This window comes from Enterococcus sp. AZ071, from assembly GCF_050499065.1.
In the GTDB taxonomy this organism is placed as follows: Bacteria; Bacillota; Bacilli; order Lactobacillales; family Enterococcaceae; genus Enterococcus_A; species Enterococcus_A ferrettii.
The window spans coordinates 1,845,489-1,903,159 of sequence record NZ_JBIPAS010000001.1 but is presented as its reverse complement, the minus strand read 5'-3'; the positions used below and the strand labels follow the sequence as shown (position 1 = coordinate 1,903,159).

Below are 57,671 nucleotides of genomic sequence, written 5' to 3'. Positions count from 1 at the left end.
TATACAATCTGAGAAAATACAAAAACGGATTGTACCAAAATTAGGGTACATTCCAATTTCTTCCATGAAAGTTGAACGTGATTGGCAAGGTAATATCGTAAACTGAGGAAATGCTCCTCAGTTTTTTTTATAGAAAATTCGTCAAAAACTGGAAATACTAAGACTCTATACTTTTTCCTTAGTAAAAATTTGAATTTCTTGGGAAAAGTAGGATCGCTTTGAGTATCTAAAAAAGTAGGCTAGAATTGAGATAAATCACACTTTTTCAGTCTGATTTACACAATCTTTACAATTGTCATCCAAGCTTTACACAAGGTTAAAAAGAAATTGACGTTCAACTTGTAAAATGAATCCGTTAGATTATCGTTTAGGAGGAATATCCTTTGGAGAATGAAGAAGTAAAAAAAGCTCTGACCACTAAATCAAAAAGAGCACGTATCGAGCAACGAGGACGATTCATCAGTTTCATCTGCATCGCCTTGATTGTATTTGTAGTAGGTGCTATCTTCTATTTTGTCGCCAGCAAAGGGTTGGCTACATTTTTTGTAGATAAAATCAATGTCTTTGACTTTCTATTTGGGACAACTTGGAATCCTAGTGCAACAGGTCCAGATGGACAGCCGCTAGTAGGTGCCCTGCCAATGATTGTTGGATCATTTGTAGTCACCTTTTTATCAGCGATCGTCGCTACACCGTTTGCGATTGGCGCAGCAGTCTTTATGACAGAGATTTCGCCAAACAAAGGACAGAAATTTTTACAGCCAGTTATTGAATTATTGGTAGGTATTCCATCTGTAGTTTATGGATTTATTGGTTTGTCTGTGATTGTTCCGATGGTCCGTTCTGTGTTTGGGGGAACTGGGTTCGGGATTTTATCTGGAACGTTTGTTCTGTTCGTAATGATTCTACCGACAGTAACGACAATGACTGTTGATACGTTGAAATCTGTACCACGTTACTACCGGGAAGCATCATTGGCTTTAGGTGGGACACGATGGCAGACGATTTACAAAGTTGTGCTGCGAGCAGCTATTCCGGGAATTTTAACAGCAGTAGTATTTGGGATGGCTCGTGCGTTTGGGGAAGCCTTGGCGATTCAAATGGTTATCGGTAATGCTGCCTTAATGCCAACTAGTTTGACGACGCCAGCCTCAACCTTAACTTCAATCTTAACAATGGGCATTGGTAACACGATTATGGGCACGGTAGAAAACAATGTTCTGTGGTCACTAGCATTGATCCTATTGTTTATGTCGTTAGTCTTCAATATTGTGATTCGCTATATTGGTAAAAAAGGAGCGATTAAATAATGGATAAAGCAAAACGTGCCGATAAGATTGCCACTGGGGTTCTATACGTGATCTCTGGATTAATTGTTTGTATTCTAGCTTTTCTATTGCTTTATATATTAGTTCGCGGAGTTCCGCATATTTCATTGAACTTTTTAACCTCCCCGTCCAAAGCTTACCAAGCAGGCGGTGGTATTGGAATTCAATTATTTAACTCGATTTTCTTATTATTTATTACGATGTTGATTAGTTTTCCGATCTCTTTAGGAGCTGGTATTTACCTATCAGAGTATGCGAAAGACAACTGGTTGACTGGACTAATTCGTACTTCAATTGAAATTTTGAGTTCACTGCCTTCAGTTGTAGTGGGTTTGTTTGGATTCTTAGTATTTGTTATTCAGTTTGGTTATGGTTTCTCGATTTTGTCAGGAGCTTTGGCGCTAACCTTGTTTAATCTGCCATTGCTGACACGTAACATTGAGGAATCCTTGCGAGCAATTCATTATACACAGCGAGAAGCGGGTCTAGCACTAGGCTTATCACGTTGGGAAACAGTCACTAAAATTGTTGTTCCTGATGCTTCGCCAGGAATTTTGACAGGGATTATTTTGAGCTCTGGTCGTATCTTTGGTGAAGCTGCTGCACTGATTTACACAGCTGGTCAGAGTGCGCCGGCTTTAGATTTTACCAACTGGAACCCGCTGAGTGTTTCAAGTCCAATTAGCATTTTTCGACAAGCGGAAACGTTGGCGGTACACATTTGGAAAATTAACACAGAAGGAACCATGCCGGATGGAGCCAGTGTTTCAGCTGGTGCTTCTGCAGTTCTGATCATTGCAGTATTGCTATTTAATTTTGGTGCACGGGCGATTGGTAAACGTCTGCACAAAAAGATGACTTCAGCATAAGGAGAATTCGATGAAAGAATATAATTGGGAAGAACGCAATATCATCCATATGCCTGGAGATGTTGTCCTCCATACAGAAGATTTGCACGTTTTTTACGGAGAAAACGAAGCGATAAAAGGTGTCGATTTAGAATTTGAAAAAAATAAAATTACCGCTTTAATTGGACCTTCAGGTTGTGGGAAATCTACGTATCTGCGTTCCTTAAATCGTATGAATGATGGGATCAGCACTGCCAGTGTGACTGGGAAAATTATGTACAAAGGCGTAGATATTAACGCAGATAATATTGACGTGTACGAAATGCGCAAACGAATTGGCATGGTATTTCAGCGTCCGAATCCTTTTAGTAAATCTATTCGTGAAAATATTACGTTTGCCTTGAAGCAGCATGGAGAAAAGGATAAACACAAATTAGAAGAAATGGTTGAAACCAGCTTGAAGCAGGCTGCTTTATGGGATCAGGTGAAAGATAATCTGGACAAAAGTGCGTTAGCTTTATCAGGTGGACAGCAACAACGTTTATGCATTGCTCGTGCAATTGCTATGAAGCCAGATATTTTACTGCTTGATGAGCCAGCGAGTGCATTAGACCCGATTTCGACCGGTACGGTGGAAGAAACATTAACTCAATTGAAGGATGATTATACAATTATTATTGTTACTCACAATATGCAGCAGGCTGCTCGTATTAGTGATTACACAGCATTCTTTTATCTTGGGCATGTGATCGAATACGATGAAACGCGTAAAATCTTCACACGACCAAAAATTCAAGCAACCGAAGATTATGTTTCTGGGCACTTTGGTTAAGAGACGGAGGAAAACAAATGTCTGAGATTATTACTTCCAAAGACCTTCACCTTTATTATGGAAAGAAAGAGGCCTTAAAAGGAATTGATTTATCTTTTAACGAAAATGAAATTACTGCAATGATTGGACCTTCCGGTTGTGGGAAATCTACTTATCTGCGATGCTTGAATCGAATGAATGATTTGATTCCTGATGTAACAATTACTGGAAGCGTTGTGTATAAAGATAAGGATATTTACAGTCCTAAAACAGATACAGTTGATTTGCGCAAACAAATCGGTATGGTTTTTCAACAACCCAATCCTTTTCCTTTTTCCATTTACGAGAATATTGTTTATGGGTTAAAATTAAAAGGTGAAAAAGATAAAGTGAAACTAGACCAAGTTGTGGAAGAAAGCTTGAAGGCTGCTTCTGTTTGGAATGATGTCAAAGATAAATTGCATGAAAGTGCACTATCTTTATCGGGCGGTCAACAACAAAGAGTTTGTATTGCTCGGGTTTTAGCAGTAAATCCAGAAATTATTTTGATGGATGAGCCAACTAGTGCATTGGATCCTGTTTCTACCGGGAAAATCGAAAATATGCTTTTAGAGTTGAAGGAACGGTATACAATTATTATCGTTACTCATAACATGTCTCAAGCTTCACGGATTTCTGATAAAACAGCTTTCTTTTTACAAGGTGAGCTAATCGAGTTTGATAAGACAAAGAAAATCTTTCTGGATCCTGCTAAGCAAGAAACTGAAGATTATATCTCTGGTAAATTCGGTTAGAAAATAGAATTAAGGAGGGAAACAATGCTACGTACACAGTTTGAAGAAGATTTATTAAATCTGCATAATCAATTTTATGAAATGGGGATGTCAGTTTCCAGTGCTGTTCACAAATCCGTACGTTCATATATTGAGCATGATAAACATTTAGCTCAGGAAGTCATCGACAATGACAATGAAATTAACAACATGGAAGTGAAACTGGAAAAGAAAAGCTTTGAAATGATCGCATTGCAGCAACCTGTTACGACGGATCTGCGGACAATCATTACTATTATGAAAGCCAGCTCTGATTTGGAGCGGATGGGAGATCACGCAGTTTCTGTAGCTAAATCAACGATCCGTTTAAAAGGGATGCCCCGTATTCTCGAAGTGGAACAAGTCATTTCTGAAATGTCAGACTATGTGAAAAAAATGGTAGACAATGTCCTAATTGCCTACGTTAAAACGGATGAAAAAGATGCTCGTATGATTGCTAAGATGGATGATCGTGTAAACGAGTATTTCAAAAAGATTTACAAAATGACTACTGATACCATGGAACAGCAGTCTGATACGATTATCAGCGGAACAGATTATTTGAACGTAGCCAGCTATTTAGAAAGAATTGGCGATTACGTGACGAATATTTGTGAGTGGATTGTTTACCTTGCTTCGGGTAAAATTACTGAATTAAACAGCAATCGCGATGAGCAGTTTTAGGCTTGAGGACACGTTATTGTACGTGTCTTTTTTTGCTTCTTTCAAAATATATATTGGTTTATACTAAGTTTTTTAAGTTCAGCTTGAAAACTCAGCGTTAATTTTGTAAAATGACGATAATAGAATATTGCTTATTAAAGCCCGTATTTTGCTATTTTCACGACTTAAAATAGTAAGAGCGGGCTTTTTCTGCGAGAAAGAGGAGAAAAATGAAAATGAATAAAATGGCTGAGAAACCCATGCCATCATTGTTGTTCGGTATGGCATTGCCGCCGATGGTTTCAATGCTGATTCAGTCGCTTTATAATATTGTCGACAGTATGTATGTGGCTCAAATCAGTGAGGGAGCACTAACTGCGGTATCAATAGTTTTTCCAATTCAAAGTTTGATTATTTCTGTATCGGTGGGAATTGGAGTTGGGGTGAACTCTTACATCTCACGCAAACTTGGGGAGCAGGAACACAAAGAGGCCAATAGTACAGTGGCTCATGGCATGATGTTGGCCACTATTGCTTCAGGAATTTTTTGTTTATTTGGGTTAGTAGGCACCGAGCAGTTTTTACAAATGTTCACCCAGGATGCGGCGATTGTTGCTGATGCCTCCAGTTATATGTATATCGTTGTTTACTTTAGTTTTACGAGTTTCTACTATATTTTAATAGAAAAAATTTTTCAATCGACGGGTCAAATGAGCATTCCGATGATGATCCAAGTCATTGGTGCCGTAATTAATATCGTTTTGGATCCAATCATAATTTTTGGTTGGTTTGGTTTTCCAGCTTTGGGCGTGGCAGGAGCGGCTATTGCAACAGTCACCGCGCAATTCATTTGTATGCTGCTGTCCTTCTACTTCTTATTAAAGAAGAATCAGGAGGTTACTCTAAAGCTGCGAGAGTTTAAATACAATGTTGAGACGATTAAGCAGATTTTGTTCATAGGGATTCCCAATACTTGTATGAATGCATTAGGATCATTTTTAGTGATGGGGTTAAATGCCATTTTAATCTCCTTTTCAACAACCGCAGTTTCCTTATACGGAGTCTACTATAAGCTTCAAACCTTTGTCTTTATGCCGGTCAGCGGCTTAACTCAAGGTGCAATGCCAATTATGGGTTATAACTATGGTAGAAAGGATGCTAATCGGTTAGTGCACTGTTTGAAAATCTGTTTAGTTGCAGCATTAGGAATTATGCTGGTGGGCGTCCTGTTATTTCAAATTTTTCCTGCTCAGTTGCTGGATTTATTTAATGCTTCTGATGAAATGCAAGTGATCGGTATTCCAGCTTTACGCATTATTTCCATTAGTTTTATTCCCGCAGCGTTTGGTTTTATCTTGCCCACGCTATTTCAGTCAATGGGCAAAGGGAAAGAATCGCTGCTCGTGTTCTTATTACGTCAGTTTTGTATTACGATGCCTTTAGCGTTACTACTGAGCAAAATATGGGGACTTAACGGAATTTGGCTTTCCTTTATTATTGCGGAAACTATAGCCGCCTTAGTTTCTATAGCTCTTTTCAAGCGGTTGATTACACGTGATAGAGTGTTGAACAAAGAAATCGAAGCAACTGCAACCAGTAAATTCAACTAACAGCAAAAAAATGCTAGAAGATTTTGTGACTTTTTGCTAAACAAAATGTTTTATCTAATCTCTGCTCATGACAAAAAGCCTTGAATTCGGTACACTTTCAGTAGTTAGAAGTGAATTCAGGCTTTTTTCTTTTGAAAGGTTTCGATGGTTGGAGAAAAAGATAAGCCTTTAGTCCTATGACAAATGAAGAAAAACATTGCATAATAAGTACATAAGTTAAGTAACCCAAACGTTTGATTGCTGAAGGAGGCAATTTTTTATGAATGAAAGACAAAGAGTTTTAGAACTAGTTAAAAAAGGAATCATCTCAACTGAAGAAGGTTTAGATTTATTGGAAAGCATGGCGAAAGCCAAAGACGAAGCACAAATTGAGCAGGACGCAGATAAGGTAGACTCTTACCATCGCGACCAAGCCGCTAACCTGGCTGATGATTGGGAAACCGATGGAGAAGAACGTAAAGCAAAAGAAGATGAGCTGGAAGATTTAGAAGCTTACTTCGATGAGTTAGCTACCGAAGCCAATCAGATTTCTGCTCGTATTGATGAAATTAATTGTGAAAAGCAAGAGCTTAAGGATGACATTCGGGAAAAACAAGAAGTACTGATGGAACTAAACACGAAGGAAGAATTAGATGCTTTATCAGATGAAGATGAAGCGATTCGTGAACGTGTGGAAGCTGAGATCAAAGATTGGGAAGAACAGTTAATCCGTTTAGAAAACCAAGAACTGGAACAGCAAGAAGCATTAGAATCCATTCGTGAGGATCAAGAAGCTAAAGGCAAACGCCTTTACATGAATTTTGAAATTCCTGAAGAGTTGAAGGAACAAGCAAGTGAGACCTTCAATCAAGTAGGCGAAAAGTTAGGCGAAGCTGGTGTCCAGTTTGGCAAGTTCATGAAGAAAGCAATAAAAACAGTTTCGGAAACAGTTGAAGAAAACGTCGATTGGAAAGATATTAATGTAAAAGTTCCTGGCGTGGCTACTACTAAATTTGAACATCAGTTTTTATACAATGGTGTTGAACCAACCTTGATTGATGTAAAATTAGCAAATGGTAAAGTAACCTTCAAGTCTTGGGATGAAGAAGACATCAAAGTGGATGCTAAAGTTAAGCTTTACGGTAAAATGAATGAAGCAACACCCTTGCAATCCTTTATGGAACGCAGTCAAGTTGAAGTTAATGACGAACATATTACTTTCCAAGTACCTAATAAACGGGTAAATGCGGAATTAGTCTTCTACTTACCAAAACGGACTTACGATCATGTTGCAGTGAAACTATTGAATGGTAACTTAATCGTTGAAGAATTGGATGCTAAAGATGTGTATGCGAAATCAACTAACGGCAATATCGTATTCAAACAAATTAATGCCACCATGTTGGAAATTCAAGGTGTAAACGGCAATATTGAAATTCGCGAAGGAGAAATTCTAGATTCGATCATTGAAACAGTCAATGGAACGATTTCTTCAAGAGCATCAGTTCAAAATTATGGCGTTTCATTAATCAATGGTGATGTAAAACTAACTGTTGGTCATGATACGTTGAAAAAAATTAAAGCAAGTTCTGTCAATGGGAACGTTAAAGTATCGTTTCCTAAAGCATTAGGTTTAGAAGGAATGGCGAAAACAAGCTTGGGAAATATCAACCATCGCTTATCAGACTACGAGGTGGTTCGTGAGAAAAAAGAAAAAACCAATCGCTTGCTTCAATTCAGAAGAACCAATGATCAAATGGCACAAATTGATGTTTCTACGACAACAGGAAGTATTTTCTTGAAAGATTTTGACAAATAAGGAATAATAGGAAGGAAGATTATATATGCAAAAGAGACTTACAAAATCAAGGAGCAATGTGGTACTAACTGGTACCTTAGCTGGAATTGCGGAATACTTCGGCATTGATCCTACCATTGTTCGTGTCATTTATGTCTTCTTGAGTTTTGGCTTGATTGGTGCACCAGTTGTTTTATATGTCTTGTTGGCATTAGTAATTCCCGCAGGACCACGGACCAATTCTTATGGCCACGATAATCCTTATTATGGACGTAATAACACAAGTCAAAAGAAGACAAAGGAACGTAAGCAAGCTGAACCCGTTGATGACGATGACTGGAGCGACTTTTAATGACTTACTTGCAGCGCGTAGTAGCTAATACATTGATTTTCATCTCATTGTCCGTGATATTTCCAGCACATGTATTTGTCGCAAATATCTGGGTAGCTATTCTCGCAAGCTTTATCTTGTCTATTCTCAATACACTGGTAAAACCGATCTTAACGATCCTATCTTTACCATTGAATCTATTGACCTTCGGACTATTCAGCTTTGTGATCAGCGCTGGTATGTTACAAATGACTTCCAGTATTGTAGGAAGTTACCGCTTCGGCTTTGCAAGCTTTGGAACAGCCATCTTGGTAGCTATCGTGATGGCAATTGTCAATGTAATTGTCTCGGAACACTATCTTGATAAATATAACGAACGTTAACCAGAAGACGCTTTTGTCTTCTGGTTTTTTAGTTTTGTCTCAGAAAGGTTCTATAACCTAGTAACCCTCTCCAATAAATGATAAAATAGAACGGAAACTGATAGAAAGAGGGGCTCAAATGTCTGAAACAGTTAAAGTGAAAGAATTAGTTGAAGCACTTTCTTTGGAAGTAGTGACCGGAGATGAAAACAGTTTAGAACGAGTGATTGTGACTGGCGACATCTCACGACCAGGTCTGGAATTGACTGGGTATTTTAATTACTACTCTCATGATCGTTTACAGCTATTTGGAAATAAAGAAATAACCTTTGCGGAGCGTATGATTCCGGAAGAAAGATTGATGGTAATGCGGAGAATGTGCAGTGAAGATACGCCAGCATTTATTGTGTCTCGTGGGTTAACACCGCCGAAAGAAATGGTAGATGCAGCAAAAGAGCACGGTATTGCAGTCTTGCGATCACCGATAGCGACTTCACGTTTATTAGGAGAGATATCCAGCTTCTTGAATGGCAGCCTGGCACCACGTACTAGTGTGCATGGTGTTTTGGTGGATGTATATGGTTTAGGAGTTCTGATCCAAGGAGACAGCGGCATCGGGAAAAGTGAAACGGCTCTCGAACTTGTAAAGCGAGGGCACCGTTTAATTGCCGATGATCGTGTGGATGTTTATCAGCAGGATGAGTTAACTTTGGTTGGTGAACCGCCAAGAATTTTACAGCACCTGATTGAAATTCGTGGAGTTGGGATTATCGATGTCATGGATTTGTTTGGCGCAAGTGCGGTTCGCGGATCTATGCCTGTCCAGTTAGTTGTCTATTTGGAAAATTGGGCCAAAGATAAGAAATATGATCGCTTGGGTAGCGATAATACAGAAGTTGAAATTGCAGAAGTGAATATTCCACAAATAAAAATTCCAGTTAAAACGGGACGAAATGTTGCAATTATTATTGAAGTTGCTGCCATGAATTTCCGAGCGAAGAGCATGGGCTACGATGCGACAAAGACATTTGAAAACCGATTAACTGCTTTAATTGATGAGAATTCGGGGCAAAATAAATGATTGCTCAAGTAAATCGGACAGCCTTTGAAATATTTGGTCTTGAAATCTATTGGTATGCGATTATTATTGTTTCTGGGATTGCTATTGCGTTGTGGCTAGCAAGTCGTGAAGCTGTTCGCGTGGGGTTGAAAGAAGATGATATGACTAATTATTTAATATGGGCACTGCCGATCGCTATTATTGGGGCCCGACTGTATTTTATTTTATTTGATTTAGAACCTTATTTAGCTGACCCAATCCAGATATTTAATACTCGGAGCGGTGGTCTGGCGATCTATGGCGGTTTGATTGCAGCAGTGATTGTGTTGATCATTTATACGCGGTATCATTTTATTGATCCTTGGTTGTTTTTAGATGTTTGCGCACCTGGTGTAATTCTGGCACAAGGAATGGGTCGTTGGGGCAACTTTATGAACCATGAGGCATTTGGTGGGGAAACTACTAGAGGTTTTCTAGAGAGCTTGCATTTGCCACAGTTCATAATCGAAAATATGTATATTGATGGCGCTTATCGGCAACCAACTTTCTTGTATGAGTCGCTTTGGTGCCTGCTTGGTTTTGTCATACTGATACTTCTAAGAAAGAAAACCAGCCTTTTCAAGCAAGGAGAAATCTTCTTGAGCTATGTAGTTTGGTACAGTTTTGCTCGATTCTTTATTGAGGGAATGCGGACAGACAGCTTATATTTATTTGGTGAGCTAAGAGTATCTCAAGCTTTATCTTTAGTACTATTTGTGAGTGCTTGGTTAGTAATCTATCTACGACGGAAAAAGCAACCACCGATTCCAGCTTATCGACGGGATCAGGGCACTAATCAGTATATAGTATAGTTTACGACATTAAAATAAAATTATGTTAGGATTAAAGACAGGAGGAACGAACTTTGAAACAAAAAGTTGCCGTTCTAGGGCCAGGTTCTTGGGGAACCGCCTTAGCAAAAGTATTAGCAGAAAATGGTCATGACGTAAGAATTTGGGGGAACAACCCAGCACAAATTGATGAAATTAATACCTATCATACCAATCGTCATTATTTGCCAGATCTAAAGATCCCTGAAAGTATTCAGGGCTGCAAGGACTTAAAAGAAGCGATCGATGAGGTAGATGCTGTTCTTTTTGTTGTACCAACTAAAGCAATGCGAATCGTTGCTAAGGAATTTAGCCAAGCAGTAACTGGTAAGCCTGTGATTATCCATGCAAGTAAAGGGCTGGAGCAGGAAAGTCATAAACGGATTTCAGAAATATTGGCAGAAGAAATTCCGGCAGAAAAACGTCGGGGGATTGTCGTTTTGTCTGGTCCAAGTCATGCTGAAGAAGTTGCGGTTCATGACATTACGACAATTACAGCAGCTAGTGATATTGAAGAGCTGGCAAAATATGTACAAAAATTGTTTATGAATGAGTATTTGCGTATTTACACTAACACTGATGTTGTCGGAGTTGAAATGGGAGCTGCCCTAAAGAATATTATCGCTATTGGAGCAGGAGCTTTGCACGGACTTTCTTATGGTGATGATGCCAAGGCAGCTATTATGACCCGAGGATTAGCTGAAATTAGTCGTTTAGGTGTGGCAATGGGAGCCAACCCATTAACGTTTATTGGCTTGAGCGGTGTTGGGGATTTGATTGTCACCTGTACCTCGGTTCATTCACGTAATTGGCGTGCTGGCAATTTGCTAGGCAAAGGACATAATTTAGATGAAGTACTAGATAATATGGGGATGATTGTTGAAGGCGTAGCGACAACTAAGGCAGCAAAAGAACTTTCTGAAAAAATGGCGGTTCAAATGCCGATAACCGAAACTATCTACTCTGTTTTATATGAAGGAAAGGACGTTCGTCAAGCTTGTACTGATTTGATGTTACGGGCAGGGACATTTGAGAATGAATTTACACTATAATCAAAAAGTTGGAGGAAGTACCATGCGTGTAAAAAAAGCTGTGATACCAGCAGCAGGGTTAGGAACTCGTTTTTTGCCAGCTACCAAAGCGATGGCAAAAGAAATGCTGCCAATTGTTGATAAGCCAACAATTCAATTTATTGTTGAGGAGGCTTTGAATTCGGGGATCGAAGATATTCTGATCGTTACCGGCAAAGCAAAGCGTCCAATCGAAGATCACTTTGATGCAAATATCGAATTGGAAATGAATTTAAAAGAAAAAGGCAAAACAGATCTGTTAGCGCTAGTAGAAGAAACAACGGATGTTAATTTGCATTTTATTCGTCAGTCTCATCCAAAAGGGCTGGGGCACGCAGTACTACAGGCCAAAGCATTTGTTGGCAATGAGCCATTTGTGGTTATGCTGGGTGATGATTTAATGGAAGATACAGTGCCATTGACGAAGCAGTTGGTGAATGATTATGAGAAAACTCATGCATCAACCATTGCCGTGATGCGGGTCCCTCATGAAGAAACATCAAAATACGGAATTATTAATCCGGGTGAAGAAGTTGAAAAAGGCTTATTCAATGTTAAAAACTTTGTAGAGAAACCAAATCCTAAAGAGGCACCTAGCGATTTGGCAATTATCGGACGCTATTTGCTGACTCCGGAAATCTTTTCTATTTTGGATAACCAAAAACCAGGTGCTGGCGGAGAGATTCAGCTGACGGATGCGATTGATACTTTGAATAAGACACAACGAGTATTTGCACAAGAATTTACTGGCAAACGTTCAGACGTCGGTGATAAGTTTGGTTTCATGACAACTAGTATTGAATACGGGTTGACTCATCCTGAGATTAAAGATAAATTAGCTGACTATATTGTGAAGTTAGGTAAAGAAATTGAAGGGAAAAAACCTAAAGCTCCAAAGGAATAATCAAAGCCAAAAAACAGCAGCTAATTGTTGCTGTTTTTTTTTTAGAAAAAATCAGATAATGTAGATGCTTCAATGGTTACATTTCTCAGAAGATGAGGTATTCCTCTGAGGAATATATAATAGCAATGCGTTAGAAATAATAAGAGGTATTCAATCGATTCGCCGTTCTTCAAACCAAGATACCTTTTGTACTGAAGGATAAACTTTTGTTTAATATGGGATGAATGGTATAATAAAAGTTAGCAAATAAAGGTTTTTTGACAGAAAATGAGCAAGGGAGTGTTCGGATGAGTCTAGGAGGTATTGCTGCCCTCATTGCAGCCTTAGCATTTGTTGTATTGGTAATTTTTCTGGTAAGGGTATTGAGTCAAGTCGCCAAAACGGTGGAAAAGGTCGATACTACAGTCAAAGAAGCAAATACAACGATTAGTGTATTAACAAAGGATGTTGATTTGTTGATGCAGCAAGTGGAAGGATTGCTGGTAAAAAGCAATCATTTATTAAATGACGTCAATGGGAAGGTAGCAACGATTGACCCATTGTTTACTGCCGTAGCAGATTTAAGTGAAAGTGTTTCGAACTTAAACCATGCTAGCCGTAACTTAACTGGTAAGGTCGCTAGTGTTGGAAAAACTACTGCTAAGGTAAAGGTTGCAGGTAAGGTTGGAGAGTCAACCATGAAGTTTTTCAGAAATCGCAAACAAACTAATTTATAATAGGAGGAATTACGATGGGAAGAAAAAAAGGCGGATTTTTACTAGGAGTAGTTATTGGTGGAGTTGCAGCAGCAGCAACAGCTTTATTATTAGCACCTAAATCAGGCAAAGAATTACGTGACGAACTGGCAAGCAAAACTGATGATTGGCGAGATCTAGCCTCTGATTATACTGAAGAAATCGTTGGCAAAACTAGTGAGATGAGTGCAGTAGTTAAGGAAAAGGCAGCTGATTTGACCAATCAAGCGACTGATTTTGCATCTTCAGTGAAAGGAAAATCAGAGGATGCAGTAGATGACTTGGGAGATATTCATGCTGATTTGTTTGATGATTTGAAGCAACAAAGCTCGGACTTATCTGATCGTTTCCGGAAAGCAGCTGATGAAGCACAAGACGTCGTTGAAGACACCGCTGATGATATTGTGATTGATGCAGATGAAATGAAAACTGGCGCTAAACAAACAGTATCAGAGGGTGCTTCAGAATTAGATGTGAAGGCAGAGGATTTAAAGAATTCTGACAGCTTTGAAGAAATCAAAGAAGAAATTAAAGAAGAAGTCGAGAAGAACAATCCTGAACAATAAATTTCAAAAAAAGTTGTCCCTTCAAAAAAGGGGACAACTTTTTTTGTTTCTATAAAATTATCAATTCTTTTGATGTTTTGGTAAATGGAACACAACCGTCTTTAGTTACAAAAATGCAGTCTTCGATTCGAACACCGACATCATTCGGTAAGTAAATTCCTGGTTCAATTGAGAAGCACATGCCTTCTTTAATCTCCATATCATTACCACCAACGATCGAAGGATATTCATGAATCGTTGTTCCAATACCATGACCTAAACGATGGTTGAAGTACTCACCGTAACCGTGACCTTCAATCACGTCACGAGCAATTTTGTCTAACTCAGCTGCTGTAATCCCAGGCTTAACAGCTTCTTGGGCTTTCAATTGAGCTTCTAGTACAATGTCGTAGATCTTCTTTTGATGATCAGTTGGCTTGCCGCAAGACACTGTTCTAGTGGCATCACTGCAATAACCATTAACAATTGTTCCAAGGTCAAATAGAACTAATTCATTTTCTTTCACAGTATTTTTTCCTGGTGAGCCGTGAGGGCTTGCTGCGTTTGGTCCAGCCAACACTTCAGTTGGGAAGGACATTTGTTTAATCCCTTGTTTCTTCAATTCGTATTCGATTTCTGCTACAATAGATTCTTCAGTAGTACCAGCCTTAACCAACTTAAAACCAATTTCAAAGGCTAGATCCGCCGTTGAACCGGCTTCAACTAAACGCTGGCATTCTTCTTCTGTTTTATAAAGCTGTAATTGTTGCACTAGAGGTGTCAGGTCAGCAGAGAAGTCAGTGTCAGTAAAAGTGTCTGCCAGACGTTGATAACGATCTAAAACCAATTGCCCCATCTCTACAGCCATTTTCTTTGGTGCGCCATAGCGTTTTTTAATTTCGGCTATAATAATTGCCCATGGATCTTCACTGTCTAAGTAGCCGATTACATCATATTCCCAGTTACTTGCTTTAGCATCTTCGACTTCTAAACCGGGAGCGAATAAAAAGGGCTCTTTGTCTAAAGGAATGAAAAGTGCTAAAATTCGTTCCATCGGATTGCTGTCGAAACCTGAGAAATAAGCGATGTGGCTAGGATCAGATACATAAGTCAAATCCACATTGTTTGATGACATCCATTTACGTAGTTCTGCAACTTTTTCTTGATTCATGATTATCCTTCTTTCTGTTAAGCATACAAATATTGTATCACTTGAGCCCTTTTCTGCAAAATAATATTAGAAAACGCTTGCAAATCTTTTAATAAATTAGAGTAAAACGGTTGCAATCAGAGAAAAGACGTGCTATTATCTTTAGGAAATGTAAATGAGATTTTCTGAAAACGAAAAGAGATAGGAGAAAAATCAAATGGAAAAACAAACAATTACAATTTACGATGTTGCCCGGGAAGCGAATGTTTCGATGGCAACCGTTTCTCGTGTAGTAAACGGCAATCCCAATGTAAAACCAACCACACGTAAAAAGGTATTAGAGGTTATTGATCGTTTAGATTACCGTCCAAACGCAGTTGCTCGAGGACTTGCAAGTAAAAAGACAACAACAGTAGGGGTAATTATTCCTGATGTCAGCAACATGTTTTTCGCGTCATTAGCACGAGGAATTGATGATATTGCGACAATGTACAAATACAACATCATTTTAGCTAACTCAGATGGTGAAACTTTAAAAGAAGTGAATGTGTTAAACAATCTGTTAGCTAAGCAAGTTGATGGTGTCATTTTCATGGGTCATCATATTACTGATGAAATTCGTGCCGAGTTCTCACGTTCAAAAACGCCAATTGTTTTAGCTGGTTCAATCGATCCAGATGAACAAGTCGGCAGTGTAAATATTGATTACACAACTGCTGCGAAAGATGCAGTAGAAATCCTAGCACAGCATGACAATAAAAAAATTGCTTTCATTAGTGGTGCACTAATTGATCCAATCAATGGGCAAGCACGTATGAAGGGCTATAAAGAAGCTTTATCTGATCATGGTCTTTCATATAATGAAGGATTAGTTTTTGAAGCGACTTACAGCTTTAAAGATGGATTGGCTTTAACTGATCGTGTATTGAACAGTGGAGCAACATCAGCTTACGTTACCGATGATCAGTTAGCAATTGGTTTATTAGACGGTTTGTTGGATAAAGGTGTTAAAATTCCGGAAGACTTCGAAATTATCACCAGCAACGATTCATTGTTGACAGATGTTGCCCGTCCACGTTTAACGAGTGTTACTCAACCATTATATGATATCGGTGCGGTAGCAATGCGTCTATTGACTAAAATGATGAACAAGGAAGATATCGAACAAAAAACAATCATTTTACCTCATGGTGTCGATGAAAAAGGTTCAACTAAATAATTGATGAAAAGCTCTCAGCTTCTGAGGGCTTTTTTGCTCCACAAAAAAGACCGGGAAAAATCTCCCGGCCTGCTTGTTTGCAGTTAGTCTTCATCATCATTGTCATTATTATTGTTTGTCACATTGTTAGTACGGTTCGAACGATTGCGAGTATTCCAGTAATCTTCATAGTTAGCGTCTGTACCGCCGATACCAAATTTGTAAGTATTGCTTCCAGGTCCATCTTTAGCCCAGAAGGATTCAGATTCACCACTTGGTACTTGATAGGTAGTTCCATCATGACTAACTTTTCCAGGTTTCAGTCCCGTAAAGGTTGAAACCTTCTCTTTCTTGACATCGTCAGACAACTTAAACTCCTCATTTACCTCAAATACGTTAGGATTCACGCCATAGATTCGACCAGCTAGATACGCCATATAAGTAGCAGTACGGTTTCCAGCATTGCTATCCATCGGCTGATTATCATCGCGGCCTGTCCAACTGCCTAAAGTAACAGAAGGTGTAGAAACAATCAACCAGTTATCTGTATAATTATCGGTTGTTCCCGTTTTACCTACCCAGTCAGCTGTACTTAAGGTATAGTTTACTCCGCTTAGTAATGATTTAAATGGAGTAGTCTGCTGCTCGGTGATTACACTACGCATCATATCATTCATGATGCTTGCTGTTGCTTTAGAGTAAACCTGTACAGGATTTTCTTGGTGTTTGTAGATTTCTTTGCCTGTACTGTCTGTAATGGATTCAATTAAATACCCCTCTTGATAAACACCACCGTTGGCTAATGCTTGAAAACCATTTACTTGATTTAATGTAGTGGTCTCAATAGTTCCCAAAGGTGCTGATTCAACTCCCCAGTTGTCGGAGCTTGGAAAATTCATTTTCTTCAAATAATCGTTGTAGACATATTGATCAGAGCCTTTTTCAGTTAATAAATCTTGATAAACATGATAAGCAGGAATATTGGTAGACTCTACTAACGCTTCACGAGTTGTTTGGAAGGTTCGTGAACCATCTCCGGTCGCGTTTTTCAATTCTTTTCCAGCATTGGCACCTTGTTGATACTTCATTGGGAAATCAGCTATGCGGGTTCCGCTGCCGATCAACCCTTGGTCAACGGCTGGTCCGTAAACCAAAAGTGGTTTGATCGAAGAACCAGGCTGCCGAATGGTATCGAACGCATGATTATTCTGGTTAGTATTGTAATCACGACTGCCGACGAAGCCATAAATCCGACCTGTCCGGTTATCCATCAAAATATTACCTGTTTCGATAGGCGTTCCCGATCCATTGTCAAGATACTGCCCGTATTCGGTTGCTGAAAGCTGCATCGCATCATAAATATTTTTATCAATTGTTGATTGAACATTTAATCCTTGGTTTTGGATTTTTACTTTAGCCTGTTCAACATAACGAGTTCGTACATCATCTTTATTATAATCAGTTTCGCTGACACCATCTTGCGCTGCCTGCTGTCTAGCTAATATGCTGACTGCTTCATTATATATGGTGTAATATAAGAACCCTCGTTGGTCTTCTACCACATCTTCTCGTGCTTTGAAATCTTTGGCTAAATCATAATTTTTAGCTTCTTCGTATTCCTGTTTGGAGATTACCTTTTCACGATACATATTAAAAAGTACATTATCCTTACGATCCATTCCAATTGAGTAATCTTCTTTGAGATCTCCAGTGTTTGTATAAGGACTATAAACGATAGGACTTTGCGGCAATCCAGCAATAAAGGCAGCCTGCGGTAAATTTAGATCCTTGGCCTGAACACCAAAAATACCGGTGGCAGCTTCCTCCACGCCGGCAATGTTCTGCCCTTTATTATTACGACCAAACGGTGAAATATTCAAATAAGCGGTCAAAATTTCATCTTTGCTTAAATATTTTTCAACATCTAAAGCTAAAACAATTTCATTGGCTTTCCGTTTGAAAGAAGTCTCGCTGGTTAATACCTGTTGCTTTATCAGCTGCTGAGTTAAAGTAGATCCCCCAGAGCTTCCTCCCAAACCAGTTACTTCGCTGATTAACGCTCGAACTACTGCTTTAGGGACAACACCATGGTGTTCGAAAAAGTACTCATCCTCTGTAGCAACAATGGCTTTTTTGATCCACGGCGATATTTCATCAGAGTTGACTTTTTGTCGAATAGGATCAGCACTAATCGTGGCTATCTCTTTATTGTCCGCATAAAGGAGTTTGGAAGACTCGGTAATATCGCCGACCGTTTGCTTTACTTCTTCTTTTGTCGGTGTAGCGGTACCTTCTACCAAGTAGGCAAAGTAGCCTGCGCCAATACCTAAAGCCAGCATCCCTCCTAAGAATAGAACGAGGACAAGACCGACGAATAACGATTTTACCACTCTTAGTGTGACGTTAATATAAAAAGAAGTACCCACCAAATGCTTCGTGGAGCGGGGTTGCTTCTTTTTTTCTTTTTTCTTGTGAGCCAAAAAGTTCACCTCATCGATTATCTATATAATTCTGTTGAATTATAGCAAAGAATGAGCTGTCATAACAAGCACTTGGCGATATTGTAATCAAAACTTCAAATAATCGTAGTCATTTTGAATCTTACGTCTTTTAATTCGACATTTTTTCAGTTAATATGGGGAAGTATACAACTTTGAGGAGGAAAAAAAATGAGTTCAGACTTTTTTCAGGAGCTAAAAGACCGTGGCTTGGTCTTCCAAGTGACGGATGAAGAAGCCCTAAAAAAACAATTAAATGAAGAGTCTGTCAAATTATATATTGGATTTGATCCAACTGCTGACAGCCTGCACATTGGACATTTGCTGCCAATTTTGACTTTGCGTCGTTTCCAGCAAAACGGTCACGTGCCAATTGCATTAGTAGGTGGCGGAACCGGAATGATCGGTGATCCATCGTTTAAAGATGCTGAACGTCAGTTAAACACCTTAGATACTGTTAAAGCTTGGTCTCAAAGTATCAAAGATCAGTTATCTGGTATTATTGATTTTGAAAGTCAAGAAAACCCGGCTATTGTTGCCAATAACTATGAATGGTTAGGCGAGGTATCATTAATCGATTTCTTACGTGATGTTGGTAAAAACTTTACTATTAACTATATGATGAGCAAAGAAAGCGTAAAACGTCGGATTGAAACTGGAATTTCTTATACAGAGTTTGCGTACCAATTATTGCAGGCTTATGATTTTCTTCAATTATTTGATCGTTACGGTTGTCACCTGCAGTTAGGCGGCAGCGATCAGTGGGGAAATATTACTTCAGGAATTGAATTAATCCGTCGTGAAAAAGAGGCGCAAGCATTTGGGTTAACTATGCCGTTAATTACGAAAGCAGACGGGACTAAGTTTGGTAAAACTGAAGGCAATGCAGTTTGGCTTGATTCTGAGAAGACCTCTACTTATGAGTTTTACCAATTTTGGATCAATACAGATGATCGCGATGCAGTGAAATTCTTGAAATATTTCACCTTCTTACCATTAGAAGAAATTGATGCCCTTGAAAAAGAGTTCAATCAAGCTCCTGAAAAGCGTTTAGCTCAACGGACGTTGGCTAAAGAAGTAACCACTTTGGTTCATGGTGAAAAAGCCTATGAACAAGCGGTCCATATCTCAGAAGCATTGTTCAGCGGCGCAGTGAAAAATTTAACTGCTGATGAAATCAAACAAGGCTTTAAAAACGTACCAAGCTACCAAGTGAAAGCGGAAGATGACTTAAATTTAGTAGAAATTTTAATTACTGCAAAAATTGAAGCATCTAAGCGTCAAGCCCGGGAAGATATTACTAACGGAGCAATTTATGTGAATGGCGACCGTGTACAAGACTTGTCTTATGTATTGAGTGACGAAGATAAATTGGCAGAATCCTTTATAGTTATTCGTCGTGGGAAGAAAAAATATTTCGTGTTGCAGTTTTAATTGAGAAGTTGGCTAAATCTTCGGATTTAGCCAACTCTTTTATAAGGAGTAGAAATGACAAACATCTTATGGAATTCATTAGGACTGTTTCTAATTGTCTGTTTAGGGTACCTGACAAAACGTTTTAATATATTGAGCAAAGCGGATGGTTCAACATTATCGATGATCATCATAAATATAACACTTCCAGGAGCAATCATCGTTAATTTAGCTAAGTTGGATATTGCTTCTAATTTACTTTTACTGATCGTGGCTGGTGTTGTAATGAACATAGTAATGATTGGTTTTGGTGCATTCTTTTCTAAAAAGCAGCAGACAGTGGAACGAGAGCTGTTAATGTATAGTGCTTCAGGGTACAATATTGGAAATTTTGCTTTGCCTTTTCTTCAAAGCTTTTTACCGCAAGCAATCCCTGCCTTATCAATTTTTGATATTGGAAACAGTATTATGCTGGCTGGTGGTTCGACAGTTATGATTGAGGCAGTTAGCGGATCGAGTAAAGAAATTCCCAGTATTTTTCAAATTGGTAAGCGGCTAGCCCGATCAGTCCCCTTTTTATGTTATTTGATTATGCTATTTTTGCGCAGCTTCTCCATTGAAATTCCGATGCGCTTAGTTACCATGATTCAACCAATTGCGAATGCCAATACCTTCTTATCGATGTTTATGATTGGATTGTTTTTAGAATTACGGTTGCCAAGAAGCGATATAGTGCTAGTTGTTCGAACATTAGCTGTTAAATATATTTTTGGCGGTGTAATAGCTTTATTTGTGGCATTGTTGCCTTTACCGTCTATTATCAAAATGGTATTATGTTTAGTTTCGTTAGGACCTTTGACCACATTTGGGGTGGTAAATAGTGTTCAAGCAGGTGCTCGTCCAGAAGTTGTGGGATTTACTTCCTCTATCAGCTTTTTGGTAAGTCTGCCGTTAATGACAGCAATTTTACTGTTGGTATTGTAATGAATGAAAATCCTTGTAAGGAGTGAAGAAAGATATGTTAATTGGTTCTCATGTCAGTATGAAAGGAAAAGAGATGTTGCTGGGCGCTGCTAAAGAAGCAGCCAGCTATGAAGCATCTACTTTTATGATTTATAGCGGTGCGCCGCAAAATACCAAACGTAAATCAGTGGAGGAAATGAATATTCCTGCTGGAGAAGCTTTTATGGAGGAGCATGGACTATCCAATATTGTGATGCATGCGCCATATATTATTAATTTAGGCAATACAACCAAACCAGAAATGTTTGGCTTTGCAGTGCAGTTTTTACGGGAAGAAATTATGCGGGCAGAAGCGTTAGGAGCTACGCAAATTACGCTTCACCCCGGGGCACACGTGGGTGCTGGTGAAGAAGCTGCGTTGGATCAAATTATTAGAGGGCTAAATGAAGTGCTGACTGAGGACCAAAAAGCTCAAATTGCCTTAGAAACGATGGCAGGTAAAGGGACTGAAGTCGGGAAGACATTTGAAGAATTGGCATATATCATTAATGGTGTGACGCTCAATGAGAAGCTGTCAGTTACCTTCGATACTTGCCATACAAATGATGCTGGTTATGATGTGAAAAACAATTTTGATGGTGTAATGGAGGATTTTGATCGGATCATTGGTTTAGATCGACTAAAGGTTCTCCATATAAATGATTCAAAAAATCCGATGGGTGCTAGAAAAGACCGTCATGCCAATATCGGTTATGGAACAATTGGTTTTGATACCTTGAATCAAATTGTCCATGATGAACGCTTTTCTAAAGTATCTAAAATTTTAGAAACACCTTACGTTGGAAAAGATAAGAAGACGGCTTATGCACCTTATGGAAAAGAGATTGCCATGTTCAAGGAGCAAAAATTTGATAAAGCAGCCTTTCCAGAATTAGCTGAATAGAAGCAGTTAAGAAAATCAAAATTATTATCTGACTACAAATCCGAACGATTAGTTTTCATCTTTAGTTGATTGCACCTTAACAATTAACTTTAGGAAAGCCGATCGGTTCGGTTTTTTTATTGAAAATGACTGTCAATTTTTTGTTGGTAAATTGCTGGTAAAATGATCTGATGATTTAAAAGTCATCAGATGATTAAGGGTGAGGGATTTATGACAAAGAAAAAGACTGTGCTGCTAATCTTTTTAGTAGCCTTCAATTTACGACTGGGAATTTCTAGCGTAGCTCCCATTTTGGCGACAATTCAACGTAGTTTGCATTTATCTAATTTTTCAGTCAGCCTTTTGACAAGTATTCCGGTAATTTGCATGGGGGTTTTAGCTTTTTTGGTCGCATTTGTACAAAAGAAACTTGGACGTAACAAGGGCATATTTTTATTTTTACTCATTTTAGGCGTCGCGACGTTGAGTAGAGGCGTGTTCAACAGCTTTTTGGGATTGGTAGTTAGCACCTTGTTAATTGGTTGTTCGATAGCATTAATTGGTCCATTGTTATCAGGATTTATTAAAGAAATTTTTCCAGAAAAAGCAGGCCTTTTGATTGGTATTTATTCACTAAGTATGGGATTAGGTTCCGTTAGTGCTTCTAGTTTGATGGGACCATTAACGCGATATTTTAATGGGCAATGGTCTACAGCTTTAGCTGTTTGGGGGGTATTAGCAATAATCAGCGGGTTCATTTGGAAGCTGTTGGCAGATAAAACGACTTCGCCAGCTGCAAGTAAGCAGTTTGGAACTTCTTTCTTTGCAGATAAAAAATTATGGAAATTGGCTTTATTTTTTGGAATTCAGTCCGGAGTATTTTACAGTTTTACTACTTGGATTACTTCTGCTTTGTTGAGTAAGGGGGTGTCGCCAATTTGGAGCATCACTTTACTAACTACTTTTACAGCTGTTCAAATGATTAGCAGCTTTTTAATTCCTACATTGATGGATAAAATTGGAACTACTAAGCAATGGATTATCTGTTGCTGCTGCTGCCTATTAGGGTCTGCTCTGTTATTGATTTTCGCCAATAGACTCTTTATTCTAGTGATAAGTATTCTATTGGCTGCAATAGCAACAGGCGGATTTTTCCCAATTGCCATGCTATTGCCGATTCGAGAAAGCCAAGATGCTTCGCAAGCTAGTATCTATGCTAGTATTGTTCAGGCCTTTGGTTATATGATTGGTGGGATTACTCCTGTTTTAATTGGCAGTTTTATTGATTTAACAAACAGTACAGCCAGCTTGTATTGGTTTCTACTAATAGGGGCAATTTTGTTGTTGGTAGTAGGCCATTCATTGGAAAGTGAGGAAACAGATGGGAAACAAACGCGGGTTAGTCAATCAAACAATCACTGAACTCTTGACCTTTATCAAGGCAAAAAACTATAGAGTGGGACAAAAACTACCTAAAGAAGCCGATTTAGCCGAACTACTAGGGGTAGGACGTTCAACGTTACGAGAAGCGGTAAAAATATTGTCTTTCTCGGATGTGCTAGATGTACGGCAAGGTTCTGGTACTTATTTGAAAAATACCAGTTTTAAAGAAGATTTCTCAACGGAAGAACTGCTGGCCGCTCGGCAAATGTTAGAACTACAAGCCGTTCGTTTAGTTATTCAAAAGGATCATAAGGTTGATACTATGCTTCAGCTGAAGGAATTACTATTTCAACGAAATCAGTTATTAGAGGCGGGCAAGTTTTCTGAATACGTAATTCAGGATATGGCTTTTCATAAAAAAATTATTGATCTGACAGGTAATCCTTTTTTAGTCAAATGGTACCATGAAATCGAAGAGGCCATTCGACTATATCTAAGTGGTCAGATGCTGAAAGTAGCGAACTATCAAGATAATACTCGCTTTCATAATCAGCTTTACCAGGCATTGGTAGATAAAGATGTTGAATTAGCTGAACAAATGATTATTGCAAATAACGGCTTTGAGTGATGGGAACTGTTAGATATTTTAAGGAGATTATCAAGATTTGGGAAATACCTTTTCTTTTGTGGGAAGTTCTAGTAAAATATGTAGCGAATGTCAAAAGAGAGGAGCGATAAAATGGTATCAACAGGAATTGTTGTGTTGATTGCAGTCATTGCCGCAATATTGGGTGCTGTAGGTGGTTTCTTCTTAGCTAGAAACTGGATGAAAGATTATTTAAAAAAGAACCCTCCAATTAATGAGGATATGTTGCGTCAGATGATGATGTCGATGGGTCAAAAACCTTCTGAGAAAAAAATTCGTCAAATGATGCAGCAAATGAAAAATCAAGAGTAAGCATAAGCAAGGACAACCATTCTTTGATGGTTGCCCTTCTTTTTTGAAATAAAAAAACCTACTTTATACGGATCGACAAAAACGGAAAGACAATCTTCGTAAGTAAATAAGCTAATTTAAAAGAATAATTTGTTTGGGAAATTACAAACCTTTTGTAAGCAAATTACTCGACAGAATTCAATTGTAGCAGTAAAGTTAAGCCAAATGGGGGGATTTGAATGTACGACGTAATTATTATTGGTGCTGGTCCTGCAGGTATGACCGCAGCTTTGTATGCATCCCGTTCAAATTTGTCTGTATTAATGATCGAGCGCGGTGCGCCTGGCGGACAAATGAACAATACAGCTGAGGTAGAAAATTATCCAGGATTTGACTCAATTATGGGACCTGAGCTAGCACAAAAGATGTATGAAAATGTAGAAAAATTTGGAACTAAAAATGCTTATGGAATTGTGCTGGATATTAAGGATCGCGGGGACTATAAAGAAGTCATTACCGAGGATCAAACTTATCAAGCCAAAACAATCATTATTGCAACGGGCTGTGTTCATCGTAAGCTGGGCGTAGCTGGAGAAGAATCATTTGCTGGTCGCGGTGTATCTTATTGTGCGGTATGTGACGGTGCCTTTTTCCGCAACAAACGTTTGTTAGTAGTTGGAGGCGGCGATTCAGCAGTAGAAGAAGCGATTTACTTAACTCGTTTTGCCGCTGAAGTAGTCATTGTTCACCGCCGTGACGAGTTACGAGCACAAAAGATTATTCAAGACCGGGCATTTGCAAACGAAAAGATTTCTTTTATCTGGGACAGTGTCGTAGAAGAAATAGTTGGCAATGATATGGTGGTAACTGGAGCAAAAATTCGTAATGTTAAGACTGATGAAATCCATGAAGAACCAGCTGATGGCATGTTCATTTATGTTGGACTTGATCCACTAACAGAACCATTTAAAAATAGTGGTATTACCAATGAAGCAGGTTGGATTGAAACAGATAATGAGATGAAAACCAGTATTCCTGGTGTCTTTGCAATTGGTGATGCCAGAGAAAAAGATCTGCGTCAAATCACAACTGCAGTAGGCGAAGGTGGTATTGCAGGTCAACAAGTTTATAAATATATCGAGAGTAATAAATAATGAGTGTCTTTTTTGACACTCTTCTTTTTTTGCTCCATTTTAATGTTTTTGTTTGCTGAATATAACAAGGATGGTATACTTGAAAGGTAAGAAAAATGAAAGAGGTGTCCTTCATGTCTTGGAAACAAGTGTATGAACAATGGATGAATTCCGATAAACTGGATGAAAAAATGCAAAAGGAATTAAAAGCGCTTAATGATAATGCTGAATTAAAGCAAGATGCTTTCTATACATCTTTAGAATTCGGTACAGCAGGAATGCGGGGGATTTTAGGACCAGGAACCAATCGTATGAACATTTTTACGATTCGTCAGGCTACAGAAGGTTTGGCCCGTTTCATGGATACCCAAGATTCTGAAACTAAAAAGCGCGGCGTAGCAATTGCCTATGATTCTCGCCACATGTCGCCTGAGTTTTCAATGGAAGCAGCTAGAACGTTGGCTGCTCATGGCATTCCTTCTTATGTTTTTGAAAGTCTGCGACCAACTCCAGAGCTTTCTTTTGCAGTACGTCACTTGAATGCATTTACAGGGATAATGATTACTGCTTCACATAACCCCGCTGAATACAATGGGTACAAAGTCTATGGTGAAGATGGAGGCCAAATGCCGCCAGAAGATGCGGATGCATTGACTAAATTTGTGCGCTCAGTTGAGAATCCTTTAGAAGTGGCAGTTTTGCAAGACGAAACCAGCAGTCTAATTACGATTATTGGTGAAGAAGTTGATGCTGCTTATTTGGAAGAAATCAAAGCTGTGACAATTGATCAGGAATTGATTAACGAAATGGGCAAAAACTTGAAACTTGTTTATACACCATTACATGGTACTGGAACAATGCTTGGGGAGAAAGCCTTGAAGCAAGCAGGGTTTGAAGAATATATGCTGGTTCCTGAACAAGCAGTGGCTGATCCTGATTTTTCTACTGTTAAATCACCAAATCCTGAAGAGCATTCAGCTTTTGAATATGCAATTAAGTTAGGTGAAAAAGAAGGTGCGGATTTATTAATCGCCACGGATCCAGATGCTGACCGTTTAGGAGCAGCAGTACGTTTGCCTAGTGGTGAATACCAAGTATTAACTGGAAATCAAATCGGTGCGTTGCTGATTCGCTACATTTTAGAAGCTCATAAGCAAGCGGGGGATCTACCAGAAAATGCAGCGGTATTGAAGTCCATTGTTTCAAGTGAATTGCCAACGGCCATTGCTAAAGCCTATAATACTGAAATGGTTGATGTATTGACCGGCTTCAAATTTATTGCTGAAAAGATTCAACAATACGAAGAAGATGGCTCTCATACCTTTATGTTTGGCTTTGAAGAAAGCTATGGTTACCTAATCAAGCCATTTGTTCGGGACAAAGATGCAATTCAAGCGTTGCTTCTATTAGCAGAGGTTGCCGCTTATTATAAGAAGCAAGACAAAACCCTTTATGATGGTTTGCAAGAAATTTTTGAAGAATACGGCTACTTTGCAGAGAAAACTATTTCTGTGACGTTGAGTGGTGCAGAAGGTGCTGCTAAGATCAAAGAGATCTTGGAAGGGCTGCGGACTCAAGCACCAACGGAATTTGCAGGGGTTTCAGTGGCACTAACTGAAGATTATCTAATCCAACAAGCCACAGATAGCCAAGGTACAAGCAGGGCCATTGCTATGCCTTCTTCAAATGTATTAAAATATACGTTAGAGGATGATACTTGGTTAGCTATCCGACCATCTGGAACAGAACCAAAAATTAAATTTTACATTGGAGTAAAAGGGTCATCTGAAAAAGATGCGGAGAATAAGCTAGCGGCTTATGAAGCAGCAATCCGCAAAATTACAGAGTAGAAGAGGGGCTTAGAATGAGTACACAAAAGACTGAAATTCTAGCCGTTAGTCAGTTGTTTAAAGTGTTGAGTGACCCCACTCGTTTAAGAATTTTATTGTATTTGAAGCAAGGTGAACGCAATGTTTCTTCCATCAGTGAAAATTTGGCAATGGAACAGTCAGCGGTTTCCCATCAATTGAAGCTGTTGCGGGACAACCGTTTGGTCAAAGCACGACGCGATGGCAAGGCAATGTTGTATAGTTTGGATGACCATCATGTCTTAGATATTTTGGATCAAACCTTCCGCCATGTGTCTCATCATTAAGACAACTAGTGATTTTCTATTTTTATTGGAAAATCACTAGTTTTTTTTGGGTATTTTAGTTATACTAAGACACAAACTATATTAAAATATGATGAAACACGTTTAATCTTTGTGCAATCATTTGGAGGCGAATTATGAAAAAACCAGTTAAAGTAGGTCTATTAGGTTTAGGTGTTGTAGGAACTGGTGTGCTGGAAATTCTGGCAGATCATCAGGAGAAAATCGAAAAGAGTATTGGCTGTCCCTTAACCGTAACAAAAGCGTTGATTCGCCCGACTGAGGACAAAGAAGAAACGGCGAAAAAATACAATCTTCAATTGGTGCATGAGTTAACTGATATTACAGAGGATCCAGAAATTGATATTGTAGTAGAAGTAATGGGACGTATTGAACCAGCTAAGACTTTCATTGCAGAATCGCTGAAAGCTGGCAAGCACGTTGTTACGGCGAATAAAGATTTACTCGCTCAACATGGCAGTGAATTAGCTTCTTTAGCTCATGAGCAAAAACGCAACTTATACTATGAAGCAAGTGTAGCTGGTGGTATTCCAATCTTACGGACCATCGCTAACAGTTTAGCAGCGGATGATATTCAGGAAGTATTAGGGATTGTTAATGGAACAACTAATTATATGTTGACTAAAATGGTCACTGAACAGTTAGACTACGAAACTGCCTTGAAGCAGGCTCAAGAATTAGGCTTTGCTGAAAGTGACCCAACAAATGACGTAGATGGCATTGATGCAGCGTATAAAATGGTAATTTTAAGCAAATTTGCTTTTGGTATGACGATTAATATGGACCAAGTAAAGGTAAAAGGAATTCGAGGATTATCCGGTAATGATGTGACGGTTGCTGACCAGTTAGGCTACACCGTTAAATTGATTGGTTCGACTGTTAAGCAAGGCGACAGTATTGCAGCCGAGGTAGGACCAGTATTGGTTCCGAGTAATCATCCATTAGCTTCCATTCATAATGAATTTAATGCGGTATTTGTGAAGAGCTCAGGAATTGGTGAATCCATGTATTACGGACCTGGCGCTGGTTCACGACCAACAGCAACTAGTATTGTAGCGGATTTGATGACGATCGTTAATAAGATTCAACTAGGCACGATTGGTCATCGTTTCAGTGAGTATACTCAACCAACCAAGTTGACATCGCCTGAAGAAATCGTCAGCAAATACTTCTTGTCATTAAAAATGCCTGATAAAACAGGTCAATTTTTACAATTAGCTGAGATCATGGCACAAGCTGGTGCAGGACTTGAACAGGTAGTTCAAGAGAAAGCTCAAGTAGAAAATGCTCGAGTTGTGGTAATTACTCACAAAATGTCGGAAACAACCATGAGCCAAATTCAAAAAGACATCGATGAAAAAACAGATTTTGAACTATTATCAACAATGAAAGTAATGGGGGAATAGTTAACATGTACGAAGGATTATTAAAGCAATATCAAGAATATTTACCAATCACTGATAAAACACCAATGCTGTCATTAGCGGAAGGAAATACACCGTTAATTCCATTGCATAATTTATCTAAAGAACTAGGAATTACTTTGTATGGTAAATATGAAGGCTTGAATCCAACTGGTTCATTTAAAGATCGTGGGATGGTTATGGCTGTAGCTAAAGCCGTTGAAGACGGAGCGAAAGCAATTATCTGTGCATCAACTGGAAACACTAGTGCAGCAGCAGCGGCATATGCGACTCGTGCAGGTATTAAAGCCTATGTAGTAATTCCAGATGGAAAAATTGCTATGGGTAAACTGGCTCAAGCGATTATTTATGGAGCGGATATCATTTCAATTCCAGGAAATTTTGATGAAGCGTTGAAAGCAGTGCGTGATATTGCAGAAACAGAAGCAGTTGCTTTGGTAAACTCAGTTAATCCTTATCGTTTAGAAGGTCAAAAAACTGCTGCTTTCGAAATATGTGAACAACTAGAAAAAGCACCTGATGTTTTAGCTATTCCTGTCGGCAATGCTGGAAATATTTCGGCCTATTGGAAAGGTTTCAAAGAGTGGCATGAAGTGAAAGGCACAGCTCTACCGCGCATGCACGGTTTTGAAGCGGAAGGCGCTGCAGCAATTGTTAGGGGAGAAGTGATCGAACAGCCGGAAACAGTGGCGACTGCGATTCGAATTGGAAATCCAGCCAGCTGGAAATTAGCTGAGGCAGCAAGAGACGAATCAGGTGGACACATCGATGCAGTAACTGATGAAGAAATTTTAAATGCATACCGGAAAGTTGCAGCACAAGATGGCGTCTTTGTAGAACCTGGTTCAGCAGCATCGTTAGCCGGAGTAATTCAGCATGTGAAGAGTGGAAAAATCAAACAAGGTGAAACTGTAGTAACAGTTTTCACTGGTAATGGTTTGAAAGATCCAGATACAGCAATTAATGCAACTGATGTAAAAATTAGTAAAATGAGCGATTTAGAAGATATGCGTCAACACTTGAAAGAAGGAGTGGCGAAACTATGAAAATCCGCGTTCCTGCCACAAGTGCCAACCTAGGTCCAGGCTTTGACTCTTGCGGGATCGCGCTTTCGCAGTATTTAGTGATCGAGATTGGTCCAGCAACACAAAAATGGGCAGTGGAGCATGAGTTGTCCAATTCCATTCCTCGCGATGAGAAAAATCTGCTGATTCAAATAGCGTTGAAAATAGCGCCTAAGTTGACACCTCACAGCATAAAGATGTCAACTGATATTCCAGTCGCTAGAGGATTGGGCAGCAGTTCCTCTGTCATTGTGGCCGGAATTGAATTGGCTAATCGTTTGGGTAATCTAAACTTGTCTGTTCGAGAAAAATTAGAGATTGCTACAGAGATCGAAGGTCATCCCGACAATGTTGCACCAGCAATTTGTGGTAGTTTTGTTGTGGCTAGCTATGCAGATGAGCAGGTAGAGTATGTAAAACATCATTTTCCAGAATGCGATGTAGTCGTATTCATTCCAGACAAGGAATTGTTAACCTCAGCCAGCCGAAGTGTCTTACCTGATGAATTTTCTTATAAGGAGGCAGTAAAGGCCAGTTCGATTGCGAATGTAATGATTGCCGCAGTATTGAATGGCAATTTACCTTTGGCTGGAAAAATGATGGAAAAAGATTTATTCCATGAGAAGCATCGTAAAGATTTAGTGCCTCATTTAACTGAAATCCGAGAAATTACTCAAAAAATGGGTGGATATGGCAGCTATCTAAGTGGAGCAGGCCCTACTGTATTGACTTTAGTGGCCCCAGATAAATCTCAGCAGGTTGCTGAGCGATTGAAGGAGTTAGATGACACAGCTCGGGTGGAAATCTTGGCAGTTGATCAAGAAGGACTGCAAGTTTATTAATTAAATAGTATGTGATGAAAAGAAGAGTATAGAAGAACTAGGTTTTACAGAAAGCTTCGGTAGCTGAAAAGAAGTATTCCTGATCTTTTAGAAGATGGTCTTGGAGCATAAAATGATGAATAGAGTAATCATTTGCGGGTCGGCCCGGTACAGCTTTTCAACAGTCCGCTGTTGAGTGAGATTGATCCTAGATCAATAAACAAAGGTGGTACCACGGAAAACTTCCGTCCTTTCCTATTACAGGAGGACGGAAGTTTTTTTGTTAGTCTCGCTTTTTGCAGTTTGCTATTGTGAGAGAGTTAGATTTAAAGGGGTTGCTCAAATTCAAAATTAAGAAGACTAGTTGGATGGTACACGATAGTAGGATAAAAGATTTTTTGATAAGAAAATGTTGAACAGAAGAACAAACAGATCGAACAACCAATCACAATCAAAGGAGGAAATGAATATGGAATTCGAAACAAAATGTCTGCATGCGGGGTACACGCCAGGAAATGGAGAACCTCGGGTATTACCCATTACTCAAAGTACCACGTACACTTATGATTCAACAGAGGAAATTGGAAAACTATTTGATTTGAAGGAAAGTGGTTATTTCTATACTCGATTGGCAAATCCAACGACGGGTGCGGTAGAGGAAAAGCTAGCTGCACTGGAAAATGGCGTAGGAGCATTATGCACTGCTTCTGGTCAGGCGGCGACTTTCTATGCTATCTTGAATATTTTAGAAGCAGGGGATCATTTTATCTCTTCTTCTTATATTTATGGGGGTACGTACAATTTATTTGCCCATACTTTACGAAAAATGGGAATTGAAGTAACTTTTGTAGATCAAAATGCTTCTTTAGAGGAATTGAAGCAAGCAGCAAAATCAAATACCAAAGCGGTTTTTGCTGAAACAATTGCTAACCCAGCCTTATGTGTATTAGACATCGAAAAATTCGCACAGTTAGCGCAAGCTTTGGACGTACCGTTTTTAATTGATAATACTTTTGCGACCCCCTATTATTGCAGACCAATTGAATTTGGAGCAGATATTGTTATTCATAGTACAACTAAATACTTGGATGGTCATGCGGTTCAAACCGGCGGAGTTATCATTGATGGTGGGAAATTTAACTGGAATAATGGTAAATTCCCACAATTGTCTGAACCAGATGACACTTATCACGGGATTGTCTATACTGAAACCTTTGGTGCTGCAGCATATATTACTAAAGCTAGGGTTCAACTAATGCGCGATTTAGGAGCGACCCCTTCTCCGCAAAATTCTTTCTTACTGAATTTGGGAATCGAAACTTTAGCAGTAAGAATGGAACGTCATTATCAAAATGCTTTGGCTGTTGCAGAGTTTCTAACTAAACAACCTGCGGTCAAAAAAATAAAGTACCCTGGTTTAAAGCAAGATGAAAATTATGATTTAGCACAAAAATATGTTCCAAATGGATTATGCGGTGTGATTTCCTTTGAAATTGGAGCAGGCAAAGAGGAAGCAGCGAAATGGCTGGATGCTTTGCAATTGGTTTCGTTGGAAGTTCATGTAGCAGATATTCGAACATGCGCACTACATCCAGCAACATCTACCCATCGTCAGCTAACCGATGAAGAATTAACGCAGGCGGGAATTTCACCAGGTTTGGTGCGCTTATCATGCGGAATTGAGAATGTATCAGATATTCTAGCAGACTTGCAGCAAGCTTTTGAACAACTGGAGGGATAAGTCATGCCGATTCGTTTAGAACCTGACTTTCCAGCAAAAAGGATCTTGGAGAATGAAGATATCTTTGCCATTGATAATTTGCGAGCTAATCAACAAGATATTCGACCATTAAAATTATTGATTCTAAATTTAATGCCTAATAAAATCGCAACTGAAATTCAACTGCTGCGGTTAATCAGTCAAAGCCCATTGCAAATTGATGTGGATTTTATGAAGGTGGCTTCCCATGAGCATCGTAATACTAGCAAGACCCATTTGGAGAAATACTATTTAGAATTTTCTTCTATTAAAGAAACTTATTATGACGGATTGATTATTACGGGTGCCCCCATTGAAAAACTGTCTTTTGAAGAGGTAGATTATTGGGAGGAACTGACTGCAATTATGACCTGGAGCAAAACCCACGTGACTTCGGTCATCCACATTTGTTGGGGAGCTCAGGCGGGGATGTATTACCATTATGGAATAGATAAAGTGCTGTTTGAGGAAAAGCTGTTCGGCATTTTCTCACAAAAGCTTTTGACGCAGCATCGTTTGTTCCGTGGTTTTGATGATGTTTTTTGGATGCCGCAATCTCGTTATACTGGAATTAATGAAACACAAGTCTCAGACAGTTCGCTAGAGGTAATCGCTCGGGGAGCTGATGGCGCAGCCACGATTCTTCTTTCAGATGATGGGCACAACGTATTTTTACTGGGACATTTTGAATATGATTCTGGTACCTTAGAAGGTGAGTATCTGCGGGACTTGGATAAAGGATTAGATACTCAAAAGCCTGAAAATTACTATTTGTCTTCGGAGAAGATTACAAATCGTTGGCGAGCGCATGCGTATTTGTTTTTCCATAATTGGATTAATGATGTCTATCAGACAACTCCCTATGTATTAGAGCAAATAGTCGAGATCCAAACGAAAAAGACAAAATAAGATTTTTAAAATAGAAAATATCCGAACTTTAGCAACTGCACCCCTGTAATTATTGGCGTGTTCATTAACTATAGTTCGGATATTTTTTGTTAAAATTCCGTTTAGTTAGTCGTCTTCAGCGTCTTCCATAAAATAGTAGCTGTGGTCTTCTAAATCTAGGGCATTCATAATCTTAGCTGCAGTTTCCTCTATGGAATAGTTTGCGACGTTTACTACATAGCAACCAAGTTTTTGATACAATTCATTAGCAAATTCTAATTCTGCTTGAATTTTGTCGCGATCCGAATATGCTGTTTCAGGATTGAGGCCATAAGCGCGCATCCGTTCTTTTCGAATACTGATTAATACTTCAGGGTCATTGGTTAAACCAACAATCTTTTTAGGATCAATCTGGAACAATTGCTTAGGAATATGCGCTTGTGGAATCAACGGCAAATTGGCTACCTTTAAATTTTTGTTGGCTAAAAACAGGCTTAAAGGTGTTTTCGATGTTCGTGAGACACCTAATAAAACAATGTCAGCGTCAAGGAAACCTTTTGCATCTTTTCCATCGTCGTATTTCACAGCAAATTCCAACGCTTTGATTCGTTTAAAATAATTGTCATTTAAATGATGCAGTGCACCGGGTTCATAAGTTGGTTCAATACTTGCACGTCGTTCGATTTCATTAACCACCGGATTCAACAGATCCATATGGAACAAGCCTGCTTGTTCGCAAAATTCTTCGGCGATTCGTGATAACTTCGGATCAATTAATGTATGAATGATCATGGCATTTTCATTTTTAGCATCTTTCAGCGCCTTTAACAGTAACTCCGCTGAGCTGATAAAGGTTCGACGGAACAAGCAAAATTCTACAGTCGGGTATTGCGCCATAGAAGCCTGCGCCAATTTAGAAGCCGTTTCACCTGCCGAATCGGAAATGATAAAGATCGTTACAAGATCGGTTTGATTTTCCTTCTCCATAAAATTCTCCCTTGTATTTTAAGATAATTTATTATACCATATTGTTTATTCATAATCATTACGATTTAATTAGGAGGAATCGTCATGACCCAACCAACATTATTAGAAAAAGCGTTAATAAAAGTGAAGGAAAAGGGCTTCAAATACACGAAAAAGCGTGAAACCTTATTGGACTATTTGATTAAAAAGAATCGTTATGTGGCTGCTAAAGAAATATATGACTATTTGAATGCTCAGTTTCCTGGACTTAGTTATGATACTGTTTATAGAAACTTAAGGGAATTTTGTGAAATCGGCATTGTGGAAGAGACCGATTATCAGGGAGAAATGAAGTTCCGCTTCAGCTGCAGCGAAGATTTTGGGCACCATCATCACTTTATTTGTACGGTTTGTGGCAAAACGAAAGAGATTCACATGTGTCCAATGGATTTTTTCAAGGAGCAGTTAGATGATTGCCAAATTGAGGGGCATCGTTTCGAATTATATGGACGTTGTTCAGATTGTAAAACGATTGCTTAACCAATCGGTAAAATAAAACTCCCCAGTACCTTGACTCATATTTATCCATTCGATATAATAACCTATGGACGGTCTTGTTTTTTGAGAGTATATTTCAATAACAAAAACGGTTACTTTTTAAGCTCGGAGGGAGGGAATTTATATGTCAAAAACAGTGGTTCGTAAAAATGAATCTCTTGACGATGCTCTTCGTCGCTTCAAACGTTCCGTTTCAAAAGCGGGGACTCTACAAGAATCTCGTAAACGTGAATTTTATGAAAAGCCAAGTGTGAAACGCAAGAAAAAATCAGAAGCAGCTAGAAAACGTAAAAAATTCTAGTGTGAATGGAGTGATATGATGTCACTGCTTACTCGGCTAAACGAAGACATGAAGCAAGCGATGCGCAGCAAGGACAAAGAATCTTTGCAGGTAATTCGCATGCTGAAAGCCGCTGTTCAAAATGAACAAATCAATACAGGTCAGGAATTATCAGAAGATGATGAACTAACTGTTCTATCTCGTGAGATGAAGCAGCGACGTGAATCATTGATGGAATTCGAAAAAGCTGATCGGACTGATTTAGCGGATAAAGTCAAAAAGGAAATTGTAATTGTAGAAAAGTACATGCCAGCGCAGCTTTCAGAAGATGAAATCCGCAGCATAGTAAGTGATGCAATTGCTAAAACTGGAGCAACTTCACCAAAGGAATTTGGAAAAGTGATGGGCGCTGTGATGCCAAAGGTCAAAGGTAAGGCTGACGGTAATCAGGTAAATGCCATCGTAAAAGAGTTGTTACAATAGGAATTTTTACCATCGAGAAGAATATTCTCGGTGGTTTTTTTTTGCTTTATAATTGAGGATTGCCACAATTTCCACATTGAAGTGGAAAATAAAAAATTTAAACTCATTTGAAAACGTTCTATAGTTAGGTCAGAAAGAAGGAGGAGGAACTTTTTAATGGAAGAAGTCAGAGTCGGAACCGAGATGGACTCAATGGCCATCATCTTACATGCAGGCAATGCAAAGAGTGATGCGTATGAAGCCCTGCTCGCAGTGAAGCAAGGAGATTTCAAAACATTTGATGAAAAGCATAAGACAGCGAAAAGTGAAATGAAACTTGCTCATCGAGCGCATGCAGAAATGCTTAGAAAGCTTTCTTCAGAGGACCGAATGAACGAGGTGGATCTGCTATTAGTGCATGCAGAGGGACATTTAACTTCAACAGAGATTGCTGTAGACATGATCGCTGAGTTTGGAGAATTGTATAAATGGAAGGAGACTATTTAATGGATAAAAACTTTTTTTGGGGTGGGGCAACTGCCTCTTATCAATGTGAAGGTGCTTGGGATGTCGATGACAAGGCCGAATCAATGTGGGATCATTACCTGCATGAAAACGATATGGAGAATGGAGACATTGCCAGTGACCATTATCATCGCTTTGAAGAAGATATTCGTATGATGAAAGAAGGAGGTCAAACTTCTTATCGCTTTTCACTATCATGGCCACGCATTATTAAAAATCAAGCTGGTGAAATTAATTCTAAAGGAATTGAGTTTTATCATCGCTTATTAGATGCTTGCCACAAATTTGATATCGAACCTTTTGTGACAATCTATCACTGGGATTTACCGCAATATTGGGAAGCAGATGGCGGTTGGCTAAATCGAGACGTAGCTTATGCATTTGAACATTTAGCAAAGATTTGCTTTGAACAGTTTGGAGATAAAGTTCGTTACTGGACAACCTTCAATGAACCCAAATGGTTTATTGCTAACGGCTATTTTATCGGAAATTATCCACCAGGCTTGCAGGACGTTCAAAAAACGATGATAGGAGCTTATCATGTAATGTTGGCGAGTGCTCTAGGGGTGCGGGCTTTCCATGAAGGCGGTTATCAGGGACAGATTGGTATTGTTCACAGCTATACACCAGTTAATGGTGTAGATGATACAATTGAAACGAAGATTGCGATGCGCTATGCAGATAACTATTGCAATAACTGGATTTTAGATACAGCAGCTTTAGGAGAATTTCCAATTGATCTAGTGGCAAAACTGGCTTTAGATTATGACGTAGATTTTATGAAGGTAGATGAATTACGCATCATTAAGGAAAATACAGTTGATTTCATCGGGCTAAACTATTATGCTCGTACTTTAGTGAAACCGTATACCGATGGTGAAACACAAGTAGTCTTCAACCATTCGGGTAAAAAAGGTCAGAGTAAAGTGGTAATCAAAGGTTGGTTTGAACAGGTGAAGGATCCGAATAGTGAATTTACTGCCTGGGATACTGAAATCTATCCAAAAGGCTTGCAGGATGGGTTGATTGAAGCTTGGGATCGCTATCATTTACCCATTTACGTTACCGAAAATGGGGTAGGCGTCAGAGAAGACGTGACTGTTGATCAGGTGAATGATGATTACCGTATTTCATTTATGAATGACCACATTAATGCCATCATGAACGCGATGGATCAAGGAGTAGATATTCGCGGCTACTACGCTTGGGCATCCTTTGATTTATATTCTTGGAAAAATGGTGTTGAAAAGCGTTACGGCCTAGTTGCTGTTGATTTTAATAATGAACAAGAACGTAAGCCTAAAGCCTCTTACTATTGGTTTAAGGAGGTCATTGAAAGTCACGGAGAAAAAATCCAACGAAGAGCGTTTGAGTAACAATCCGATTTGCATTTAAAAAAATGGCTCCATTGAGAGGAACGATAATAATGAAAAAAGTAATGCTAGTTTGTAATGCGGGGATGTCAACAGGAATGTTAGCAAAAAAAATTGAAGCAGCTTCCGGCAATACGCTGGAAGTGAATGCTTACAGTGAATCTGAATATAAAGATTATTTGGAGGGGGTAGATTTAGTTTTAATTGGGCCACAAATTCGTTTCTTAAAACCGCAAATTTCGGCGGCGGTAGAGGTACCCGTTGAAGCAATTTCACCAATGAAGTACGGCATTATGGATGGTAAAGGTGTCTACGAAGATATCAAAAAATTGATCGGGGGATAAAAGATCATGGGATTTAATACATTAAGCGAAAAAATGGATCAATATATCTCGCCGCTTGCTAACAAGTTAAGTCAGCAGCGGCACTTGAAAGCAACACGCGATGCCTTTATGTCAATGCTGCCAATTACTTTGTTTGGTTCAATTCCGATCATTTTGAATGCTGCACCAGTGACAGAAAATACAACAAACCGCTTTTTGCTGGCTTGGGCGAGCTTTGCTGAACAGAACAGTATGATTTTAAACTGGATCAGTGGTATCACCTTAAGTGCCATGTCATTATTCATTTGTATCGGAGTAACTTATTTCTTATGTCGTCATTACAAGGAAGATGTATTAAGACCTTTGATGTTTGCAGTCGTTGGATTCTTGATGCTAGTTTTGACACCGTTGAAGCTAGGCTGGGATGGTAAAGAAGTGGAGATTAGTTTCTTGGATGGTCGTGGAATTTTGTTGGCACTTTTTGTTTCTATTGTTACGGTGGAAGGCTATCATTGGATGCGTAAGAAAAACATTGGACGAATTTCAATGCCGGATAGTGTACCAGCTTCATTGTCAGAAACCTTTGCAGCGCTCGTACCTGGCCTGATTTTGATGACATTCTTTTCGATTGTCTTTATTATCTTTCATGCCTTTGATACGACCGCTGTACAATTCCTATACAATATTATGGCACCGAGCTTCCAAGCAGCGGATAGTCTGCCATTTACCATTTTGAGTATTTTCTTGATTCACTTGTTTTGGTTCTTTGGCATTCATGATGCGGCATTAGCTGGAATTTTAGGACCAATTCGTGACGGAAATTTGTCAATTAACGCGGCGGAAAAAATGGCGGGTACAGATTTAAGTAACGTCTTTACTACTCCATTTTGGACTTACTTTGTTATTATTGGTGGTTCAGGTTCAGTCTTGGCATTAGCTTTCTTAATGATGCGTTCCAAATCAAAACAGTTAAGTACAGTGGGGAAAGTTGGTTTTCTGCCTTCCGTTTTCGGAATTTCAGAGCCGATGATTTTCGGGACACCGTTGATGTTGAATCCGATTTTCTTTGTACCATTTATTTTTACTTCTGTGTTTAACGGAATTGTTACTTACTTGTGTATGTCGTGGGGGATTGTTGGCAAGACGTTTGCGGTGTTCTCGTGGCAGATGCCCGCACCAATTGGAGCTTTCCTTTCTACTATGGACTGGCGTGCGGTTGTATTGGTTCTTGCATTGACGGCTCTAGATGGAGTGCTGTACTACCCATTCTTTAAGGTATATGAGAAAAACCTAATTAATCTGGAAAAAGAATCTGAGACAGAGGCTGATTCAGCAGAAAAAACAGCCGTAGATGTTTCCAATGATACAACGACTGCTTAATAGTTTAGAGCATAGGTAATCCTATGCTCTTATTGTGATATAATCTAAAAGCTAAAATGCCTTCAGGAGGATCGAACATATGCAAATTTCTCAAAGACAAGAACAGATTATCGAGAAATTAACTTTTAGTAATCTCCCTCTTACAGCCCAGATGCTCTCTAAAGAGTTAGGCGTATCGTCTAAAACAATTCGTAATGATATCCAACAGTTAAATGGACAGGTTTTACAAGCGGTCATTTTATCGAAAGCGGGTGCTGGATTTTATCTTAATCCAGAAACTCTTTCATTATTGGATAATGAGAAGAAAATTGATCGATCAAACCTGCGCTTTGAATTGCTGGTTCAAATTATTGATCAAGCCAGGTGCGATTTTTACGAATTAGCCGATGATTTCTTTATCAGCGAGTCTGCACTTAATCGGATTATCAAGGAGTTAAATGACTTGATTTCTCGACAGGATCAATCATTGATTATTCAGCGGAAAAACAACCAATTATTTATTAATGGTGAAGAAGCTGAGAAACGGCGCGTTTTTACGCTGTTCTTGAATCAAGAAATTGAGGCCAATAAATTAAGCTTGGAGAAGTATTCAGACTATTTTGGACAAATTGATTTAGCTAAGTTGTCGCAGTTGGTAATTCGTTTCCACCAGCAGGAGAACTTTTCGATCAACGACTTTTCCACGATTTCTTTTATTTTACATGTAGCTGTATTGTTAGAGCGAGTGAGCAAAGCGAGCTTTTTAAATACTACTAAGACTGCAATGGAGGATCAAGAGGGACGTCGGCTAACCCTTGAAATAGCTGCTTTATTAGAAGAAAACTTTCAGGTAGAAATTCCAGAGGAAGAGCTGCCATATATTTATCGTCTGTATTCTGGTGTAATTGTTTCCAATGAGAGCTTGGAAGAACTGCAGTTAAAAGAAGTGATCGAAAATTTACTTGATAGTATTTCGGGGATTTTTTATTTAGATTTTACTCAAGACGAAAAGATTGTTGATTATTTGCTGACTCATGTTTCAGCTTTATATAAGCGGGCAATCAATCATCAATATTTAACCAATCCTTTGTTAGAGGAAATTAAAAGTAAGTTTTCTTTTGTTTACAATGTTAGTGTATATGCTTCCGCTTTTTTACAACGGACATTATACATACAATTTCCAGAGGATGAAATTGCCTATTTATCCTTGCATTTTCTTTCCGCTTTAGAAAATATCCGCAGGAAAAAAAAGAAGCAGGTGCTGCTAGTTTCACCTTACGGAGTAGGAAATCAGCGGATTGTTCGATCTTATTTAAATCGAATTACGGACTTCGAAATAGAGTTGTCTGTAGCACAGTCTATTTTCGATATCAATGATGAGCTGATAAAGGACAAGGATTTGATTTTGACAACTGAAGCGTTGCAAATAGAGACGACTATTCCTATTTATCACTACCAGTCTTTTTTAACAGAACAAGATTTAGCCAAGATTACCCAACTCTTTGCTGCAGTCAGTCAAACGCCGTCGGTACTGACCCGCTTTTTGAAGGAAGAATTATTTTTTCCTCACGAGGGACAAAGGACACCTGATGAAGCGATTCGTTTTCTTTGTCAGCAGTTGTGTGATAAAGGATATTGCGAAGCTGACTATGTGGAAAAAGTATTAGAACGTGAGGCGTTGTCCAGCACAGCATTTGGCAATTATTATGCGATTCCCCATGCGATTAAACGAGAGGCTAAGAAAAATGCAGTAGCGATTGCTTCCTTTGAAAAACCGATTCAATGGCAAGGAAAAAAAGTAAGACTGGTTCTGCTGCTGGCGTTAAAAGGAGAACGTGACAATTCCTTTGAACAATTGTTTGAGGAGTTGGTAATGATTTTAAACGAACCTGCTCGTGTCAAACGGTTAGCGAAGCAAATAGATTTTGAAAAATTTTTAACGATTTGTCAGGAAAAATAAGAAAGACAGTGATTTTTTGAAGCGGCTCGTCAACGAGACTTCGAGGATTGCTGTCTTTTTAGGTCTTTCTTAAGGTGAGATCCCTCGCAATTTTTCTTTTATTTAGAGTGTGGTATGATAGGGTGACTGATTAAAATAAGGGGATGAAGTATTTTTGACAAAAAACGATTTTGAGTCGTTGGAAATAAAACTTAACGCCAAAGATGATATTAGTATGTTGTTAGGTTCCCATGACAAACATATCAAGTTTTTAGAAGATAATACAGAAACAACAATTAATACACGAGGCGAAACCATCCAAATTATTGGTGAAAAAGAAGAGACCAAACTGGTCGCAGATGTTATTCGAGCATTGCAGATGTTAATTGATCGGGGAATAAAGGTTGCGACACCTGATGTGATGACCGCTCTTCGCTTGGCTAAGGATAATCATTTAGATGAGTTTGTGATGATGTATGAAGAAGAATTATTAAAGGATCGCAACGGAAAGCCTATTCGTCCTAAAAATATTGGTCAAAGCCGCTATATCTCCGCTATCCGTAAATCAGATGTAGTATTTGGAATCGGTCCTGCCGGTACTGGTAAGACCTATTTGGCGATTGTTATGGCAATTGCCGCGTTAAAAAAAGGTGAGGTACAACGGATTATTTTGACTCGACCGGCTGTTGAGGCAGGCGAAAGCTTAGGATTCTTACCTGGTGACTTGAAGGAAAAAGTAGATCCTTACCTGCGCCCAATGTATGATGCGCTGCACCAAATCTTTGGTGTTGAGCATACGAACCGTCTATTGGATCGTGGTGTCATAGAAATTGCACCATTGGCTTATATGCGAGGCCGTACTCTAGATGATGCTTTTGTCATCTTGGACGAAGCACAAAATACGACGATTGCCCAAATGAAAATGTTTTTGACTCGGCTGGGATTTAATTCTAAAATGGTGGTTAACGGTGACACCAGTCAGATTGACTTGCCAAAAGGTCAGATGAGTGGCTTGATGCATGCGGAACGAACGCTGCGTAATATCAAACATATTCGCTTTGCGAATTTTGAATCTGCTGATGTGGTTCGTCACCCTGTAGTAGCTGAAATTATTGAAGCTTACGAGAAAGAGAATCTACGCCATTCAAATGAGTAGATTGGAGGAAACAACATGTTGAATCAACCAATCAATAATTTGCGAAAAAAACTCGGTTCACGATTTATTCCGCTAACTCTAGTCTTTTTTGCATTTCTTTTGATTGTTACGATGTTTACCAGCGTGCGTCAAAAACGAGTGGATTACCGGGAGGGTCAAGTCGCTTCTGAGAGTATTCGCGCCAATAAGACGCTTGAAAATATTGCTGAGACGGATCAGAAACGTCAACTGGCAGCTGAAGCTGTCACTCCGGAGTACACGTTCCAGCCTGAACTGGCAGAAACTCAGCACGATCGCATCAGTCAATTGATTGATTTGGTTCAAAAAACCAATAGTGATATTGATAAGGCTAATCAAACCAAAGTATCACAAGCTAAAGAAGGTGAGACTGTTCCTCAACCAACGGTGGAGGAACGTGTTGCCGCGGTAAAAAAGAACTTTGAAAGTATCGACCAAGATACAGTCAGCTTTTACCAAAAGCTGCCGGAAAACTTTTTCCGGTTAGTTGTTCAACTGACGAGTCAGCAGTTAGATCAAGTAAAAACGTCGACTTTAAAGTTGAACGATGAGCAGATGAGCAAACGAATTCGAGAGAGCGACTTAGAGGCCTATAGGCAGCAGGCGATCGATCAAATTCCTGACCTTGGACTAACAGACAACCAAAACCAGGTGATTCAATACTTGTTGGAAAACGGTATTGTAGTCAATGATATTCTGAATGAGAAAAGAACAGAAGATTTACGGGAACAGGCGAAGAGCTCTGTTCAACCGGTTATGATCTATCAAGGAGAAATCATTGTTCGCGAAGGCAGCCAAATTGATGCCAGTGCCTTCAATAAATTGAAATTATTGGGGCTGACTAGCTCGGGCGGGTCAACCTTCCCACTGATAGCCATGATTTTGTCAACTATTCTTCAAGGCTTTGTCTTGTGGTTCTACAGCCGACAATTTGAAGTTGAGTTTCAGCGAATCCGATTTATCTTATTCTATTCGGCTTCAATGATTTTCAGTGTTCTAGTCATGAAGTTTCTTCAAATTTTCCAAAGTACCAGCAGCAATAACTTGGCGCTATTTTTCCCAGCTGCTTTTGTACCATTGTTGTTGACCGTTTTTGTGAATCGCAGAGCTGGAAGTTTAGCGGCTGTTTTCCAAACTATTTTTGCTTTATTTGTTTACTATGATTCCATTGGAACCAACATGCTGACGATTATTTTGATGACCTATTTGTTTTCAGGTGTTTTGGCAGTGATGGTAAAACAAAAACGAGTATCTGATCAAGCCAAGCAGGCGCTGCTTTGGATCGTTATCTTCCCCTTGATTTGGGCGATTATTTTGAATATTTATCAAGGCTTGTCCTTTACCAATAGTGCAACTTGGGGCACGTTGATTTGTGCGGTAGCTGGATCGTTATTATCCTTCTTGTTAGGAACTGGTCTGCAGCCGTATATTGAATTGCTAGTAACAGATAGCGGGGTTATTACGCTAAATGAATTAAGCAATCCCAACCATCCATTGCTTAAACAGCTGCTGGAAGAAGCACCGGGAACTTATCATCATTCCATGATGGTGGCTAATCTGAGTGCCAATGCCGTAGCTGAGATTGGCGGACGGTCGCTGCTAACCCGTGTAGCTTGCTACTACCATGATATTGGTAAGATTCGTCATGCGAACTTCTTTGTGGAAAATCTGCCGCCGGGTGCGGAGAATCCACATAATTTCCTGCTGCCAGAAGACAGCAAGCAAATTATTTTTGGACATGTGATTGAAGGGGCTAAGATTCTAGAGGAATACAAAATGCCGCAAATGGTGATCGATATTTGTTATCAGCATCATGGAACGACTTTAATGAAATTCTTCTATGTGAAAGCTAAAGAGCGGAATCCGGAAATAACTGAGGCAGAATTCCGTTATCCTGGTCCGAAGCCACAGACAAGAGAAGCGGGTGTAGTAAGTATCGCCGACAGCTGTGAAGCAGCAGTACGCGCAATGGATCATCCATCAATGGAAAAAATCAGCAGATTTGTTCATGAGTTGATTGAAGAACGTATCTCTGATGGGCAATTGGACGATTCCGGCTTGACGTTGAAAGAAATTCGAATTGTCGAAAAATCGTTAATCAGCAGTTTGAGTTCGACCTTCCATTCACGGATTAAATATCCGAAGATGAAATCAGAAGCTGAGAAAATGAAAGAAGAGCAAGAAAGAGGCGAACGGTAGTGGATATTACCTTTATTGATGAAACCGGCGAAGTTTCTCAAGATAGAATCACTGAAGTTGACGACTTGCTGCAATTTGCAGCCGACTATTTGAAGCTGCCAGAAGACACGGAGATGTCGGTCACTTTTATGGACAATGCGGCCATTCAGATTATTAATCGGGATTATCGCGATAAGGATGCACCAACGGATGTGATCAGTTTTGCTCTAGAAGAAGACGGTGAAGATGAGGGTCCGATAATTTTTGACGAGGAGATGGCAATGCCAAGAAATCTAGGCGATATAATGATTTCTACAGAACGTGCAGCAGAACAGGCGGAAGAGTACGGACATAGTTTCGATCGGGAATTAGGCTTTTTAGCTGTTCATGGTTTTTTGCATATCAATGGCTATGATCATATGACCCCGGAAGATGAGAAAGAAATGTTCGGACTACAGAAAGAGATTTTGGATGCCTATGGACTCAAAAGATAAAAAAGAAAAAGTAGCTAAGACAGATGAAATGGATAAAACTGAAAAAATAGATGAGACAGAAAAAGCAGTTAGAGTGGATAAAATAGAAGAACCTAAAAAGATGGAAAATCGGGGGAAGAACAAGCATTTTATCACTTCTTTAGAATTTGCTTTTAAAGGAATACAAACAGTCTTTGAAGAAGAACGCAACATGCGTAAACATGTTCTTCTAGGTGGGCTAGCAATGCTAGCTGGAGTCATTCTTGGGTTAGACCGTTTAGAATGGCTATGGATTTTTCTGGCAGTTTTTTTGGTTTGGATAGTTGAAATCATTAATACTGTGTTTGAAAATGTGGTAGATATGTGTACGGAATGTCACTACAATGCCATTGGCAAAAAGATCAAGGATATGGCCGCTGGTGCGGTATTGCTGACATCTATTTTTGCTGTAATTGTTGGCTTGATTATTTTCTTGCCAAAAATTCTGGAATTTTTAGACGCATGAAATTGAGAGAATGTTGTTTAGCTGGGACGAACGAGCTTTTGTAAGCTGAAAAGGTTCGCCCAGTTTTTTTCAGGAAAGGAATAAAAACTATGACAGAACATAAATCAGGATTTGTTGCAATTGTTGGTCGTCCTAACGTTGGAAAATCAACCTTGCTGAACCGGATTGTTGGGCAAAAGATTGCCATTATGAGCGACAAAGCTCAAACTACCCGTAACAAAATTCAAGGAGTGTATACGACGGATGAAGCTCAATTGGTTTTCATTGATACTCCTGGAATTCATAAACCCAAACATCGTTTAGGTGATTATATGGTGGAGGCTGCCTATAGTGCATTGCGGGAAGTCGATGCGATCATGTTCATGATTAGTGCTGATCAAAAGCGCGGGCCAGGAGACAACTTCATTTTGGAACGATTGAAAAACCAAAACGTTCCTGTTTATTTAATTATCAATAAGATTGATAAGATTCATCCAGATGAATTACTGGCAATCATTGATGATTATCGTCAGGTGATGGAATTTAAGGAAGTTATTCCTATTTCAGCAACTGAAGGCAATAATGTAGAACACATGATGGAAACTTTAGTGGATCAGATGCCGGAAGGTCCGCAATATTTTCCAGAAGATCAAGTGACCGATCATCCAGAATATTTTATTGTTTCGGAGTTAATCCGAGAAAAGGTATTGCAACTGACCCGTGATGAGGTTCCCCACTCAGTAGCAGTAGTAACTGACTCAATGAAGCGGGATGAGAACGAGAAGATTCATATCCAAGCGACGATTATAGTAGAGCGTACGAGTCAAAAGGGAATTATTATTGGCAAAGGCGGGAAAATGCTGAAAAATGTCGGAACGCAAGCACGTAAAGATATTGAGCGCTTGTTGGGAGACAAAGTGTTTCTGGAATTGTGGGTAAAGGTTCAAAAGGACTGGCGCGACAAGAAAACCTATTTGCAGGATTACGGCTACCGTAACGATGATTATTAAGATGAGCAGAGGTGAAGCGAGGCTTTACCTCTATTTGTTAGCCTATTAGATAGAAATCCCTTTATAATAGAAAGAAAGAGCAGAGGTGACGTGATGGCACAAGTAAGTGAAACCAAAGGCTTGATCCTTTTTAGTCGGGATTACAAGGAAAAGGATAAGCTGATTAAGATTTTTACCGAGTCGGCCGGGAAAGTTATGTTTTTTGCCAAGGGGATTCACCGACCGAATAATCCGCTGCGGTCTGCAGTTATGCCTTTTACCGAGGCAGTCTATATTGGTAATTTGAAGGAAGACGGCTTATCCTTTTTAAATAGTGCCAAAGAGATTCACCCGTTGCGCAAGCTGCAGGAGGACATTTTTCTAAATGCTTACGGTTCCTATATCTTAGGTTTAGTGGATGCCGCTATTGATGATCATGTCTATGATCCGGCTTTGTATGGCTTTACTAAACAGGCACTAGAGTTGATGGATCAAGGGTACGATGGCGAAACAATCTTGAATATTTTTGAATTGCAAATTATGCAACGATTTGGGGTAGCTTTAAACTGGAGAGCCTGCAGTATTTGTGGAAAGACTACTGGAGCCTTTGATTTTTCTTCGAAATACAGTGGGGTTTTGTGTCAGGATCATTGGCACATGGATGAACACCGTTACCATGCAGATCCGCGGGCAATTTATTTCATTCGCATGTTTTCGACGATTTCTTACGATAAAATCAGTAGTGTAAATTTGAAGCCGGAAACTAAGCAGGCTATCCGTAAAACGATTGATCAGCTTTATGAAGAATATGTTGGATTGCATCTGAAAAGCAAACGATTCATTGATCAAATGGGTGAGTGGCAAAATATGCTGAAGCCGTTAGATCCAAAAAATGATGCTGAATAGTCTGCGCTGTCTTAAAGACGGTGCAGATTTTTTTTTATAGATCTTTGACTGGTAAAAACTTTAATAGAGTCAAAATCTGCTTTTTCAGATTCTTTCTTGAAAAAATCCCTCGTTTGTTTAACAAATTTTCCAGCTTTCCTTGACCTTTAATGATAAAATGATTAATATACTTTAAACATAAACTTATGAGAATTTCATTTTGGAAAAGGAGTGGTATAGATGAAGGAACTTTGGGATGTGCTACGCCCAGAAGAACAGATCGAATTACAAATAAGAAGGTTGTATCAAGAGCATCATTTTCATCTATACCAATTAAACAGCTTTGAGGAATTTGAAGGCTATCAGCAACAGCGGAATTTTTTTAAAGATAGTACGATTATTACCTTTACCGGAAATGATGGTCGAACGATGGCTTTGAAGCCGGATGTAACGATTTCGATTGTAAAAAATACACCCTCAGGGGAGCGTCGTAAAGTTTATTACGTAGAAGATGTTTATCGTCAAGATCGTCAAGAGGGGGAATATCAAAAGATTCGTCAAGTGGGAATTGAGATTATTGACAACATCGGACAAAAAGATGAACTTGAGGTTCTGCGTTTGGCTTGGCAGAGTCTAGCCTTAGTAGGCGAAGGAACCTTAGACCTTTCTCACATGGGGATAATCAATGCAATTTGCGAACAATTCCCTGAAGAGGAGCGGGATCAGGTTCTGAAAGCTTTACAGCATAAAAGCTCGCATGCCATGGATGAATTGACTCAGAAATACAATTTGCCAAAAGAAGAAAGTGAGAACTTAGGAAAATTACTGCGACTTTCTGGTAAGTTTGAACAGTTTTACGAAAAAGCACGTGGGTTGCTATCTACATTGCCTAAAGCACAAGCTGCACTAGATGAGTTGAAGGAATTACACGATCAGTTGACAAGTGACTCTGAGTTGTCTTCGTTGATTCGTTTGCGACTAGACTTTTCAATTATGAACGATGCGGATTATTACAGCGGATTATTGTTCCAAGGATTTATTAAGGAATCAAAGGAAACCATTCTTCATGGCGGACGTTATGACCTCCTGCTAAAACGCCAGGGAAAAAGTCAAGGTGCGATTGGGTTTGGTATGAAGCTGAATCATGTGGGTGAAAAAAAAGCACCGAAGGACTCCGAGTATTTAAACATCGCCTTACCAAAAGGACGGATGGGAGATACGGTCTATCAATTATTTACCAAAGCCGGAATTGCCAGCGAGGGAGTTTTCGAAGACAATCGCAAGCTGATTTTTGTTGATGAAACAAATAAATTACGCTTTTTCTTAGTGAAACCTAGTGATGTAGCGATCTATGTGGAGCATGGTGCCGCTGATATAGGGGTTGTTGGCAAAGATATATTGATGGAGAATTACGCACATGTTATTGAGTTTTTAGATCTACACCTAGGAGAATGTCGAATTGCAGTGGCGGCCTGCAATGATTTCGTAGAGGATGAAAGTAGACCGTTGAGAGTTTCAACGAAGTACTCCAACATTACACGAGATTATTATGACAGCTTAGGCCGTTCGATTGAGTTGATTGGATTGCATGGTTCGATTGAATTAGCGCCATTATTAGATTTATCAGACGTAATTGTCGATATCGTGGAAACAGGTACTACTTTGAAGGAGAACAATTTAAAGGTGATTCAGGATATCGCACCCTCTTCTGCACGGTTAATTATTAACCATGCTACTTGGCGTTTTAAGCAAGCACGCATTCAGGAGGTTATTGAGAAAGTGAGGCAGGAAATTTGAGAATCTTTTCAACTGTAAAACAAACGCAGGAAGAAATTTTGGCGCGAAAAATGTCTGAATCCGTCGATGTTTCGGCTACTGTATCTGAAATAGTAACGAAGGTTAAAACTGGCGGAGATCAGGCGATAAAACAACTGACAAAAGAAATCGATGGTGTTGAACTCGCTGATTTGCGGGTAGTAGCTGCGGATATTGAAGCTAGTGTGAATGAGATTTCTAGTGAGTTGCTCGCTGTTTTGAAAAAAGCCAAAGAAAATATTACGGCTTACCACGAAAAGCAGGTTCGCCAGGGATTTGTCTCAACCTCGGAACAAGGAATTGTCATGGGACAACGTGTATTACCCTTAGAAACGGTGGGCGTTTATGTGCCCGGCGGAACAGCAGCTTATCCCAGTACGGTATTAATGGATGTATTGCCAGCTAAAATTGCTGGGGTGAAGCGAATCGTTATGATCACTCCTCCAAGCAAAGAAGGAAAATTAGCACCAGCTATTCTCGCGGCTGCACACGTTGCTGGTGTGGATGAAATTTATCAAGTCGGTGGAGCGCAAGGTGTGGCTGCACTAGCCTATGGAACGGAAACGATTCCGGCAGTTGACAAAATTGTTGGACCGGGAAATATTTATGTTGCAACAGCGAAACGTATGGTTTACGGCTTGGTTGATATTGATATGATCGCAGGTCCAAGTGATGTCTTGATTGTGGCGGATGACAGTGCCAATCCTGAATGGTTAGCCGCGGATTTAATTGCTCAGGCCGAGCATGATCCCTTGGCGCAGGCCATTTTGATTACAACCTCAGAGTCAATGATAAAAGCAGTGGATCAAGCAGTACAACAGCAATTAGTTGACCTGCCGAGACAAGCAATTGCTCAGCAATCATTGGACAATAATGGGAAACTGATTTTAACTCGGGATTTAGACGAGGCCATTTCCTTAGCAAATCAGGTGGCACCAGAACATTTGGAGTTAGCAGTTGATCAACCTTTTGGACTATTAGGAAAAGTAAGAAATGCCGGCAGTGTCTTTTTAGGCCATTACACGCCTGAGGTTTTAGGTGATTATTTTGCTGGACCAAACCATACTTTGCCAACGGAAGGAACCGCTCGCTTTTATTCCCCTTTGTCGGTAGACGATTATGTGAAGAAAAGCAGCTATCTTTACTATACACCAGAAGCATTGGCAGAGGCAGGCCCTTCCGTTGAATTATTTGCTAAAACGGAACACTTAGATGGCCATGCCCGTTCAATGGCGATTCGATTAAGGGGGGAAAAGGAATGAATTTCTTACATTCAAAATATGCTCATTTAGTTCCTTATACACCTGGAGAGCAACCAAAAGAATCTAACTTTATTAAGCTGAATACGAATGAAAGTCCTTATGAGCCAGCACCATCAGTTATGGAGGCAGTTAAGGCAGCAGCTCATACGTTAAACCGTTACTCCGATACTGCTGTAAGAATTGTTGTTGACCCCTTAGCAAAGCAGTTAGGAGTCAAAGCGGACCAAGTTATTTTAGGGAATGGCAGCGATGAAATTTTATCCTTTATTTTCCAAGCGTTCACCGAAAAAGGGATGTCTTTTCCAGATGTAACCTATGGCTTTTATGCTATCTATTGTGATATGTATCAAGCGCAGGCCAATGTGGTACCTTTGATGGAAGATTTTACCTTAGATTTATCGGCTTATGATGCATTGGCAGGAACTGTAATTATTGCTAATCCCAATGCACCAACGGGTTTGCTGCTTTCCTGTGAGGAAATATGCGACTTCTTGAAACGACATCCGGATCGTTTGTTGGTGGTGGATGAAGCGTATATTGATTTCGGTGGTCAATCAATGATTGCCCACATTGAAGAGTTTGATAATCTGTTGGTGGTAGGTACCTTTTCGAAATCACGTCAGTTGGCGGGAGCACGTTTAGGTTATGCTGTAGGGAACAGTCAATTGATTGGGAATCTGAATCAGATCAAATACAGTGTGAATCCCTACAATATCAATGCAATGACCCAGGCTGCGGGGGCTGCAGTGTTAGCCAAGCAGGATTATGTGGACCAATGTATCAAGAAGACGATTGAAGTAAGAAAGTGGAGTACACAGGAATTGAAAAAACGAGGCTTTGAAATGACAGACAGCTATTGCAATTTCCTGTTTGCCAAACATTCTGAATTTGCTGGCGAAACGTTATTTGAGGCGTTGCGAGAACAAAAAATCTTAGTCCGCTGGTTTAATCAACCGCGTACAAAGGACTATTTACGTATTTCAATTGGAACCAAAGAACAAATGGAACGCTTGATGGATGCCGTGGATCGAATTTTGGAAGGAGCCAACTAATGAGAAAAGCAGAAGTGACGCGCAATACCTCGGAAACGAAGATTCAACTCCAATTAGCTGTGGACGGAACTGGCCAACAAAATATTAAAACAGGTATTGGTTTTCTAGACCACATGCTGGAATTGTTTACTCGTCATGGCCGTTTTGACTTAGAGCTGGTCTGTGACGGCGATATCGAAGTGGATGCCCATCATACAACGGAGGATGTAGGGATTGCGATTGGTCGTGCCTTTTCTGAAGCTTTGGGCGAACGTCGCGGAATTAAGCGCTATGGCAGTATGATGCTTCCGATGGATGAAGCCTTGGTGATGACTGCTTTAGATATCAGTGGACGTGGAATGGCCGTCGTTGAGCTGGATATTCCTACCGAAAAAATTGGCCAACAGTTTGATACGGAGCTGGTTGAGGAGTTCTTCATTGCTTTTGCTCGTGAATTAGGAGCAACCATTCACTTACATCAAATTGCTGGCAAAAATAGTCATCATATTGTTGAAGCCTGCTTTAAAGGATTTGGTCGAGCATTAGGCGAAGCAGTCACCATCAATCAGGCGGCGCCAGATGAAATTCCTTCAACTAAAGGAACGATTATCTAGAAAGGGAGAATCTGATGATAGCGATTATTGATTATGGTGTCGGCAATTTATTCAGTTTAACCCGCTCGTTGGAATATATTGGCGAGAAGAGTATTGTAACAAGAGACTTAAGTATCCTAGAAGCGGCTGATCACATTATTCTACCTGGTGTTGGAGCTTTTGGGGATGCAATTGAAAAATTAGAGCAGCTGGAATTAATTGCGCCAATTCAGCAATTAGCAGCCAGCGGAAAACCCTTCTTAGGGATTTGTTTAGGGATGCAGTTGCTATTCGAAACGAGTGAAGAATTCGGCAATTATCGAGGGCTAGGATTGATTCCTGGAAAGATTGTTTCTATGACAGAGGCCTTTCGAAAACAGGCGATTGATTTGAAGGTACCGCAAATTGGCTGGAACCAATTGGAAATTTTGCAAGAGGATTGCCCGCTGGTTCGCGCTATCCAACAAGGCGATTATGTTTATTATGTGCATAGCTTCTATGGAGCGGATTGCGAAGACTCACTGGTTGCAGTTAGCGATTATGGTGTCAAAATTCCCGGGATTGTCCAAAAGGAAAATGTCATGGGGACTCAGTTTCATCCAGAAAAAAGCGGCGATGTCGGATTGAAAATTCTTAAAGCATTTGCGGAGGTGGGAAAATGAAAATCTTTCCAGCAATCGATTTATTAAATCAAAAGGTCGTTCGTTTGTATCAAGGAGACTACGATCAGCAGGAAATCTTTGGTGATGATCCAGCAGCTTTTGCCAAGTCCTTTGAGGAGGCGGGAGCAAAATATCTGCATTTGGTCGATTTGGATGGTGCTAAGGCTGGGAAGCTGCACTATTTCGAAATTGCGAAGCAAATTGTTGAACAAACCAACTTGTTTGTCGAAGTTGGCGGTGGCATTCGCGATGAAGCAACGATTCAACATTGTCTGGATGCTGGAGTGGATCGAGTAATTTTAGGAACAATTGCGCAAAAAGATCCTGAGTTTACACAAGCTATGCTGGCAAAGTATAGCGAGAAAATTGCCATTGGAGTAGATGCTAAAGAGGGGAAAGTAGCAGTAGAGGGCTGGTTGGAAAAAACCGAAACCGATGCTTTTGAATTCTGTCAGCAGCTGCAACGCTGGGGAGCAAAGACCATTATTTTCACGGAGATTTCCCGGGATGGGACAGGTCAAGGAATTAATATTCCTTTGTACCAAAAACTGAATGAATTAGATTTGGAAATTGTGGCTTCTGGCGGAGTAGCCAGTTTAGCGGATATTGAACAATTAAAGGCGATTCAGATTGGTGGAGCAATTGTCGGCAAATCCCTTTATAATGGTAGCTTGAAGCTAGAGGATGTCTTGGCAGCCGGCAAGGAGGAGAACTAATGCTCGCAAAACGAATTATTCCTTGTTTGGATGTCCGGGATGGCCGAGTAGTCAAGGGGGTAAACTTTGCTGGGCTGAAGGATGTGAATGATCCAGTTACTTTGGCACGGTTTTACAATGAGCAGGGAGCGGATGAATTAGTTTTCTACGATATTACAGCTTCAGCCGAAGATCGTGAGCTGTTTACTGATATTTTAGAGGCTGTTGCCTCAGAGGTATTTATTCCTTTAACTGTGGGCGGCGGAATTAATGAAGTAGCTGATTTTGAACGGGTATTAAATTGTGGTGCCGATAAAGTCAGTGTTAATTCTGGGGCTTTGCGAAATCCTCAACTGATTGAGGATGGGGCCAAGCGTTACGGCAGTCAATGTGTGGTTCTTTCGGTTGATATTCGAAAGGTAGGCGATCAGTGGCGGGTTTTTGCTAAGGGTGGTCGCGAAGATACTGGTTTGGACGCGTTAGAATGGATCAAAAAAGGCGAAGCATTAGGTGCCGGCGAGCTGGTAATTAACAGCATGGATACGGATGGCGTGAAGCAGGGATTTGATTTACCTTTGTTAACAGCGGTTAGTGAAATCAGCGCATTACCGATTGTTGCCTCTGGAGGAGCCGGAAACAGTGAAGATTTTTATCGCTTGTTCCAGCTGCCCAATATTGAAGCAGGCTTAGCAGCTTCGATTTTCCATTATGGCGAAGTAAAAATTCCTGATTTAAAGCGTCAATTAACAGAAAAAGCAATTCCAATGCGAATTGTTTAGAGGAGGAAGCAGATGGAACTGAAATTTGATGAACAAGGCTTAATCCCAGTTATTGTACAGGATGCCCAAACCAATCAAGTCTTGACCTTGGCTTATATGAATCAAGAAAGTTTAACCTTAACGTTGAAGGATCGTTTAATGACCTTTTATTCTCGCAGCCGTCAAGAGTTATGGCGCAAAGGAGAAACTAGTGGGAACTACCAGCATTTAGTCTCTTTGACCGCTGATTGCGATCAAGATGCCTTAGTTGCTAAGGTGACCAAGGATGGGCCTGCCTGCCATATTGGTTCAGAAAGCTGCTTTACTGAACAGCTTTTTGGTGAGCAGGAGCAGGAGAAAGTTCAACTAACTGATCTTTATCAATTAATTAAGGAGCGCAAGACGTCACCAAAGGAAGGTAGTTATACCAGCTACTTGTTCGATAAGGGGTTAGAAAAGATTTTGAAAAAAATTGGTGAAGAATCTACCGAAGTTGTTATTGGAGCAATGAAGGCAGATCGTCAGGAAACTGTTTTTGAAGCAGCGGATTTAACTTATCATATGCTAGTGCTTTTAGTGGAAATGGGCATTACGGTAGAAGAGGTTCAGCAGGAATTAGCCAAACGGCATGTCGTCGATCATAAGGTGAAGCAAGAAACGTTAAAATAGGGGGAAGTTTCATGTTCTATTCAAACGCACATACCCACAGCACCTGGTGTGATGGTAAGGATACGATGCAATCGATGGCTGAGGCAGCTATTCAATTAGGTTTTACTGACTTAGGCTTTACCAGCCATTCTTCAGCACCCTTTGATCCTTCTTGTCCTGGCGTTGCTGATGAATCAGGGTACCAAAAGGAGGCCCATGGACTGCAGGAGCAATTCAAGGATTATTTGACGATTCGTTTAGGTTTGGAATGGGACTACTATAGTCCAGATCCACAGATTGGCTATGACTATTTTGTGGGGTCGGTGCATTACTTACCACCAAGAAATGGCGTCTATCGTTCAGTTGATGAAAGTCCAGAAACGCTGATGGAAACTTTGCGGGACTGGTATGGCGGCGACAATCTGTTAATGATTCAGGACTACTACGACACCGTAGTGAGTCATATTCAACAGCATCAGCCGAAAATCGTCGGGCACTTTGATCTGATTACAAAGTTCAATGAGAAGGCCTCTTGGTTTGATGATAAAAGCAGCGCATACCAGAAGATTGCTTTGAAGGCATTAGATAACGTAATTGATTTGGTTCAATCCTATGGCGGTTTGGTAGAAGTGAATACTGGAGCCATTTCTCGTAATTGGCGAACACAGCCTTATCCGGATTGTTTCTTGCTGCAGCAGCTGCAGTTAAGAGAATGCCCGGTGATTGTCACTAGTGACAGTCATGAAACAAATACGTTAAATTTTCATTTTAAAGAGACTGGTGAACTATTGAAGTCCTTAGGTTTTACCTCGACGGTTCAATTAAAGGATGGCGAATTTCAAAAAATTTCGTTTTAAGCTAAATACGATTTGACAAACCATAGGAAAAGTCGATATTATAGTAGCAAGTTGAATAGGTGCGTTGAGCAAAAAAAGAAGTTCATCCCTCAGTGAAGCGAGTTCGGGTCAGTGGAAGCCGAATGTGATATGAATTTTCCCGGCGTTTGTGAGCACAGTAGTTGAAAGCTGCCAAGTTTTTTTGACTTGGAAGTAGGGTGGAACCGCGTTAATACGTCCCTATGTCTATTGCAGACATAGGGCTTTTTCATGTTTTTAGAACATTCAAGGAGGAAAATAAATGAGTAAACGATCCATGCAAGACATTATTTTGACATTGCAAAAATTTTGGTCCGACAATGGTTGTATGCTGATGCAGGCCTATGACACAGAAAAGGGTGCCGGAACGATGAGTCCTTATACCTTTTTACGGGCAATTGGACCAGAACCTTGGCGGGCAGCTTACGTGGAGCCATCACGTCGGCCAGCGGATGGACGCTACGGAGAAAATCCCAACCGTTTGTATCAGCACCATCAGTTTCAGGTAGTGATGAAGCCTTCACCAGAGAATATTCAAGAGCTGTACTTAGACAGCTTGCGCTTACTGGGAATTGATCCACTGGAGCATGATATTCGCTTTGTAGAGGACAACTGGGAAAACCCATCAATGGGCTGTGCAGGACTAGGCTGGGAAGTTTGGCTAGATGGAATGGAAATCACCCAATTTACTTATTTCCAACAAGTTGGCGGACTACCTTGTCATCCTGTAACAGCTGAATTAACTTATGGTTTGGAACGTTTGGCTTCTTATATTCAAGAAGTGGAAAGTGTCTACGATCTGCAATGGTCAGATGATGTAAAATATGGCGAAATCTTCAAGCAGCCAGAATATGAACATTCAAAATATTCCTTTGAAGTTAGTGACCAAAAGATGCTGCTGGATAACTTTGATAAATTCGAAAAGGAAGCACAACGATGCATTGATGAAGATTTAGTGCATCCGGCCTATGATTACATTTTAAAATGCAGTCATACCTTTAACCTACTAGATGCGCGCGGAGCCGTTTCAGTCACTGAACGGGCAGGCTACTTGGCACGTATTCGTAATATGGCACGAGCTGTTGCGAAAATCTTTGTGGCAGAACGTGAAAAATTAGGATTCCCATTGTTAAATCATGAGGAGGGCAAATAAAAATGGCAAAAGATCTATTATTAGAAATCGGTTTAGAAGAAATGCCTGCCCATGTGGTTTGGCCCAGCAGTAAACAGCTGGAAGAACGTGTAGTGAAATTTTTAGAAGAAAATAGTTTAACCTTTGATTCAGTGGAAAGCTTTTCGACCCCTCGTCGTTTGGGGATTCGAGTAACCAATATTCCTGATCGTCAAGAAGATGTTCAAGAAGAAGTTAAAGGGCCAGCTAAGAAGATTGCTCAGGACACAGAGGGGAATTGGAGCAAGGCAGCAGAAGGGTTTGTTCGTGGGCAAGGTTTGACCACGGATGCGATTACTTTCCGTGAAGTGAATGGTGTCGAATATGTTTATGTAACGAAGTATATTCATGGAAAAGAAAGCAACGAAGTGTTAACGCAATTAGATAAAGTTATCACTAGTATGACCTTCCCAGTAACTATGCATTGGGGCGATACTACTTTTGAATACATTCGTCCAATTCACTGGATTGTCGCTTTATTGGATGAAGAAGTGATCCCTTTTGAAATTTTAGATGTGAAAACGGGTCGTGAAACCCGCGGACATCGTTTCTTAGGTGACAACGCGGTAATCAATGAGCCAAAAGAATACGAAGAAAAATTGAAGGAACAATTTGTCATTGCGAATGCCCAAGAGCGCCAACAAATGATTATTGATCAAATCAATCAATTGGCTGCCGAGAATAAATGGCAAATTGATCTGGATGCGGATCTTTTAGAAGAAGTAAGTAATTTGGTTGAATAT

The 57,671-nt window shown here is 39.7% G+C and carries 59 protein-coding genes and 1 other annotated feature (2 of these 60 cut by a window edge); of the genes, 56 read left to right on the top strand and 3 right to left on the bottom strand.

Annotated elements, in window-relative coordinates; all coding sequences use genetic code 11:
* The 16 genes from IGI49_RS09380 to IGI49_RS09305 form a co-directional block, all read left to right on the top strand.
* Positions 1 to 106, top strand: the 3' portion of a protein-coding gene (locus tag IGI49_RS09380) for a phosphate ABC transporter substrate-binding protein PstS (protein ID WP_429964288.1). 743 nt of this gene lie to the left of the window's left edge; 106 of the gene's 849 nt are visible here — the last part of the coding sequence; its start codon lies off the left edge, out of view; the stop codon is at positions 104 to 106.
* 277 nt (positions 107 to 383) lie between these two features.
* The gene (pstC, locus tag IGI49_RS09375) at positions 384 to 1,310 is read left to right on the top strand and encodes a phosphate ABC transporter permease subunit PstC (protein ID WP_429964287.1); all 927 of its coding nucleotides are present in this window, start codon (positions 384 to 386) and stop codon (positions 1,308 to 1,310) included.
* Positions 1,310 to 2,197, top strand: a complete 888-nt coding sequence (pstA, locus tag IGI49_RS09370) for a phosphate ABC transporter permease PstA (protein WP_207701005.1) — start codon at positions 1,310 to 1,312, stop codon at positions 2,195 to 2,197. The genes pstC and pstA overlap by 1 nt, the downstream gene beginning before the upstream one ends.
* Positions 2,198 to 2,207: 10 nt before the next feature.
* A complete protein-coding gene (pstB, locus tag IGI49_RS09365; protein ID WP_207701006.1) occupies positions 2,208 to 3,008 on the top strand; it encodes a phosphate ABC transporter ATP-binding protein PstB in 801 nt (266 codons plus the stop codon).
* Positions 3,009 to 3,025: 17 nt separating this feature from the next.
* The gene (gene pstB, locus IGI49_RS09360) at positions 3,026 to 3,781 is read left to right on the top strand and encodes a phosphate ABC transporter ATP-binding protein PstB (protein ID WP_207701007.1); all 756 of its coding nucleotides are present in this window, start codon (positions 3,026 to 3,028) and stop codon (positions 3,779 to 3,781) included.
* Positions 3,782 to 3,805: 24 nt separating this feature from the next.
* The gene (phoU, locus tag IGI49_RS09355; RefSeq protein WP_429964286.1) at positions 3,806 to 4,483 is read left to right on the top strand and encodes a phosphate signaling complex protein PhoU; all 678 of its coding nucleotides are present in this window, start codon (positions 3,806 to 3,808) and stop codon (positions 4,481 to 4,483) included.
* Between the two features lie 209 nt (positions 4,484 to 4,692).
* Positions 4,693 to 6,072, top strand: a complete 1,380-nt coding sequence (locus tag IGI49_RS09350) for an MATE family efflux transporter (RefSeq protein ID WP_429964285.1) — start codon at positions 4,693 to 4,695, stop codon at positions 6,070 to 6,072.
* A gap of 259 nt (positions 6,073 to 6,331) precedes the next feature.
* Positions 6,332 to 7,870, top strand: a complete 1,539-nt coding sequence (gene liaX, locus IGI49_RS09345; RefSeq protein WP_429964284.1) for a daptomycin-sensing surface protein LiaX — start codon at positions 6,332 to 6,334, stop codon at positions 7,868 to 7,870.
* 25 nt (positions 7,871 to 7,895) lie between these two features.
* Positions 7,896 to 8,201, top strand: coding sequence for a PspC domain-containing protein (locus IGI49_RS09340; protein ID WP_207701010.1), 306 nt, complete (start codon positions 7,896 to 7,898; stop codon positions 8,199 to 8,201).
* Positions 8,201 to 8,563, top strand: coding sequence for a phage holin family protein (locus IGI49_RS09335; RefSeq protein WP_207701011.1), 363 nt, complete (start codon positions 8,201 to 8,203; stop codon positions 8,561 to 8,563). The genes IGI49_RS09340 and IGI49_RS09335 overlap by 1 nt, the downstream gene beginning before the upstream one ends.
* Before the next feature lie 118 nt (positions 8,564 to 8,681).
* Positions 8,682 to 9,623: an HPr(Ser) kinase/phosphatase gene (gene hprK / locus IGI49_RS09330; RefSeq protein WP_207701012.1), complete on the top strand. Its 942-nt coding sequence runs from the start codon at positions 8,682 to 8,684 to the stop codon at positions 9,621 to 9,623.
* On the top strand, positions 9,620 to 10,453 hold the full coding sequence (gene lgt / locus IGI49_RS09325; protein ID WP_429964283.1) for a prolipoprotein diacylglyceryl transferase: 834 nt from the start codon (positions 9,620 to 9,622) through the stop codon (positions 10,451 to 10,453). Before hprK ends, lgt begins: the two co-directional genes overlap by 4 nt.
* Positions 10,454 to 10,506: 53 nt before the next feature.
* The gene (locus IGI49_RS09320; protein WP_429964282.1) at positions 10,507 to 11,523 is read left to right on the top strand and encodes an NAD(P)H-dependent glycerol-3-phosphate dehydrogenase; all 1,017 of its coding nucleotides are present in this window, start codon (positions 10,507 to 10,509) and stop codon (positions 11,521 to 11,523) included.
* Positions 11,524 to 11,545: 22 nt separating this feature from the next.
* Positions 11,546 to 12,445 (top strand): UTP--glucose-1-phosphate uridylyltransferase GalU, encoded by a 900-nt coding sequence (gene galU / locus IGI49_RS09315; protein WP_207701015.1) that lies wholly within the window; start codon positions 11,546 to 11,548, stop codon positions 12,443 to 12,445.
* Positions 12,446 to 12,732: 287 nt separating this feature from the next.
* Positions 12,733 to 13,161, top strand: a complete 429-nt coding sequence (locus IGI49_RS09310; protein ID WP_207701016.1) for a DUF948 domain-containing protein — start codon at positions 12,733 to 12,735, stop codon at positions 13,159 to 13,161.
* A 14-nt stretch (positions 13,162 to 13,175) separates the two neighbouring features.
* Positions 13,176 to 13,745 (top strand): YtxH domain-containing protein, encoded by a 570-nt coding sequence (locus IGI49_RS09305; protein WP_429964281.1) that lies wholly within the window; start codon positions 13,176 to 13,178, stop codon positions 13,743 to 13,745.
* Positions 13,746 to 13,794: 49 nt separating this feature from the next.
* Here the strand turns inward: IGI49_RS09305 and IGI49_RS09300 are convergent, their stop codons facing one another.
* Positions 13,795 to 14,895: a M24 family metallopeptidase gene (locus tag IGI49_RS09300; RefSeq protein WP_429964280.1), complete on the bottom strand. Its 1,101-nt coding sequence runs from the start codon at positions 14,893 to 14,895 to the stop codon at positions 13,795 to 13,797.
* A 196-nt stretch (positions 14,896 to 15,091) separates the two neighbouring features.
* Here IGI49_RS09300 and ccpA point away from each other — a divergent pair, with 196 nt between their 5' ends.
* The gene (gene ccpA, locus IGI49_RS09295; RefSeq protein ID WP_429964279.1) at positions 15,092 to 16,093 is read left to right on the top strand and encodes a catabolite control protein A; all 1,002 of its coding nucleotides are present in this window, start codon (positions 15,092 to 15,094) and stop codon (positions 16,091 to 16,093) included.
* Positions 16,094 to 16,176: 83 nt separating this feature from the next.
* Here ccpA and IGI49_RS09290 read toward each other — a convergent pair whose 3' ends face one another.
* Positions 16,177 to 18,552: a transglycosylase domain-containing protein gene (locus IGI49_RS09290; RefSeq protein WP_429964278.1), complete on the bottom strand. Its 2,376-nt coding sequence runs from the start codon at positions 18,550 to 18,552 to the stop codon at positions 16,177 to 16,179.
* Between the two features lie 189 nt (positions 18,553 to 18,741).
* On the opposite strand from IGI49_RS09290, the gene tyrS reads away from it, so the two are divergent.
* From tyrS to IGI49_RS09220, 14 genes are all read left to right on the top strand, one after another.
* On the top strand, positions 18,742 to 20,004 hold the full coding sequence (tyrS, locus tag IGI49_RS09285; RefSeq protein ID WP_429964277.1) for a tyrosine--tRNA ligase: 1,263 nt from the start codon (positions 18,742 to 18,744) through the stop codon (positions 20,002 to 20,004).
* A 54-nt stretch (positions 20,005 to 20,058) separates the two neighbouring features.
* Positions 20,059 to 20,967 carry an AEC family transporter gene (locus tag IGI49_RS09280; RefSeq protein WP_429964276.1) on the top strand — a complete coding sequence of 303 codons (909 nt, stop codon included), beginning with the start codon at positions 20,059 to 20,061 and terminating at the stop codon, positions 20,965 to 20,967.
* Positions 20,968 to 21,001: 34 nt separating this feature from the next.
* Positions 21,002 to 21,889, top strand: a complete 888-nt coding sequence (locus IGI49_RS09275; protein WP_429964275.1) for a deoxyribonuclease IV — start codon at positions 21,002 to 21,004, stop codon at positions 21,887 to 21,889.
* 210 nt (positions 21,890 to 22,099) lie between these two features.
* Positions 22,100 to 23,290: a CynX/NimT family MFS transporter gene (locus tag IGI49_RS09270; RefSeq protein ID WP_429964274.1), complete on the top strand. Its 1,191-nt coding sequence runs from the start codon at positions 22,100 to 22,102 to the stop codon at positions 23,288 to 23,290.
* The gene (locus IGI49_RS09265) at positions 23,250 to 23,879 is read left to right on the top strand and encodes a FadR/GntR family transcriptional regulator (RefSeq protein ID WP_429964273.1); all 630 of its coding nucleotides are present in this window, start codon (positions 23,250 to 23,252) and stop codon (positions 23,877 to 23,879) included. The genes IGI49_RS09270 and IGI49_RS09265 overlap by 41 nt, the downstream gene beginning before the upstream one ends.
* A 111-nt stretch (positions 23,880 to 23,990) precedes the next feature.
* Entirely contained in the window at positions 23,991 to 24,209 is a 219-nt protein-coding gene (locus IGI49_RS09260; protein ID WP_207701026.1) for a YneF family protein, read from the top strand.
* Positions 24,210 to 24,427: 218 nt separating this feature from the next.
* Positions 24,428 to 25,342, top strand: coding sequence for a thioredoxin-disulfide reductase (gene trxB, locus IGI49_RS09255; protein WP_429964272.1), 915 nt, complete (start codon positions 24,428 to 24,430; stop codon positions 25,340 to 25,342).
* 113 nt (positions 25,343 to 25,455) lie between these two features.
* Entirely contained in the window at positions 25,456 to 27,171 is a 1,716-nt protein-coding gene (locus IGI49_RS09250; protein ID WP_429964271.1) for a phospho-sugar mutase, read from the top strand.
* 14 nt (positions 27,172 to 27,185) lie between these two features.
* Positions 27,186 to 27,476, top strand: a complete 291-nt coding sequence (locus IGI49_RS09245; protein WP_207704766.1) for an ArsR/SmtB family transcription factor — start codon at positions 27,186 to 27,188, stop codon at positions 27,474 to 27,476.
* A gap of 134 nt (positions 27,477 to 27,610) precedes the next feature.
* Positions 27,611 to 28,900, top strand: coding sequence for a homoserine dehydrogenase (locus tag IGI49_RS09240; RefSeq protein ID WP_429964270.1), 1,290 nt, complete (start codon positions 27,611 to 27,613; stop codon positions 28,898 to 28,900).
* Positions 28,901 to 28,905: 5 nt separating this feature from the next.
* On the top strand, positions 28,906 to 29,964 hold the full coding sequence (gene thrC / locus IGI49_RS09235) for a threonine synthase (RefSeq protein WP_010759940.1): 1,059 nt from the start codon (positions 28,906 to 28,908) through the stop codon (positions 29,962 to 29,964).
* The gene (thrB, locus tag IGI49_RS09230; RefSeq protein ID WP_429964269.1) at positions 29,961 to 30,824 is read left to right on the top strand and encodes a homoserine kinase; all 864 of its coding nucleotides are present in this window, start codon (positions 29,961 to 29,963) and stop codon (positions 30,822 to 30,824) included. The genes thrC and thrB overlap by 4 nt, the downstream gene beginning before the upstream one ends.
* Positions 30,825 to 30,829: 5 nt before the next feature.
* Positions 30,830 to 31,059 (top strand) — a binding site (T-box leader).
* Between the two features lie 213 nt (positions 31,060 to 31,272).
* Positions 31,273 to 32,544, top strand: coding sequence for an O-acetylhomoserine aminocarboxypropyltransferase/cysteine synthase family protein (locus IGI49_RS09225; protein WP_429964268.1), 1,272 nt, complete (start codon positions 31,273 to 31,275; stop codon positions 32,542 to 32,544).
* 3 nt (positions 32,545 to 32,547) lie between these two features.
* The gene (locus IGI49_RS09220) at positions 32,548 to 33,471 is read left to right on the top strand and encodes a homoserine O-succinyltransferase (RefSeq protein WP_429964267.1); all 924 of its coding nucleotides are present in this window, start codon (positions 32,548 to 32,550) and stop codon (positions 33,469 to 33,471) included.
* Between the two features lie 105 nt (positions 33,472 to 33,576).
* Here the strand turns inward: IGI49_RS09220 and IGI49_RS09215 are convergent, their stop codons facing one another.
* Positions 33,577 to 34,437 carry a pyruvate, water dikinase regulatory protein gene (locus tag IGI49_RS09215; protein ID WP_207704772.1) on the bottom strand — a complete coding sequence of 287 codons (861 nt, stop codon included), beginning with the start codon at positions 34,435 to 34,437 and terminating at the stop codon, positions 33,577 to 33,579.
* A gap of 84 nt (positions 34,438 to 34,521) precedes the next feature.
* Here IGI49_RS09215 and IGI49_RS09210 point away from each other — a divergent pair, with 84 nt between their 5' ends.
* The 25 genes from IGI49_RS09210 to glyS form a co-directional block, all read left to right on the top strand.
* Positions 34,522 to 34,956, top strand: coding sequence for a Fur family transcriptional regulator (locus IGI49_RS09210; RefSeq protein WP_207704773.1), 435 nt, complete (start codon positions 34,522 to 34,524; stop codon positions 34,954 to 34,956).
* Positions 34,957 to 35,098: 142 nt separating this feature from the next.
* Positions 35,099 to 35,275 (top strand): 30S ribosomal protein S21, encoded by a 177-nt coding sequence (gene rpsU / locus IGI49_RS09205; protein WP_002356740.1) that lies wholly within the window; start codon positions 35,099 to 35,101, stop codon positions 35,273 to 35,275.
* A gap of 18 nt (positions 35,276 to 35,293) precedes the next feature.
* The gene (locus IGI49_RS09200; RefSeq protein ID WP_429964266.1) at positions 35,294 to 35,737 is read left to right on the top strand and encodes a GatB/YqeY domain-containing protein; all 444 of its coding nucleotides are present in this window, start codon (positions 35,294 to 35,296) and stop codon (positions 35,735 to 35,737) included.
* 156 nt (positions 35,738 to 35,893) lie between these two features.
* Complete coding sequence (locus tag IGI49_RS09195) at positions 35,894 to 36,223, top strand: PTS lactose/cellobiose transporter subunit IIA (RefSeq protein WP_429964265.1); 330 nt, start codon at positions 35,894 to 35,896, stop codon at positions 36,221 to 36,223.
* Complete coding sequence (locus tag IGI49_RS09190; protein ID WP_429964264.1) at positions 36,223 to 37,617, top strand: glycoside hydrolase family 1 protein; 1,395 nt, start codon at positions 36,223 to 36,225, stop codon at positions 37,615 to 37,617. The genes IGI49_RS09195 and IGI49_RS09190 overlap by 1 nt, the downstream gene beginning before the upstream one ends.
* A 50-nt stretch (positions 37,618 to 37,667) precedes the next feature.
* Complete coding sequence (locus IGI49_RS09185; RefSeq protein ID WP_207704777.1) at positions 37,668 to 37,958, top strand: PTS sugar transporter subunit IIB; 291 nt, start codon at positions 37,668 to 37,670, stop codon at positions 37,956 to 37,958.
* A 6-nt stretch (positions 37,959 to 37,964) separates the two neighbouring features.
* Complete coding sequence (locus tag IGI49_RS09180; RefSeq protein ID WP_429964263.1) at positions 37,965 to 39,317, top strand: PTS sugar transporter subunit IIC; 1,353 nt, start codon at positions 37,965 to 37,967, stop codon at positions 39,315 to 39,317.
* Between the two features lie 79 nt (positions 39,318 to 39,396).
* Positions 39,397 to 41,256, top strand: coding sequence for a BglG family transcription antiterminator (locus tag IGI49_RS09175; protein ID WP_429964262.1), 1,860 nt, complete (start codon positions 39,397 to 39,399; stop codon positions 41,254 to 41,256).
* Positions 41,257 to 41,470: 214 nt separating this feature from the next.
* A complete protein-coding gene (locus tag IGI49_RS09170; protein WP_207704844.1) occupies positions 41,471 to 42,391 on the top strand; it encodes a PhoH family protein in 921 nt (306 codons plus the stop codon).
* A gap of 15 nt (positions 42,392 to 42,406) precedes the next feature.
* On the top strand, positions 42,407 to 44,608 hold the full coding sequence (locus tag IGI49_RS09165) for an HD family phosphohydrolase (RefSeq protein ID WP_207704780.1): 2,202 nt from the start codon (positions 42,407 to 42,409) through the stop codon (positions 44,606 to 44,608).
* Positions 44,608 to 45,081, top strand: coding sequence for an rRNA maturation RNase YbeY (gene ybeY, locus IGI49_RS09160; RefSeq protein ID WP_207704781.1), 474 nt, complete (start codon positions 44,608 to 44,610; stop codon positions 45,079 to 45,081). Before IGI49_RS09165 ends, ybeY begins: the two co-directional genes overlap by 1 nt.
* Positions 45,082 to 45,181: 100 nt before the next feature.
* Entirely contained in the window at positions 45,182 to 45,565 is a 384-nt protein-coding gene (locus tag IGI49_RS09155) for a diacylglycerol kinase family protein (protein ID WP_429964990.1), read from the top strand.
* 89 nt (positions 45,566 to 45,654) lie between these two features.
* A complete protein-coding gene (gene era / locus IGI49_RS09150; protein WP_429964261.1) occupies positions 45,655 to 46,554 on the top strand; it encodes a GTPase Era in 900 nt (299 codons plus the stop codon).
* A gap of 93 nt (positions 46,555 to 46,647) precedes the next feature.
* Entirely contained in the window at positions 46,648 to 47,439 is a 792-nt protein-coding gene (gene recO, locus IGI49_RS09145; RefSeq protein WP_429964260.1) for a DNA repair protein RecO, read from the top strand.
* A gap of 219 nt (positions 47,440 to 47,658) precedes the next feature.
* Complete coding sequence (hisG, locus tag IGI49_RS09140) at positions 47,659 to 49,215, top strand: ATP phosphoribosyltransferase (protein WP_429964259.1); 1,557 nt, start codon at positions 47,659 to 47,661, stop codon at positions 49,213 to 49,215.
* Positions 49,212 to 50,495 carry a histidinol dehydrogenase gene (hisD, locus tag IGI49_RS09135; protein ID WP_429964258.1) on the top strand — a complete coding sequence of 428 codons (1,284 nt, stop codon included), beginning with the start codon at positions 49,212 to 49,214 and terminating at the stop codon, positions 50,493 to 50,495. Before hisG ends, hisD begins: the two co-directional genes overlap by 4 nt.
* The gene (gene hisC, locus IGI49_RS09130) at positions 50,492 to 51,547 is read left to right on the top strand and encodes a histidinol-phosphate transaminase (RefSeq protein WP_429964257.1); all 1,056 of its coding nucleotides are present in this window, start codon (positions 50,492 to 50,494) and stop codon (positions 51,545 to 51,547) included. Before hisD ends, hisC begins: the two co-directional genes overlap by 4 nt.
* On the top strand, positions 51,547 to 52,140 hold the full coding sequence (hisB, locus tag IGI49_RS09125; protein ID WP_429964256.1) for an imidazoleglycerol-phosphate dehydratase HisB: 594 nt from the start codon (positions 51,547 to 51,549) through the stop codon (positions 52,138 to 52,140). The genes hisC and hisB overlap by 1 nt, the downstream gene beginning before the upstream one ends.
* A gap of 14 nt (positions 52,141 to 52,154) precedes the next feature.
* Positions 52,155 to 52,781, top strand: a complete 627-nt coding sequence (gene hisH, locus IGI49_RS09120; RefSeq protein WP_429964255.1) for an imidazole glycerol phosphate synthase subunit HisH — start codon at positions 52,155 to 52,157, stop codon at positions 52,779 to 52,781.
* On the top strand, positions 52,778 to 53,497 hold the full coding sequence (gene hisA / locus IGI49_RS09115) for a 1-(5-phosphoribosyl)-5-[(5-phosphoribosylamino)methylideneamino]imidazole-4-carboxamide isomerase (RefSeq protein WP_429964254.1): 720 nt from the start codon (positions 52,778 to 52,780) through the stop codon (positions 53,495 to 53,497). The genes hisH and hisA overlap by 4 nt, the downstream gene beginning before the upstream one ends.
* Entirely contained in the window at positions 53,497 to 54,255 is a 759-nt protein-coding gene (hisF, locus tag IGI49_RS09110) for an imidazole glycerol phosphate synthase subunit HisF (protein ID WP_429964253.1), read from the top strand. Before hisA ends, hisF begins: the two co-directional genes overlap by 1 nt.
* Before the next feature lie 12 nt (positions 54,256 to 54,267).
* Positions 54,268 to 54,903, top strand: a complete 636-nt coding sequence (gene hisIE, locus IGI49_RS09105; protein WP_429964252.1) for a bifunctional phosphoribosyl-AMP cyclohydrolase/phosphoribosyl-ATP diphosphatase HisIE — start codon at positions 54,268 to 54,270, stop codon at positions 54,901 to 54,903.
* Between the two features lie 11 nt (positions 54,904 to 54,914).
* Positions 54,915 to 55,739 carry a histidinol-phosphatase HisJ family protein gene (locus IGI49_RS09100; protein WP_429964251.1) on the top strand — a complete coding sequence of 275 codons (825 nt, stop codon included), beginning with the start codon at positions 54,915 to 54,917 and terminating at the stop codon, positions 55,737 to 55,739.
* A 280-nt stretch (positions 55,740 to 56,019) separates the two neighbouring features.
* Positions 56,020 to 56,910, top strand: a complete 891-nt coding sequence (gene glyQ, locus IGI49_RS09095; RefSeq protein WP_207704793.1) for a glycine--tRNA ligase subunit alpha — start codon at positions 56,020 to 56,022, stop codon at positions 56,908 to 56,910.
* Positions 56,911 to 56,912: 2 nt separating this feature from the next.
* A protein-coding gene (gene glyS, locus IGI49_RS09090) for a glycine--tRNA ligase subunit beta (RefSeq protein ID WP_429964250.1) crosses the window boundary here: on the top strand, positions 56,913 to 57,671 show its start. 1,320 nt of this gene lie beyond the right edge of the window; only the first 759 of its 2,079 coding nucleotides appear in the window; the start codon lies at positions 56,913 to 56,915; its stop codon lies beyond the right edge, outside the window.

Coding starts and splice junctions, on each gene's coding strand:
- pstA (WP_207701005.1), top strand. CDS start 1,310: ATGGATAAAGCAAAACGTGCCGATAAGATTGCCACTGGGGTTCTATAC.
- pstB (WP_207701006.1), top strand. CDS start 2,208: ATGAAAGAATATAATTGGGAAGAACGCAATATCATCCATATGCCTGGA.
- pstB (WP_207701007.1), top strand. CDS start 3,026: ATGTCTGAGATTATTACTTCCAAAGACCTTCACCTTTATTATGGAAAG.
- phoU (WP_429964286.1), top strand. CDS start 3,806: ATGCTACGTACACAGTTTGAAGAAGATTTATTAAATCTGCATAATCAA.
- IGI49_RS09350 (WP_429964285.1), top strand. CDS start 4,693: ATGAAAATGAATAAAATGGCTGAGAAACCCATGCCATCATTGTTGTTC.
- liaX (WP_429964284.1), top strand. CDS start 6,332: ATGAATGAAAGACAAAGAGTTTTAGAACTAGTTAAAAAAGGAATCATC.
- IGI49_RS09340 (WP_207701010.1), top strand. CDS start 7,896: ATGCAAAAGAGACTTACAAAATCAAGGAGCAATGTGGTACTAACTGGT.
- IGI49_RS09335 (WP_207701011.1), top strand. CDS start 8,201: ATGACTTACTTGCAGCGCGTAGTAGCTAATACATTGATTTTCATCTCA.
- hprK (WP_207701012.1), top strand. CDS start 8,682: ATGTCTGAAACAGTTAAAGTGAAAGAATTAGTTGAAGCACTTTCTTTG.
- lgt (WP_429964283.1), top strand. CDS start 9,620: ATGATTGCTCAAGTAAATCGGACAGCCTTTGAAATATTTGGTCTTGAA.
- galU (WP_207701015.1), top strand. CDS start 11,546: ATGCGTGTAAAAAAAGCTGTGATACCAGCAGCAGGGTTAGGAACTCGT.
- IGI49_RS09310 (WP_207701016.1), top strand. CDS start 12,733: ATGAGTCTAGGAGGTATTGCTGCCCTCATTGCAGCCTTAGCATTTGTT.
- IGI49_RS09305 (WP_429964281.1), top strand. CDS start 13,176: ATGGGAAGAAAAAAAGGCGGATTTTTACTAGGAGTAGTTATTGGTGGA.
- IGI49_RS09300 (WP_429964280.1), bottom strand. CDS start 14,895: ATGAATCAAGAAAAAGTTGCAGAACTACGTAAATGGATGTCATCAAAC.
- ccpA (WP_429964279.1), top strand. CDS start 15,092: ATGGAAAAACAAACAATTACAATTTACGATGTTGCCCGGGAAGCGAAT.
- tyrS (WP_429964277.1), top strand. CDS start 18,742: ATGAGTTCAGACTTTTTTCAGGAGCTAAAAGACCGTGGCTTGGTCTTC.
- IGI49_RS09280 (WP_429964276.1), top strand. CDS start 20,059: ATGACAAACATCTTATGGAATTCATTAGGACTGTTTCTAATTGTCTGT.
- IGI49_RS09275 (WP_429964275.1), top strand. CDS start 21,002: ATGTTAATTGGTTCTCATGTCAGTATGAAAGGAAAAGAGATGTTGCTG.
- IGI49_RS09270 (WP_429964274.1), top strand. CDS start 22,100: ATGACAAAGAAAAAGACTGTGCTGCTAATCTTTTTAGTAGCCTTCAAT.
- IGI49_RS09265 (WP_429964273.1), top strand. CDS start 23,250: ATGGGAAACAAACGCGGGTTAGTCAATCAAACAATCACTGAACTCTTG.
- IGI49_RS09260 (WP_207701026.1), top strand. CDS start 23,991: ATGGTATCAACAGGAATTGTTGTGTTGATTGCAGTCATTGCCGCAATA.
- trxB (WP_429964272.1), top strand. CDS start 24,428: ATGTACGACGTAATTATTATTGGTGCTGGTCCTGCAGGTATGACCGCA.
- IGI49_RS09250 (WP_429964271.1), top strand. CDS start 25,456: ATGTCTTGGAAACAAGTGTATGAACAATGGATGAATTCCGATAAACTG.
- IGI49_RS09245 (WP_207704766.1), top strand. CDS start 27,186: ATGAGTACACAAAAGACTGAAATTCTAGCCGTTAGTCAGTTGTTTAAA.
- IGI49_RS09240 (WP_429964270.1), top strand. CDS start 27,611: ATGAAAAAACCAGTTAAAGTAGGTCTATTAGGTTTAGGTGTTGTAGGA.
- thrC (WP_010759940.1), top strand. CDS start 28,906: ATGTACGAAGGATTATTAAAGCAATATCAAGAATATTTACCAATCACT.
- thrB (WP_429964269.1), top strand. CDS start 29,961: ATGAAAATCCGCGTTCCTGCCACAAGTGCCAACCTAGGTCCAGGCTTT.
- IGI49_RS09225 (WP_429964268.1), top strand. CDS start 31,273: ATGGAATTCGAAACAAAATGTCTGCATGCGGGGTACACGCCAGGAAAT.
- IGI49_RS09220 (WP_429964267.1), top strand. CDS start 32,548: ATGCCGATTCGTTTAGAACCTGACTTTCCAGCAAAAAGGATCTTGGAG.
- IGI49_RS09215 (WP_207704772.1), bottom strand. CDS start 34,437: ATGGAGAAGGAAAATCAAACCGATCTTGTAACGATCTTTATCATTTCC.
- IGI49_RS09210 (WP_207704773.1), top strand. CDS start 34,522: ATGACCCAACCAACATTATTAGAAAAAGCGTTAATAAAAGTGAAGGAA.
- rpsU (WP_002356740.1), top strand. CDS start 35,099: ATGTCAAAAACAGTGGTTCGTAAAAATGAATCTCTTGACGATGCTCTT.
- IGI49_RS09200 (WP_429964266.1), top strand. CDS start 35,294: ATGTCACTGCTTACTCGGCTAAACGAAGACATGAAGCAAGCGATGCGC.
- IGI49_RS09195 (WP_429964265.1), top strand. CDS start 35,894: ATGGAAGAAGTCAGAGTCGGAACCGAGATGGACTCAATGGCCATCATC.
- IGI49_RS09190 (WP_429964264.1), top strand. CDS start 36,223: ATGGATAAAAACTTTTTTTGGGGTGGGGCAACTGCCTCTTATCAATGT.
- IGI49_RS09185 (WP_207704777.1), top strand. CDS start 37,668: ATGAAAAAAGTAATGCTAGTTTGTAATGCGGGGATGTCAACAGGAATG.
- IGI49_RS09180 (WP_429964263.1), top strand. CDS start 37,965: ATGGGATTTAATACATTAAGCGAAAAAATGGATCAATATATCTCGCCG.
- IGI49_RS09175 (WP_429964262.1), top strand. CDS start 39,397: ATGCAAATTTCTCAAAGACAAGAACAGATTATCGAGAAATTAACTTTT.
- IGI49_RS09170 (WP_207704844.1), top strand. CDS start 41,471: ATGTTGTTAGGTTCCCATGACAAACATATCAAGTTTTTAGAAGATAAT.
- IGI49_RS09165 (WP_207704780.1), top strand. CDS start 42,407: ATGTTGAATCAACCAATCAATAATTTGCGAAAAAAACTCGGTTCACGA.
- IGI49_RS09155 (WP_429964990.1), top strand. CDS start 45,182: ATGGAAAATCGGGGGAAGAACAAGCATTTTATCACTTCTTTAGAATTT.
- era (WP_429964261.1), top strand. CDS start 45,655: ATGACAGAACATAAATCAGGATTTGTTGCAATTGTTGGTCGTCCTAAC.
- recO (WP_429964260.1), top strand. CDS start 46,648: ATGGCACAAGTAAGTGAAACCAAAGGCTTGATCCTTTTTAGTCGGGAT.
- hisG (WP_429964259.1), top strand. CDS start 47,659: ATGAAGGAACTTTGGGATGTGCTACGCCCAGAAGAACAGATCGAATTA.
- hisC (WP_429964257.1), top strand. CDS start 50,492: ATGAATTTCTTACATTCAAAATATGCTCATTTAGTTCCTTATACACCT.
- hisB (WP_429964256.1), top strand. CDS start 51,547: ATGAGAAAAGCAGAAGTGACGCGCAATACCTCGGAAACGAAGATTCAA.
- hisH (WP_429964255.1), top strand. CDS start 52,155: ATGATAGCGATTATTGATTATGGTGTCGGCAATTTATTCAGTTTAACC.
- hisA (WP_429964254.1), top strand. CDS start 52,778: ATGAAAATCTTTCCAGCAATCGATTTATTAAATCAAAAGGTCGTTCGT.
- hisF (WP_429964253.1), top strand. CDS start 53,497: ATGCTCGCAAAACGAATTATTCCTTGTTTGGATGTCCGGGATGGCCGA.
- hisIE (WP_429964252.1), top strand. CDS start 54,268: ATGGAACTGAAATTTGATGAACAAGGCTTAATCCCAGTTATTGTACAG.
- IGI49_RS09100 (WP_429964251.1), top strand. CDS start 54,915: ATGTTCTATTCAAACGCACATACCCACAGCACCTGGTGTGATGGTAAG.
- glyQ (WP_207704793.1), top strand. CDS start 56,020: ATGAGTAAACGATCCATGCAAGACATTATTTTGACATTGCAAAAATTT.